The sequence below is a fragment of the Streptomyces sp. RK62 genome, from assembly GCF_018070255.1.
Classification (GTDB): domain Bacteria; phylum Actinomycetota; class Actinomycetes; order Streptomycetales; family Streptomycetaceae; genus Streptomyces; species Streptomyces nigra.
Genome location: NZ_JAGPYD010000001.1, coordinates 57,672 through 115,342, shown reverse-complemented (window position 1 = coordinate 115,342; position 57,671 = coordinate 57,672). Strand labels below are relative to the sequence as shown.

Here is a 57,671-nt window from a genome sequence, read left to right as displayed (position 1 = left end):
CGATCGTCCAGCACCACGGCTTCGCCGCCCCGGTCCGCCCGGACGTCCGCTTCCACAACCTGCTGGTGGTTTCCCTGGGCGGCCAGGGCCAGTACGAGTGCGTCATCAACGACACGGGTTCCCCGACGTCGGGGACGTCCACGGTGCCTTCGACGGTGGTGTCGTATCCCTGACGGTCCGCCATAAACGGGCGCGTGCGTGCCGGGCAGGCCGGAACCCACGACGTGGATCTGCACCCGATCAGTCGTGGGTTCCGGCTGCCCATCACGCCGGCCAAGGCTGTCGGCGCGGTCCAGATAGGTGCGGCCCCCGGCAGCAGCGGGCTCCTTCACCCGGCCCCCGAAGTCCTCGCACCGAAGGAGCGGGTGGCCCCACCCGAAGTGCGGGTGGGGCCACCGCCTTGGTCACCGGGTGGCCGGTGCGGCCGGGGCCGGGGCGTAGCCCGTGGGGCGGGTTGTGAAGGTGCCTCGGCCCTGGGTGCGGCTGCGCAGGCGGGTGGCGTAGCCGAAGAGTTCGGCCAGCGGGACGGTCGCCGTGACGACCGCCGCGCCCGCCCGGGTGACCGAACCCGAGACGCGGCCGCGGCGTGCCGCCAGGTCGCCGAGGACGGTGCCGACCGCGTCCTCCGGCACGGTGACCGTCACCTCGACCACCGGTTCCAGCAGCACCATCGCGCAGGAGCGCAGCGCGTCGCGCAGGCCCAGGCGCCCGGCGGTGCGGAACGCCGTGTCGGACGAGTCCTTCACATGCGTCGCCCCGTCGGTCAGGGTGACCCGCACCCCGGTCACCGGGTGCCCGCCGAGCGGGCCCTCGCCGAGGGCGTCCCGGCAGCCGGCCTCCACGGCACGGACGTACTCCTGCGGCACCCGGCCGCCGACCACCGCCGAGCGGAACTCGAAGCCGGACCCGGCCTCCAGCGGCTCGACATCGAGGACGATGTGCGCGAACTGGCCCGCGCCGCCGTCCTGTTTGACGTGCCGGAAGACGAACCCGCGCACGCCGCCGCCGACGGTCTCGCGGTACGACACCCTCGGGCGCCCGACGGCGACGTCCAGGCCGGTCTCGCGCCTGATCCTCTCCACCGCGACCTCCAGGTGCAGTTCGCCCATCCCGGACAGCAGCGTCTGCCCGGTCTCGGGGTCGGTGCGCACCACCAGCGACGGGTCCTCCTCCGCCAGTCGGGCCAGCGCGCCGGCCAGCCGGTCCGTGTCGGTGGACCTGCGTGCCTCCACCGCGACCGACACCACCGGGTCGGCCACCCCCGGCGGTTCGAGGACGAGGGGGGCCTCCGGCGCGCACAGCGTGGCGCCCGCGCGGGCCGACTTCAGCCCGATGACCGCGACGATGTCCCCGGCGACGGCCCGGTCGACCTGGGCGTGCCGGTCGGCCTGCACGCGCAGGATCCGCCCGATGCGCTCGGTGCGCCCGGCGTTCGTGTCGAGCACGGTGTCCCCCTTTCCGATCGTTCCCGAGTACACGCGCAGATAGGTCAGCCGTCCGGTCGGCGTGGCGCTCACCTTGAACGCCAGCCCGGCGAACGGCGCCGACGGGTCGGCCGGGCGCTGTTCCTGTGTGTCATGTGTGTCGTGGACCGGCGGTACGTCGAGCGGCGACGGCAGATACGCCACCACCGCGTCGAGCAACGGCTCGACACCGCGGTTGCGGTACGCCGAGCCGCAGAGCACGACCACGCCCTCGCCGGTGCGGGTCACCCCGCGCAGGGCTGCCGTCAGCGTCCCGGGCGACACGGTCCCCCGCGCGCAGAACTCCTCCAGCGCCTCGGCGTGCAGCTCGGCCACCGCCTCCTCCAGCAGGCGCCGACGTCGTACGGCTTCCGCCCGCAGGTCCTCCGGCACGTCCCCGACCGTGCGGGTGCCGTCGTCGGCCCAGAGCAGCGCCCGCATCCGTACGAGGTCGACGACCCCGCGGAAACCGTCCTCGGCGCCGATCGGCAGCTGCACGACCAGGGGTACCGGGTGCAGTCGTTCCCTGATCGACTCCACCGCCCGGTCGAGGTCCGCGCCGGCGCGGTCCAGCTTGTTGACGAAGGCGATCCTCGGCACGCCGTGCCGGTCCGCCTGCCGCCACACCGACTCGCTCTGCGGCTCGACCCCGGCGACGGCGTCGAACACGGCGACCGCGCCGTCCAGCACACGCAGCGCCCGCTCGACCTCGTCGGCGAAGTCGACGTGGCCGGGGGTGTCGATGAGGTTGACGCGGTGCCCGTCCCAGTCGCAGCTCACGGCCGCGGCGAAGATCGTGATGCCCCGGTCGCGCTCCTGCGGGTCGAAGTCGGTGACGGTGGTGCCGTCGTGGACCTCGCCCCGCTTGTGGGTGGTGCCGGTGGCGTACAGGATCCGCTCGGTGACGGTGGTCTTGCCGGCGTCGACGTGGGCGAGGATGCCGAGGTTGCGGACGGTGGCGAGGGTCTGGGTGAAGGTGTGCGTGCGCACGGCCGGTGGCCTTTCGGATGGTCCGGAAGAGGGCTGCGCGATGTCCCGGGCGCACGGCAGCGCGGGCCCACGGCGGGCGGGGGCGCTGGAGTTCAGACGTGCGTCACGGGGTCCGGTGCCGGGCGCGCAGCGGGCACCGGGCGGCCGGAGACACCAGGATCACCTCGGTCCGGCGGGACCGGGAACGGGGAGCGGCGGTGGCGGTGTGCGCACGCACGGCCTGTCTCCCCTCGTCGTCGGTCGTGACGGCGCCGCCCGTCGCGGGCGGCGTCCTGGGGTGAGTGTAGGGAGGGGGGTGGGGGCGGTGCCATGGGTTTTCCCGGGGGCCCGCCCCACCCGGTGACCCGTACAGCGACCCCACAGGCGTCTCACATGGCGAGATGTGCTTCCTGAGTCATGAGATGTCTGCGAGTGTTGATCTACCTGCACTGTGCACCTATCCCCTGGCGGGGACGGGTGCCGTGCGGGCCGGCCGGCATGTGCCGCCGCGACCGTCCCCCCCTCGAAAGACCGAGTGATGTCCGCACCCACCAGCAGTCCCACCGGCAGTCCTGCCGGCAGCCCCGCCGGAACGCCCGTCAACTCGCGGTCCCGTGTCCTCGTCGCCAGCCTCATCGGCACGACGATCGAGTTCTACGACTTCTACATCTACGCGACCGCGGCCGTCCTGGTGTTCCCGAAGCTCTTCTTCCCGAGCAGCGACCCGACGACGGCCCTGCTGTCGTCGTTCGCGGTGTTCGGCGCCGCGATGGTCGCCCGCCCGATCGGCGCCGTCGTCTTCGGGCACCTCGGTGACCGCCTCGGCCGCAAGGGCACGCTGGTCACCTCGCTGCTCACGATGGGCATCGCCACCTTCCTGATCGGCGTACTGCCCACCTACGCGCAGGCCGGCTGGGTCGCCACCGCCCTGCTGGTGCTGATGCGGCTGGCGCAGGGCTTCGCGCTCGGCGGCGAGTGGAGCGGCGCGGCGCTGGTCGCCACCGAGAACGCCCCGAGCGGCAAACGCGCCCTCTTCGGCACGTTCCCGCAGCTGGGCGCGCCGCTCGGCTTCATCATCGGCAACGGCCTCTTCCTCCTCATGGGCGCGCTGCTGCCGTCGGCGGCGGGTGCCGACCCGTCCCAGCCCTCGGACGCCTTCCTGAGCTGGGGCTGGCGGGTGCCGTTCCTGTTCTCGGCCGTGATGGTGGCGATCGGCCTGTGGGTGCGGATGCGCCTGGTCGAGTCGCCGGTGTTCGCGAAGACCCGCGAGGCCGGGCTGGTCCGGAAGATGCCGCTGGTGGCCGTGGTCCGCACGCACGGCAGGCAGCTGGTCCTCGGCACCTTCTTCATGCTGGCGACGTACGTGCTCTTCTATCTGATGACCACGTTCTCGCTGAGCTACGGCCGCACCGCGCGGGACGCCGCCGTGCCCGGCCTGGGCTACAGCTACACCACCTTCGTCCTGATGATGATCTTCGGTGTGGTGTTCTTCGCGGTGTTCACCCTGGTCTCCGGCCCGCTCGCCGACCGCTACGGCCGCCGCACCACCCTGGCCTGGGTCACCGCCGCGATCGCCGTCTTCGGACTGGTGTGGGTGCCGCTGATCGGCCTGGGCACGCTCGGCGTGGTCCTGTGGCTGGTGCTCGGCTTCACCCTGATGGGCATGACGTTCGGCCCGATGGGCGCGCTGCTGCCGGAGCTGTTCCCGACGAGCATGCGGTACACCGGGTCCGGCATCTCGTACAACGTCAGCTCGATCCTCGGCGCGGCCGTCGCCCCGTTCATCGCGGTGGCCCTGTGGGAGGCGGGCGACGGCTCGCCGTGGCTGGTCGGCGTCTACCTGTCCGCGATGGCGGTGCTGACGCTGGTCGCGCTGCTGGTGGGCAAGGAGACGAAGGACGTACGGCTGGAGGAGGGCGAGTCGGCCGCGACTCCCGCCGCCGACGAGGCCCCCGTCACCGTGGCCCCCTGAACGACCGCCGAGGCCCCCGCATCCGTCACCGGGTGAGGGGGCCTCGGTCTGTCCGGCGGAGGGCCGGTCGGCGCTGTCGCACAGTCCGGGGCGGGGTGATTTATGGTGAATCCAGCAGTTTGCCCCTACCGGAGGTGCAATGATGCGCGCCGCGGCAGCGATCGTCTCTCTGGCTGTCAGCGGGGCGCTCATCGTCGTGACCTCGGCCTGCGACCAGGACGGATCGAAGTCGTCGAACATCCGCTACGGCGACTGCGAGGTCTCGGGGCGGCACGGGCAGTTCCATCTGACGCCCGAGACGGCCGGGGCCCTGACCGTCAAGACGACCCTGCCCGCCCCCGGCTGGTGGAACGGCGACACCCCCGAGTCCGTGAAGAGCGGATACGAGTACTGCATGGCCGCGAACATCGCCTACCGGTCCGGACTCGACCGGGTCGATGTGAAGAACGCGCCCTTCCCCGAGGTCGTGTCCGGGAAGACCAAGGACTTCGATCTCGCCCTGGCCCAGATCACGATCACACCGGAACGGAGCAAGGTCGCCGAGTTCTCCCCGCCGTACCTCTCCTCCACCCTGGGGCTGCTGATCCGGCGCGGCGAGAACATCGACGAGGGCAACATCAGCGACGTCCGTATCGGCGTGGCCGAGGGCACCACGGGCGAGGAGTTCGTGGAGAACCGCATCAAGCCGGTCCAGCCCGTCACCGCGTACGCGAACGACCCGGAGATGATCAGGGCGCTGGAGGACGGCCGGATCGACGCGGTCGTCCACGACACCACGATCCTGCTTCCGTACGCCCAGAAGGAGAGCAGCAGGGTGAGCCTGGTGGGCCAGTACCGGACCGACCAGGGCTACGGCGCCCTGTACCCGACGGGGTCGCCCAACCGGGCGGAGTTGGACCGGGTCATCAGGCAGCTGATCGACGACGGCACCCTGGCCAAGCTGTCGGCCGTCTATCTGGGAGCTGCGTTCGGCCGTGACCCGGCCAAGATCCCGTTCATCACGGTCGACGACAACTCCTGAGGGGCGCTGAGCAGTGCTCACAGGTCCAGCAGACCGCTCAGATCCCCGGCGGCCTCCCCGTCGAGCGCCTGCTCCGCCCAGATGATCTTGCCGCGGTCGGTGTACCGGGTGCCCCAGCGCCGGGACATCTGCGCGACCAGGAACAGCCCGCGGCCCCCCTCGTCGGTGAGGGTCGCGCGGCGCAGATGCGGTGAGGTGCTGGTGCCGTCGGCGACCTCGCAGATCAGGCTGTCGTGGTCGCGCAGCAGCCGCAGTCCGATGGGGCTGCGGCCGTAGCGGATGGCGTTCGTGACCAGCTCGCTGAGGATCAGCTCGGTGGTGAAGGCCGCCTCGCCGAGCCCCCAGGACTCCAGCCTGCGGCCGGCCTCGGCCCGGATGCGGGGGACGGCGGCGGGGTCGTCGGGGACGTCCCACTCCGCGACCTGGTCGGGGTCGAGCAGCCGGGTGCGGGCGACGAGCAGGGCGACGTCGTCGCTCGGCCTGGTACGGAGCATGGTGTCGAGCACCGTCTGGCAGGTGTCGTCCAGACCGGCGTCCCGGGTGGCGGCGAGCGCCTCCCGCAGCATGTCGAGGCCGACGTCGATGTCCCGGTCCCGGGCCTCGACCAGACCGTCGGTGTAGAGGACCAGCCGGCTGCCGGCGGCCAGCCGCAGCTCGGCGGTCTCCACGGGCAGGCCCGCGCCGACGCCGAGCGGCGGGGCGACGGGGATGTCGGGGAAGGTCACGGAGCCGTCGGGCGAGACCAGCGCGGGACCGGGGTGCCCGGCCCGGGCGAGGACACACAGCCCGGACACCGGGTCGTAGATCGCGTACAGGCAGGTGGCGCCGGTGACTGCCTCGGTGTCGCCCTCGGCCGCCGCGTCGGTGTCGATCCGGGCGATGAGGTCGTCCAGGTGGGCGAGCAGTTCGTCCGGGGGCAGGTCCAGGGCGGCGAAGTTGTGGACGGCGGTCCGCAGACGCCCCATGGTCGCGGCGGCGTGCAGCCCATGACCGACGACGTCACCGACGACGAGGGCCACCCGGGCGCCGGGCAGCGGGATGACGTCGTACCAGTCGCCGCCCACGCCCGCCTGGGCGGGCAGATAGCGGTGCCCGACCTCCAGGGCGGACAGCTCGGGGAGCGTGCCGGGCAGCAGGCTGCGCTGGAGGGTGACGGCGGTGGTGTGCTCGCGGGTGTAGCGGCGGGCGTTGTCGATGCAGACGGCCGCCCGGGTGGCGAGTTCCTCGGCGGGGGAAAGGTCGTCGGGTTCGAAGGGGGACTGCTCCGAGCGCCAGAACTGTACGACCCCCAGCAGCTGGCCCCGGGCCCGCAGCGGCACCGAGATCATGGAGTGCATCCCGTAGGCGATGAGCCGCCGCGAGCGCTCCGGGTCCTGGGCCCGCCAGCCGTCGGAGGCGGCGAGGTCGGCCACGAGGACCGGGCGGCCGGTGGTCACTCCGGTGGTCACGGGGTTGCCCTCCCGGTAGCGCAGCGGCGTTCCGACCGGGCGGAAGGGCGCGTCGTCGTGGATGCCGGCGACGGCGATCCGGCGCATCTCGGTGCTCGCGCCGGTGGGCTCGTCGCCGTGCAGGACGGACTGCACGAGTTCGACGGTGGCGAAGTCGGCGAAGCGCGGGACCGTCACCTCGGTCAGCTCCTCGGCGGTACGGCCGATGTCGAGCGTGGTGCCGATGCGGGTACCGGCCTCGTAGAGCAGTTGCAGGCGTCCGCCCGCCACGTCCGCCCGCCCGGCGAGCGCGCGGAGCTCGGTGGTGTCGCGCAGGGTGGCCACACAGCCCTCGCGGGGGCCGACCGGTCGTACGTTGACCGCGAGCAGGGTGTCCCCGGCGAGGACGACGTGGTCGGTGACGGCCCGGCTCGCTCCCAGCAGCTCGGCGAGGGCGGGGCTGAGCCCGAGGTCGGCGACGGGCCGGCCCTCGGCGTCCGGCGGCAGGGCGAGCAGCCGGCGGGCCTCGTCGTTGGCCAGCAGCAGCCCGCCGTCCCCGTCGAGGATGAGCACGCCTTCGCGCACCGCGTGCAGCACCGCGTCGTGGTGCTCGTACATCCGGGTCATCTCCACCGGCCCCAGCCCACGGGTCTGGCGCCGCAGACGCCCGCTGACCAGTGCGGATCCGCCCGCGGCCAGCAGCAGCGCGACACCGCCGGCGGCGAAGATCACCGGCAGCTGGTCCTGGACCACGCCGGTCACCTTGTCGACGGTGACCCCGACGGTGACGAGTCCGACCGCCGTGCCCTTGTCGTTGAAGACGGCCACCGTCGAGTCGACCGCCTTGCCGAGGCTGCTGTCGAAGGTGGTCTGGTGGGGCTCGCCCTCGAGCGCGTTGCCGTAGGAGGTGGAGACGTGTTTCCCGATCTGGTCCTCGTCCGGATGGGTCCACCGGAAGCCGTACGGGCTCAGGGCCACGACGTAGTCGACGTCGGTTCTCTTGCGCACGGCCTCGGCATGGGGCTGCAGCTCTGCGGTCGGGTCGTCGCTCTCCATGGCCTCCGCGGTGCCCCGGGCGTTCGCGAACGACTCGGCCACCACCAGCGAGCGGTCCTTGGCCTCCTGCAGCGCGCGATTGCGGTCCTGGATCACGAGCGCGGCCACGGCCGTGGCGATGAGCAGCAGGACGACCACCAATTGCAGCAGGAAGACCTGACCGGCGACGCTGCGCGGCTTGCGCCAGGACAGCAGACGTCGACGGGCCGAAGGGTGACGCGCCTTCGGGCCGGCTTCCGGTGGCCCGGCCTCGGAAGGCACACGGTCGCCCTGTCGGCTCGCTGGGGCGATTCGCCCTAGTTTGCCCATTTCCTCAGTATCAGCGACCGGGGAAGCGGGCGCGGCTCAGGGCGGGGCCACTCGGCGGGCCGGGCGGGGCACGGAGGCGTGACGAGGACCCCGACCGTGAGGCCGGAGCCCTCATACGCCTGGCGGGAGGTCCCGGCTCTCGGCGGGTCAGAGCCCTCCCGTCACCACTCCCTGCGGTTCCCCGTTGACCGTGACCGCGGGATCCGCCTCCACGACGCGCACGGACACGTCGATCGGCGCCGGGCGGGCGTTCGCCGCTTCGGCCGCCGAGAGGTGCCGGACAGGGGAGGAACCATCGGCGAACGGGCGAACGGTGTGGGCCAGGAGGCGGGTCAGTTCGTCCTCGAGACCGTGCTGCAGCGGCGTGCCGTCGGGTCCGAAGGAGTCGATCTCGCGCTCGGCGAGCAGCTTGCCGGTGGCCGCGTGGGTGGCGGTGAAGTGCAGAATGCCGCTCTCGTTGTACCTGAACCTGATCTCGATCTTGTTCTTGCCGGTGTCCTGTTCCCGGGTCGGGAGAGGCACCTCGATGTTGGCCAGGGGGAAGGAACGGTCACTGTCGGCCGGGTAGCCGATCTCGCCCTCGATGACCGGTACGCGCACGAAGGAGGCACCCGGCGTGTCCGGCAGGAAGGTGGCCGAGCCCTCGGCGGGGAGGGTGGCGTTGCGCCGGATGATCGCGCGGAAGCCCTTCTGTCCCCCGGCGCTCACAGCGGTGCCCAGGTCGTAACTGGTGACCAGGGAGAAGTCGCTCTCGTCCCCGAGGTCCCCGTCCAGGGACGCCGCGTAGATAGCCGCACCTCGGGCCACAGCTGTCATGGGCCGGCACAGGCCACTGTCGACGATGCGGTCGTGCCCCAGCAGTTCACCGACAGCATGGCGCACCTGCGGAATCTGCGAGGTGCCGCCGATCATCAGCACCGAGTCGATGGCCTCCGGGGTGATCGCCAGGTCCTCCAGCGCCTGCCGGACCGGCTCCAGAGCGCGGGTGATCAGCGGGGTGATCGCCTCGGTGTACTCGGTCGCGGTGATCTTGACCTCGCGCTTCGAGATCGACGGGGCAAGGCCGACCGGGAGGTCGAAGAAGATCGCCCCGTCCTCCGGCACGGACGAGAGGGCGATCTTCGTCAGCTCCACCGACCGGCGCCATCGGCGTCGTTCCGCCTTGGTGAGGTGCTCCGCACTCAAACCGATCTTCCGCTGGATCAGCCGAGCCAGCGCGTTGTCGAACTCCAGACCACCGAGGGCGGTAATGCCGCGGGAGGTCTGCTCCTCGAAGAGGCCGTCGTCGTACTCGAGGACGGTGACGTCGATGGTGCCGCCGCCCCAGTCGAAGACGAGGAAGCGGCCGGGGACCGGGACGTCGTGGGCGTACGAGATCGCCGCCGCGGTGGGTTCGTTGAGCAGGGCCCGGACCTTCACTCCGCCGAGCGCCGCGGCGGCCCGGGTGCGGTAGCGGGCGCCGCCCGTGGCGTTGGCGGGGACGGTGACGACCGCGTCCGAGAGGTCGAGCAGCTGGCCGGACACACCTTCCTTCATGCGGCTGAAGAGAGAAGCGGCCGCGACCGTGCTGTGGTACTTCTCCGAGCCGACCCAGACGTGGTGCTCCTCGAGCTGGGCGGCGACCTCGAGTCCGTCGGTGTCCTTCTCGGCACCGGATCGGGTGCCGAGCATGCGCTTCACTGCGTCGAGCGGCTCGCTGGTGCCGGTCTTCGCCTCCCAGCCGAAGCAGAGGGTGCGCTGGAGGTCGCGCATGGACAGCACGGAGGGGAACAGCTGCTGGAACTCCGGCATCTGCCACTGGGCGGGCACGTTGTCGCCGTCCACGGGCAGCACCTCGACGCCGTGACCGTTCCAATGGGCGACCACCGAGTTGCTCGTGCCGAAGTCAATACCGAAAGTCATCGCGTGCCCCTCTGCCCCCGCTGCTTGCCGGCCGCGGCCCGCAGCGCCTTCTTGAAACCCTGCTCCTGCTGCGTACGGCCGTCTGTCGTCACGCGCCGCGGTGCGGCAGCGCCACCCGGCCCGCCCTTACGAGCCGGCTGACCCTCCGCTGCCTTGGATCCGGCAGAGGTCGTTGGCCTGTCTGCTTCGGAGCGGCTCGTCGTGCGCCGTGTCTCCGTGCGTTCCCGCGACGGACCGCCGGGCCCTTGCCCCCGATGGGGCTTCTTCCTGGGCTGGGCATCGCCGGCCCTCTCCTTGGCGTCCCTTTTCTGCTTGCTGCTCGTCTCCGTGTGCATGGCCCTGCGCTTCTGCCCGGGCTTCGTCTTGTCCGCCGCCGGCACCGGTGGTGGAGTCTTGGGCACGGCTCGGAGCCATCCTCGTTCGACGACCTTCCCGGACTCCTTGTCCACATAGGCCGGAACCACGAGTTCGAAGGTCACCGGTCCTTTCTTCATCACGCCTTGCTGTTCCTCCACCACGTTGAACAGCGCGTGGTCGCCCTCGTCGCCGACGATCTGCAGACCGGCCCTCGCCGCCTCGTGCTCCAGGCGAGTCAGAACGACCTGCATCGTCTTCGCTTCCAGTCCTTGCCTGTGCAGCACGGCGAGTTGAGCCAGGTGCATCTGTCGCGTGCGGATGCCCTCCATCACACCTGCACGCACCGCTTCCGTGAACTGGGGAAGCACCCGGCGCAGCAACTCCGCCCGGAACACCGAGATCAGGTCGGCCCCGGTCCCCTGCTCGGCCAGAGTCGCTCCGAGTCGCTCCGAGGCCTCCCCCAACTCCTTCTCCACCACGGGCAGGAGCGCCTCGTTGACCGCTTTCAGAATCGCGGCGGCATCCAGTGCCCCAGGCTCGAACTCGGGCAGATCGCTTCCCTGGCTCCGCCACGGAGCAGCCTCGACAGCCCGACGCTCACCGCGGCTCCGCGCGCTCCCGCTGTTCGGTCCTCGCCCACGCCTCTCCGGGGATCCGTCACTGGCTCCTGAATCCCTGCGGGCTCGACCGGCCTTGTTCCTCACGATGTGCTGCTCTCTGCATCTTCAGGGGCTGCGACGTCATCGGCAGCCGGGGAAAGGCGTTCTGTCGCCTTGGTGATTATTTCTCGCGCCGCCTCGGTGCGAGACCACTCGCGGTCGCTGTCCGTCGGCTCCTCGGTGAGCCTCTGCAGGGGCTCGGGCGGGAGCTCCAGACGGTGGCTCGTGGCGGTGGGGTCCTGCCAGCGGTGCGGGGTGAGCGGCACGGCGAACCAGGGCTCCTCGCGCTGCCTGCGGGCCGCCTCCTCGATCATGTCCTTGGCACGGTTGATCTGGGCACGCCCGGCGTCGTCGAGTTCCTTCCTCAGCGCACGCCAGGTCCGCTTCCAGTCCTCCGCTCCGTCCGGCACGCCGAGCGTCAGGTACGGGTTGAGTGGCGGCAGTTCGCGGTCCGTGCGGCGCTGCAGAGCCTCAAGCAGGCTCCGGTTCCTCCGCAGAGCGGTCAGGGCGCTCTGGCCGAGCTGCTCCGCCACCGGAGGACGTCCCTCGGCGTCCCGCTCCAGAAGACCGAGGGACTCCGCCACGCCCTGCCCGACGCACAGGTACGCCTGGATGTTCTGCGCCTCCCAGCGGGCGGGCTGAGGGTGGTGCCGCAGTCTCCCGGCCACGGCGAACGCGGCCGTCCGCCGCTGTTCCGCCGTCTCCACGTCACCGCGGAGAGCGGCATGGTGCATCTGCCGGACCGCCCTCAGCATGGTCCGCACACCGATCCAGCTGTTGAACCTCTTGTTGCCCCGGCTGTACACCTGCGGACGGAGCCGCTCGAGCAGAAGCCACAGCCCGTCGTCGGCGACGAGGTCGTCCGGGACCTCGCCGGTCCGCTGTACCTCGCGCAGGGCGGTGAGGAGTCTCCGCGTCGGCGGGAGGATGTCGGTCCATTCCTCGGCCACCGCCCTGGCGTCGTTGGCCTGCAACCTCACCAGGAGACGCCAGTCCTCGGGCCATCCGGGTCCCGGCTCCGTTCCGGGACCCGCTTCCCGGCGCTCCCTCTCCAGGGGCCACGCCAGCAGGTCCATCTCCTCGTCGCTGAGGGAGGCCGGGTCCAGGCGGGCCCGGAAATAGGCGGCGCGGGAGGTGCCGTCACGTTCGGGGACCGCGCTGATCCACTCCTCGTCGATGTAGTCGTCGAGCAGCGGCCGGGGAAGCGTCGCCAGCAGAACCCGCTGCCGGGGTGCGGGCAGGTTGACGTCCATGAGGCGACGGTCGTCCTGGTAGGTCTGCCACATGCCGCCCGGCTCACCGGGGAGGGGCAGCGGCTTGTCCGCCAGCAGGGCCCGCGCACGCTCGTCGAGCCGGCTGCTGAGGACGTCCAGCCCATGGTCCTGGGCCATGGTCAGCAGCGAGACGCCGCCGACCGGGTCGTCCATCCGCGAGGCGGCTCCGGCGGCTGCCAGGGCAAGACTCCGTGCGGTGACTGCTCCGGCCTCCCCCTTCAGCACGTCGGGCATCGTGATCTCGGCGAAGGATCGGGCGCGTTCCCACGCCGCCCGGTCGGCGAATCCCTCAGGAACGGGCGGTTCGGCCGTCACCGGAATACTCGGCTGCGGCGGCGGGGCGACCGGGGCGGGGACGTCGGTGGCTTCCGCGGCCTGCGGGGCCGCCGCACCGAGCTGCCCTTGCCCGCGGGCCCGGCGCAGCGCGAGGCGGCGGGCGATCTCACGCTGCCGCAGCTCCTCCCGCGACGCCTGCTCGTCCTGGCTCCCGCCGAGGGTGCCTGTGGTCATCAGAATTCCTCCGCGAAGGTGCGCACCTGCTCGATCACCGCGGCAGGCGTCCGGTCGAGGCTGTAGGAGTCGGCGAAGACGACCCGGTCGGCGAGCCCATCGGCCCGTACTTCTCCCCTCAGCTTCTGGAGCCGTTCGGTCCCGCATTCCTCGGTGGCGGACTCCAGCGGGTGCTTCACGACCACCGCGACGGGCTCGCCGGTGAACTCGGAGGTGAAGAGCGCCACCGGCCCTGCGGCCGTCTCCGTCACCTCCACCGTGGCGTCCTCGCTCGCCCAGCCCTTCAGCAACCCGGCATGCTCGTCCAGGGGGATCCGCAGTTCCCGGCCCCGCAGGGCGTCGGTGAGGTCCCGGGCGAGCCGCCAGTCGTACAGCGGGTGAAGCCGCATGTTCGAGTAGTCGCGCAGACAGGCGTAGCAGGAGCTGCGGCAGTGCAGTGCGTGGTGATCGGCCTCCAGATCCTGGACGTACCGGTCGACCGCCTGGAGGAACTCCTCGATGTGGTGCTCCGAACCGAGGTGGGTGCTGAAACCGGCTCCGTTGTCGAGGCTGTCGGCCAGGTAGGCCATGACGGGGGCGGCCACCGGAGCGTCCGAGCCGTGGATGCCGCTCAGAAGTTCTTCCGGCTGCACGTCGAGGTGCGGCGCGGCGGCACGGCGCAGCAGCGCCGCGAGCGAGTACCAGGCGGCGCGCCGGCCGTGGTACGCCTCGGGGAAGCCGTCGATCTGCTGGGACTTGGAGATGTCGAAGCGGAGTCCTCTGTCGGTGTCGAGTGCGCCCTTGGCTCCGATGAACAGCATGTCGGTGTGCTGGGTGGCGCCGAGGGCGATCTCCAGGTCGGCGTCCGCCTTCGGGTTCTCCACGGCCCGGTACCCGAACCAGGGCGCCTGGCTCTTGGCGAACCGGAAGAGCTTGCCCGCGTTGGTGTTGACGATGTAGCGGTCACCGCTGCCGGTGTGGACGACCATCCAGTCGTCGGCGGCCCGGTGGATGCGCGGTGCGGTCCTCTCCAGGTCCGTGGCGGTCCGCGCGCTGGTGGCGTGGGAGCCGAACTCCCGGTAGCCGTCGTAGTCGCGTGCTTCGGGCGCGGCCCGGAACCCGGCGGGCTCCCTGAACGGCACGGCCTTGTAGTACTTGTTCTCGGCGCCGCAGGCGGGGCAGGAGCCCGCGCTTCCGCTCTCCGGGTCGATGGCGGCCGTCGGGTCGACGTGCGAGCAGATCCGGCACATGGCGACGAGCCGTTCCGGTCCGAAGGGTTCCTCGGCCGCCTTCACACCACGGCCGCTCGGGACGAGGGAGACCACGCCCATGGAACGCAGCAGGCGGCCGTCCTGCGGCGTCTCGCTGCCCGGCGCGAACTTGGTGAGGGCGACGGCCAGGTCCCGGTTGACGGAGTCGGCCGGCGGCCACGGGAAGGTCTTCTTCGGGATGCTCCGGTAGAGGAGCCGGGAGCGCGTGGGGAACCCGAACATGGGCAGGAGGCCCGCCTCCGCAAGGCGCTGGCTGAGGTCGGAGTGCCCGACGGCCTCGCCTGCCACGGCGTCGATCTGGTCCAGCAGTTCGTCGACGGTGGCCACGGGGTCGATGGCGGTGATGGTCTCCGGTGTGCCGGCCTGGAGTGCCGAGGCGGCGGCCCTGATCAGGTGCGGGTGCTCCGCGACCCAGCGGCGGACCGAGGGACGGTGCGTCGGCCAGTCCGCGGCGAGACCGAACTGTCCGTGCACGTTGCTCGTCATGTCCGGGCCCTTCCTGCGGTCCTCCGGCTGCAGGGGCGCGAAGGCCTGACGGAGGACCTCACCCAGCAGGACCCGCCGGAACACGGAGGCCATGCCGAGGACGAGGTAGGGCGGCGGAGTGGGATCGTTGGTGATCGCTTCGGGACGGGCGAAGTAGTGCTCGTCGTGGCTGCGTCCACGACAGACGGTGAGGGCCACGGCGACCGGGCTGTTCCGCCGGCCCGCGCGGCCCACCCGCTGCTGGTAGTTGAATCGGGTGGGCGGCATGTTGGCCATGATCACGGTGTTGAGCGGCCCGATGTCGACGCCGGCCTCCATGGTCGTGGTCACCGAGAGCAGTTCCAGCCCGTCCGCCTGCGGGACGTCGTTGTCGCCGAGGAAGACGTCCTGGAAGAGGCTCTGCCGGCGCTGGGCCTCCAGGCGGTCCGTCTGTCCGGTCAGTTCCGCGGTGCGCAGAGGGAAGTCCCCGGTGCGGTGGGCGGCCTTCCAGGCGTAGTAGTCGTCCTCGAAGACCCCGCTGTACTGCTGGGGCTCGGCAGGCAGGGCGGTCAGGCACTTGGTGCACAGCCCCACGCCCGGGTGGAGGTGAGGCCGGTGGCAGGCAGGGCATGTCCAGGTCTTGTTGTCCGCCGGACGCAGTGCCACCTTCTCCGGCTTGATGACGTACTCGACGACGGCGTCCTTCCAGACGCCGAGCACCCGGTCCATGACCGCGTCCATGTCGATGCCCTGACGATCGGCGACCTTCTGCCAGAAGCGCTTCAGGGGAGCCGGGGGCTTTTGAACGGGTCCGCGCATTCTGCTGAAACGGCGCATCAGGCCGAGGATGCGCAGACTCGCCCGGGCCACTGCCAGGTCGCTGTCCGGGCTGATCCCGGTCGGCGAGCGGTCGTCACGCAGACAGAGCCAGCCGAGCCCGAGTGACTCGAAGTCACGGCCGCCGCCGGAGAACAGGCTGCCGACCGTCTCCTGGCGCAGACGCATGCGGAGGCGGTCGAGCAGTTCCTGCTGCGCCTGGGTCTCCGCGACGGCTTCCCGGTCCCGCTCCCAGTTGAAGAGCATGGTCCAGGGCTGCTCCGCCGAGGTCTGCTGAAGTGAGGCGAAGGGGCCGGCGGGGTTGGTGCCGTGTTGCAGCAACCTGCCTTCCAGATCCGTGGCCAGGTCGTCGAGTGACGGCAGCGCGGAGAATTTCCGCTCGAGATCGGGCAGGAGCTCCGGTTCGGCGTCGAGGTCGTCGGTGAGGATGGCTTTCAGGCGGCCCCAGTTCGCCGGATCGCGGTCCCGCGTCCGCTGCATGGCGGCGCGCACGCTGCCGGAATCCACGGGTTCCTTCGCGTAGTACGCCTTCACCAGCTGGAGGTCCGCGAACGGGTCGCCCTGGCCGGCGACTGCTTCGGCGCTGAGCAGGCGAAGGAGGTCCTGGTAGTGACGGAGGGCGAGGCCACTGGCGAGTTCGGAGGCGTCGTCGCGGCTGTCGGAGAAGGCGATGGCCTTGCGCTGTCCGTCGGGCAGGTGGCCCAGCGCCTCGGTCACCAGCACTTGGTTGATCTTGTAGAAACCGGTACGCATCCTGCGGACGGGGGCGTTGCGCAGCCGGTCGGGCGACTCGAGCGGCACGAAGCGGCCGTCCCGGTCGTACTTGATCTCCCAGTCGTCGCCGCAGGCGGGGCAGCGGGTGGGAAACGCCTGCAGCCGGGCCGGGTCGTAGGCGGGCTTCTTCCCCTCCTTGTCCATGGGCACAGCGATGTGGAACGACCAGCCGGTGTGCTGGACGTCGCGGTTCACCAGACGGCCGGTGACCGGCTGGTAGGCGCTGCGACGGAACGCGAACTCGACCTGGGGTCCACCGTCGGACAGGCCCGCGTGCCAGGCGGCGTCGTCGAGACCGAGTCCCTTGGGGCGCGGCCAGTACACGACGTAGTTCGCCGCGGTGGGCGCGCCGCTGTCCTCGTCCGGCAACAGGTCGAGATCCGGGAAGTCGGTGTGCAGGGCGCCGGTGAACTTGCGCTTGCGGGTGTCCTTGGGGCTGGCGTAACCGCCGAGCATGAGGTCGCCGCAGGCCTGGCAGGAGAGGAGCTCCAGCACGCGGGCCCCGCAGGTGCACCGGGAGGTGGGTTCGGCGAAGAGCCGGCCGACTCTGCGTTCGGGTCCGTGCTCCACGGGAATGTGGGGGCACCGGGGGTCGGAGCAGGCCCAGATGCCTTCGATGTTCCGGAAGAAGAAGTGCGCCCGCAGCTGCGGGAGTTCGGGGCCCTGGGCGATGCCGAGTATCCGCAGTACGCCGTGGAGGGCGTGCTGGCGCCGGTCGGCGGGGGCGTCCGGGAAGAGGTCCTTCGCCAGGTCCGGGGCGGGCAGTGCGCGCGGCTTCCCGCCGGGGGTCAGGGCCCGCTGGAGCGCCGGGCCGAGCCCCGTCTCACGGGCCAGGGCGGCGGCGTCCTCCTGGGTGACGGACTCCTCGGCCGTGCGGGCGAAGCGCTCGGCGTGTGCGGCGAGGTCGCCCTTACCGGGGATCTCCTTGGCCCTGCCGGGGATGATCACGCGACGGGACCCGGGCAGGGCGAAGAACCCGTCGAGGAACTCGTCGTCGCGTCCGGCCTCCAATGACGCGGAGGCCGCCATCACGCGGAACTTCTCGGGCGTCCGGTCCAGACCGAGGCGGTGACGCAGGTTGCGCAGCAGGTAGGCCACCTCGGTGCCGGCCGTGCCGCGGTACATGTGGAGCTCGTCGAGGATCAGGGTGAACCGGGCGTCCGGCGTCTCCTCCAGCCACTTCCGGGTCGTGCTGAAGATGTGCTCCTCCTGCTTGCGGAGCAGCATGATGTTCAGCATCGAGTAGTTGGTGACCATGATGTCCGGCGGCGCGGCCTGCATGTCCCAGCGGGCGTGCATCTCGGCTCCGCCGAGGCGCGGGATGAACGCCCGCAGCTCCTCGCCGAGCTTCTCGTCGGCCTTGCGCTGCCGGTCCTGGACCTCTCGCAGGTACTGCCGGAGACGGAAGTTCGCCGGTTCGGAGTCGAGGCTGCCGGAGACGGGGGTGGCTCCCGTGTAGCGGCCGAAGTAGAAGCGGTGGCCGTGGCGCTTCCGGTCCAGCCACGCGTGCGCTTCGCTGCTGTCGAGGGCCTTCCGGAGGCGCACCAGCTGGTCGTCGGCCAGGGCGTTGGTGGGGTAGAGGATCAGCACCCGCATGGCGGCGGGGTGGCCGTGCTCGCCGCGTCGGCTCGGCACGAAGCCGGCTTCTCCCTTCCACCACTCCGGCTGCGCCGCGCGGGTGCCTGTCCAGTCGGAGGACTCCTTGACGAGGTCGGCCAGGACCGGCAGCAGGAAGGACTCCGTCTTCCCGGACCCGGTGCCCGCCGTGACCACGAAGTCCTTGCCCTGTCCCGCGGCGACCAGCGCGTCGTGCTGGTGCTGGTAGAGGCTCGTCACGCCCTCGGGGAGGGTGAACCGGGCGAACTCGGCGGCGTCCGGGTGCGCCCCCGCTTCGGCGAAGGACTCGGCGATGCCGATGCCCCGCGAGGCGTACTGGGGGCGCAGCTCGATCAGAGGGTCCCGCCAGGCCCCGTTGTCCCGGTTCAGCAGACCGCGCCGCTCCGCCATGACGGAGGGGTCGTCGACCCAGAACGGGGTGTCGTAGTACCGGAAGAGGGCGCTGCGCAGGTCGTCGAAGGTGCCCAGGACGTCCTGGACGTCGATGCCGGTCACGGCCGCTGTCTTCTCGTCGTCGCTCACTTGGTCCTCCCGCCGGCGGTGGCCACCGGTCGCGGCATGATCTCCAGGTGCTGGCACAGTGAGGCGGCGATCGCCTCGGCGAGCGCCCGGGGCACGTTGTCGTAGGCGCGGGTCTGCGCCTGCCGGCTCGCCGAGGGCGGGAAGCCGCTGCACAGGACGGCCGCACGCTCGTGCAGCGCGGGCAGGGGTGCGTACCGGTCGACGAAGAGCCTGCCGACGCCCGCACGGCCCCGGCCCGACTCGGGTCGCCAGCGCATCGCTCCGGTGCGATGGCGGGCGAGCTCGAGGTAGATGCCGGTCTCGCGTTCCACCGCGTGGAAGACACCGTCGCGGCGGACGCGGGTCAGGCGCGCGTAGTCGGCGCCACGCCAGCGGTACAGGCCGTCCTCGCCGTCGCGGTCCACGGGCACGAACCGCTGAAGGCGCGGTTCGTACTTCTCCAGCGTGTTGGCGGTGCTCCCGCCCGGCGGCGCGGCCTCCGGCCCCAGCTCCGCCTCGGGAAGCAGTCCGGCCAGCTGCCGGGCGGCGCACGGCACGTAGCGGACGCCGAGGAGTTCGGCGGTCTCCCGAAGAGTGCGCACGTCCTCGTACTGGATCAGAAGGGTGTCCGGCAGCGGCACTTCACCGGCGTCCGGCCGGTGAGGGGCTGTGATCAGTTCCATCCACTCCCCCGCCGCCTCGGCGACGCGCGCGCTGATCCGCGCGGTGCGCGCACCGGTCAGGAGAGCGAGACCGTCGGCGTGGGGCAGCCTGGTCAGCACCGGTGGGGCCACCGACCAGCGGTCGGCATGCAGGTCCAGGTCGATGAAGCCGAGGGCGGCGGCCCCGCGCATCCAGTCCCACTCGGCGTACTCCTTCAGCTCCAAGCCACGTGCCCGTGCCTGTCCGCGCACACCGTCACGCAGCACGGACGCCCTGCCGCTGCGGCTCTCGCTCAGCCAGCGCAGCAGAAGGCCGCCCAGTCCGCCGCCGTTCATGGGTTCCGTCATCGGTCGAGCTCCTTCGCGACCAGCACGTAACCGGCCCACGCGGGATCGTCGGACACCTGCTGGGCGTTGAGGACGGCGCGGGCCCACGCCCGCGGGTTGGCTGTGGGCGCCGGGTTCGCCGCACCGGGGTCGACAGCGGTTCCCCTCCATCGCCCGCTGCGGCGCTCCAGGAGCCAGCCGCCGATGCCGTGGAAGTCGGCCTCGAAGCGGAGGGGGGCCGGAGTGTCGGGAAGCCGCTCGGTCCACCAGCCGGGCTGTTCCGGGGCCTCCAGCGTCCACAGCCGTCCGTCGGCCGCCGCGAACAGCACCTCGTCCGCCTCCCGGCGGCACAACTCCGTACGATCGGCTGCGTGGTCGGACGCCGCACCCGTGCAGTCGGCGCCGACGATGCCGGTGGGCAGAGCGCGCTCCTCCAGGAGCGCGGGCGACTCGGACGCCTTGCCGGCCGCTACGGCGAAGCCGCAGACCTTGGTGATCCTCGGCTCGACGTCGGCCTGTTCGGCGGTGGCGAACTCGACCTCCACGCCCGCGTAGCTCACGGTGTGACGTCCCGGCTGCAGCCGGAGGCCTGTCAGGGGAACGGCGCGACCGGCGGCGATCGCCTTCCGCAGCTCGCTCCGCTCCTTGCCGTCGACCAGGAGGACGCCCGTGCCCTCCACCTCGTCCGGGAGGACGACCTGCGGCTCTCCCCCTGTCAGGTACAGGTGGGAGTGGAGCGAAGGCGCCAGCTTCAGCCCGCCCTCCAGGCGGAGCTTGAACTGGGCCGGCGGCTGCAGCAGGCCGACGGCTCCCTGGACCTCGTGGAGCGCCCTGCGCAGCGTGACCGCGTCGTCGAACGTGACGGGCTTGTGCAGGGACCAGCCCTGCGGCACCCAGCTGAGCTTGCTGGTGTCGGCGCTGCGGCCCGTGGTCGCGGCCTTGTCCAGCAGTCGCTGCACATCCCGCTGTGCGGTCGGCGCGGCGAGCACGACGTGTGGTTCTCCCGGGCGGAAGCCGTCGGTCGTGGCCCAGACTCCGAGTACGTCATCGCGTGCGAGCACCAGGACGGGGGACGGCGGGCGGCTGAGCACCAGGCGGTCGCCATCGCGTCTGATGCCCTTGGTCAGGGTGCCCGCGCCGGGTTCGGGCAGCCCCGTCACCTCGTAGTAGGCGGTGTCGCCGAGTTGTTCGAGGACGACGCCGCCTCTCAGTTCGACGCGGCTCTTCCGCTCGGGGGACCGCAGGCGCGCCACCCATCCGAGACGCCCCGCGTCCAGTCGTACGAGGAGTTCGGCCCGGACGACCCCGGTCGGTACCAGCTCGTCCGAACCGTCCCAGGACGCCGCGTAGTTGCCCATGAGCTTCGCGAGCAGCGGGCGGAACTCCTCCTCCTGGAGGGCGTTGCGGAAGCCCTTGGAGAAGTGCCGTTCCATGCCCCGGATCTCGATCTGGGCGAGCAGCGTCTCTCCCGGCAACGGCCAGGTCGTACCGTGCTCGCGCAGCGAGCGGAAGAACCGCGGCATGAAGGACCGGTCCCTGCCGCTGATGAGGGCCTGGGACTGGGCGAATCCGATCATGCTCCGGTTGGACGGCAGGTCCGTCGGAAGCGGAATGGTGCACAGGCCCCGGGCACCGTGCTGTTCTCGCTGCCAGGCGGCCAGCACCTGCCACATACGGGACACCGGCTCGTAGTGGGCGCTGCCCAGTTGCCTCTCGTCACCGGTCAGCAGGGTCGAGAAGCGGGCGTGGTAGGCGGTGGCCCGGTGGTTCCGGTCGTTCACCATCCGGGACGCGGCCACGACCGAGCAGGCCAGCAACGGCAGGAACGCGGGTATGTCGTCCTTGTCCTGCTGACGCCTGCGCCAGCGGTAAGCCTCCAGCGCTTCGTACGGTTCGGCCGTCCCCAACCGCAGAAACCTGCCGACACACTCGGCGAGGGGCTCCTCCAGGCCGTAGCCCTGCCTGAGCTCCTGCTCCACGTCGTCATCGACGTAGAACACCGTGGGATGGCCGGCGTGCTGCCGTCCGAAGAACTCCTCGGCCAGCACGTCCTGCCACACCTGATAAGAATGATCCACTCTGTCCCCAAAAGAGTTGTTCCGATGCCCTGTTGATGCAGCCCCCGGCATGGAACGGTCTTCCGTGTCACTCTGAACGGCCGTCAAGCGTGCCGCTCGTGACACCCCTCGGCCTCAGCCCTCGATTGCGCCACCCAGACGTGACGCCACGGCACACAACGCGCGAGGCCCCCCACTCATCCCCCCACCATTTCTTACTGGCACCCCGTGGGTGCTCGAGGAATCATCCGAAAGATATGGCCATAGCCTCACCATCGGTGATTCCCTCGCACCAGCCGCAGAGCTCCACCGACCCGCAGGACGCGGAGATCCGTGCACCCTGAAATCGAAGATTACCTGTGTAGATGATGTGGTTGAAGTGTGGAGTACGTCAATCGTTGTGCTGGTAGGCAGCGTGCCGGGGCACACGGGCCGGCATTGCCGTGACTTGCGCAGGGCGACGAGGAACATGAACGCGGGGCGCCTTTCCTCCAGGAAGTCCGTCAATGACGGGGCAACCGCCGTGCCGGATAGCGGACTTATGCGGCGGCCGACGACTGGCGTTGCGCGGAACCGAACGTGCGCAGAATCCGCGCCGCCTCCTTTTTTGCCATAGAGGCAGGAATGCGTCCCGTGGCACGGCGAAGGGCAAGACGGGCGCAGGCATCCGCGATCTCGTTGAGGTCGTGCCCGACATGACCTTTCAGCCAGCGCACCTGGACGCGGTCACGGTGGCGCACCAGGCGAGCCATCAGCTCCCGGCTCTCCGGGAACAGAAGGGTGCGGTGGGCGGCTCCGGGATCGGCGGCCTTCAGGGCGGAGTCAACCGCGTCGACGGCCTCGGTGCTGTCGCACAGAAGGACCACCAGCGCGCCCTGGTGGCGTTCGAGGAGGCTGAGAGCGGCGGCGCAGATACCGATGACCTCCGCTTCACCGCTGCTCGCGGCCATGGAGTCCCCGTGCCCGGCCTTCCCCGTCTCCGAGGCCCAGCCGTAGCCGCACACGGCGGAGTCCTCCCCCAGGGCGGCGTCGGCGACGGCCACGACGGCGGTGTCGGGAAGGTCGGCGAGCAGGGCGTACCGGTCGTCGTGAGCCGAGGCCGACGGCACCGAGAGCTCGCCCTCCCCGCCCTCGTCCCGTCCGGCGAGTTCGTCGGCCATCACCTGGGCGAGACTCCCGTGACAACGCCGGCAGCCGTCGGCCTGCTCGGAACAGTCCGTCTGGTGCTTCACGGTGAGGTCCCGGACGCGCCGCCACGCCTCGGGCTGGGTGTGCTCGAATCGCGCCAACGCACCGGCACGGCACTGGGCCACGACCTCCGCGAAAGGCGCCGATGCCACACAGGCGTGCATCCGGTCATGGAGATCGGTCACCCGAAGCTGCGCCTCGCGCGACCGGGCGGCGAGCACCGCGGCGTCCTGGTAGGCATCATCCAGCGCGTCAAGTCGTGCACACCGAGCGGTCGGAGGGCAGGCGAGTACGTCCCGTTCCGCCCGCCCGATCGCGTAACGCCCCCAGGCCGATGCCGTGCGGGTGTGGCGGCTCCACCGCTCGACCACCGCGTCGTGCGGGAGGAGCGGGTTCTCCTCCTCCCTGGCGTCGAGCAGGAGTGCCTGGACGAACGCTTCGTCGTCGCGGTCCAGAAGTTCGCGTACCGCCTCCGGCACGGCCCGGTCGGCTGCCGCCCGCTCCCAGGCCCATCGGGCGAGGTCGCTTTCCGGAGCGTGCGGCGAGCCGTCCGGCAGCCCCCTGCCACGGAGTTCCTGCCGCAGGAACTCATGGAACGACGAGGGGAAGGCCACGCGCACGACTCTCAGCTCCAGCGGCTCCACCGGCCGCGGACGGCCGAGCCGACGGGCACGCTCCTTCTTGTACCTGGCCTCCGCATGCGACCGTGCCCGTCGCACCGTGCGCGCCTGCGCGCGCAGGCGCCGCAGCCGCTCGGGAGGCTGTACCGCCAGCTCCGCACGCCGTACGGCCCCGCGGGCGAGGACGTCGGCGTGCGCGAGGACGACGGTCACGGGGCCGACGAGGGCGGGATCCTCCAGCGCCGCCGCCGTCTCCGGTGCGCCGACCCCGTTCACCTGACGGAGAACGGCCTCCTCCAGGGCGGTGAAGTCGTCGGCGAGGCGACGGATCAGCTCGGTGTGTTCTGCCATCACGGCGGTGTCCTCTCAGGCGGGTCGGAGGTCGGGGAAGCCGCTGCGGTCGGGGCTACTTCACCTGTCCGGTGAAGATGGCCGTGCGGTACCAACCGGAGTCCGAGGTGTCGGCCGGCGTTATCTCGATCTGGGCGTCCTTGGCGGTCTTGGGGAACACGCAGGCCGCCTTCCAGGTCCCGGACTTGCCCGGCAGGAGGTGCGTGTCCGGCGCACCGCCGAATCCCGCGTCCGTGTCGTAGACCTGCTCGGCACCCTCCGGGCAGGAGAGGCTGATCATGCTCAGGTCGAGGGCGGACTTGGAGCCGTTCCGCACCGTGACGGAGAAGGACAGGTAGGCCTTGCCGGACGGGCTGGCGTACTCGCCGGAGGTGCCTCGACCGAAGCTGCCCAGGTGCGCCTTGACGCCGTTGTTCCACGTGGCGGTCTTGTCGAGGTCGACGGTGAAGGTGTCGCCCTCGGTGTCGTCCACGTCGTCCGGCGCCGCCTCCTCGGCACTCTGGTCGTCCTGCGACGCACTGACCGTGGCCCCCTTCGGCGTGGAGTCGGTCTCGGTGCCGCTGACACCGGAACAGGCGGACAGGAGGCAGCCCGCGGCAGCCACGGCCACGGCCACAAGGGGCTTGCGCCGGCGAGCCGGGGTCGTCGCGATCGACGGTCGGGGCGCTGCGGCGATGTTCGGGGTGTTCATGGTCGTTTCCTTGTCTGTGTGGAAAGGGCGGACTGAGGCCGCCCTTCGGTCACGGCCCCGAGACACCGGATACGCGGGAGCCAGGGGCCGTGCCCATGTGAAGGGCCTCGTTCGGGCGGTGCTCGACCGAGAAGATCAAGGCGTCAACAGGTCCCTGATATAGACCCGTTCAGCCACGAACGCCGCGGATCTTCTTGCCCAGGTCGCCGGCCGGATCGAGGAGCGCGCCGGCGACACGGCCGGCGGAGTCCCTGACACCCCCGCTGAAGTTGAGACGACCGGAGGCGCCCACGGTGGCGCAGACGCCGTCCCAGTAGAGGGCTTCGCGCTCCCAGCGGACGTCGGCGAGCAGACGCTCCACCGACTCGTAGTTCACGGCGACATCGGGGGCGCACCACGGGGTGGCACGGTGAAGCAGGATGCCGAGGCCCGCCATCACGGCCGGGGCGGTGATGGCGCTGCGCCGGGCGAAGTCCGGGAAGTGGTCCGCGATCAGCCGGGACACGAGGCGGACGACCACCGTCGCCACCTCGTCGGCGTCGGTGTTGGGCGGCAGGTCTCCCTCGTGGACGTTGGCCGCCGAGTAGTGGACACCCTTGCTACCGAAGACGGTGGTGACGATCAGCGCCCGCAGCGCGGACAGCGTCAGCACCTCCTTGTCGGACTTGGTGAGCTGCCGCTTCCCGGCGTTGACCAGCTTGCCGAACGGCATCCGCTGCCCGTCCGACTCGACCTCGAGCGTCTCACCGACGGTGTAGGCGAGGCGGGTGGCCAGGTCACGCTGGTCCATGGACATGGCCAGGTTCTTGGCGACGTCGACGCCCTTGACGTTGCGGTCGTAGAAGATCTGCCGGGCGTCCGCCGGAGAGATCCCGAGGTAGAGCTCGAAGGGGATGCGGACTCGCTGGTTGAGCTCCGTGTACGTGAGACCGAAGGCCTCCGGGTCCCGGTAGATGTCGTGCCAGGCGGTGGTCTGGGTCTCGCCGTCGACGGCGATCACCATGGCGTCCGGAGCCGCCGTCAGCGTCCGCAGGCCGGAGCCGGGAACCAGTTCGTCGCTAATCGCGGCGACCTCGCCCGGGTGCCAGAGCGTGATGGGCGGCGTGGACCAGGCCGAGCCGTGTTTGCCGAGGATGCCGGCGGCGATGTACTCGGCGTAGTCCGGGATGTTCTTTCCCTTCTGGGACTTCAGCGTCCGCTGCACGGTCGCGCGCAGTTCGGCGCGGCGGCGGTCGTGCCCGGAGGCGGCCTTCAGGACGCGCGGGTCCTCTTCCTGACGCGGGGACGGCACGAGCCGCACCAGCGTGGCGAGGGACATGGTGCCGATGACGGCGTCCTCCCGGAACGGCATGACGGTGAGCGGGATTCCTTCCGGGATGCCGCTCGGCATGGTCAGGCGCATGGGTTCCCCCCTGATGGTGATCGATGGCCCGGCGACAGGCCGGTAGGCGTGGTACTTCGCCGCTGTCCCGAGGTGGAGCTGAGACGCGGGCCGGGCTTTCGAGGCATGGCTGTGGCCAGGTACGTGTGCTTCACACCACCGGTGCACTGCTCACCGGCGGAAGCGATTCCATGTAAGCATGACCGTGAAAGCATTGTCCATCAGCTTGCCAGAGTTGACGGGTGCTGTAGGGTGTGACCACGCCGACCATCGGAGCCAGGACCACCCATGTCGCAGCCCTCCACACCATCCGCCCAGGTGACAGCCGCCGAGATCTCCCGTATCGCGGGCGTCACGCGCGCCACCGTCAGCAACTGGCGCCGGCGGCACGACGACTTCCCCGCGCCCTCGGGCGGCACCGACAGCAGCCCGCTCTACGACCTCGAAGAGGTCCGTGCCTGGCTCGCCTCCCGCGGACAGCACACGGCGGCCACACCCAGCGGGGAACTGCGCACTACCCTGCGTCTCCGCGAGCCGGCGGGAGCGGGTGCCTCCGACCTGCTCGTCCTCGTCCTGGCGGCGGCCCGCCGCCCCGCCGACGAGCTCACAGACCTGCTCGCGGGGTCCGACGCCGACCTGGTGAAGCGGGCGAACGAGGCCGCCGCCGGGGTGGCGGACGTGGTCCCGGAGACGGAGTCCGTCCGGTTCACCCACATCGACACCAACGTCCTGCGCGCTCTGCTGCTCTGTGTCCGCGACGAGGGCGCACAGGCGGCGCTGGGTGTACTCGCCGAGCGGGAACTGGAGGACAGCGCAGCCAGCGGCGCCTACCGAACCCCCGCCCCCCTCGCCGACCTGATGGCCGGCCTGGTCTCGGGCGACCCGGCCCGCGTCCTCGATCCGGCCTGCGGCAGCGGCACCCTGCTGACGGCTGCGGCGGCACGGGGCGCGCGTGAGCTGTACGGGCAGGACAGCGTGCCGGTCCAGGCGCGTCGCACGGCGGTCGGCGTGACCTTGACGGCGGGCGGGGGCGCACAGGTCACCGTGCGCACGGGCGACAGCCTGCGTGCCGATGCCTTCCCCGACCTCACGGTCGACGCCGTGCTGTGCAACCCGCCCTACGGCGACCGGGACTGGGGACACGACGAACTGGCCTACGACTCGCGCTGGGCATACGGCTTCCCGCCCCGTGCCGAGTCGGAGCTGGCCTGGATCCAGCACGCACTGGCCCACCTCGAACCGGGCGGCCACGCTGTACTGCTCCTCCCGCCGGCTACGGCGTCCCGCTCCTCCGGCCGCCGTATCCGCGCCGAACTCATCCGGAGCGGCGCGCTGCGTGCCGTCGCCGCCCTGCCGCCAGGGGCGGCGGTCCCGCTTCACATCGGCCTGCAGCTGTGGGTGCTGCAACGCCCCGAACCGACGCGGCCGGCCTACCAGAGCGTGCTGTTCGTCGACCCGGTGGGCGAGCCGTCAACGCCGGGGCGGGGCGCAACCCGTTCGGGTTCGGTGGACTGGTCACGGGTGACCGAGCAGATCCTCTCCGCGTGGACGGCGTACGCCGAGGACCCGGACGGCTTCGAGGCGCAGGCCGGTGTGGCACGGGCGGTGAGCGTGGTCGACCTGCTCGACGAGGTCGTGGACGTGACACCCGCCCGGCAGGTGCGGGCCTCCCAGTCGGACATCGATCCGCAGGATCTGGCCCGCGAGGCCGCCACGGCTCGCGAAGGGCTGTCGGCCGCGGTGCGGACGGTGGCCGAACTGGCCGGCACGACGGCGTGGGACGCGGCCGGGGCCTCGGCCCGCGAGTGGCGCACGGCGACGGTGTCGGACCTGGCCCGGGGTGGGGCGCTGAAGGTTCTGCGTGCGGTTCCGGTCTCACCGCGGGCGGCGGCCGAGGCGGGTGCCCTGGATGCGGGCAGCGGCGACAGCCGCGACCCTCGCCCTGTCCTGACCGGCCGTGACTTCAACGCCGGGACGGGACCGACCGGACTCTCCCTGGAACTCCAGGCCGAGCAGATGCCAGAGATCACCGAAGGCGACGTCCTGGTCCGCAGCCTGGTCGGCGGCAGCGGCCCCATGGCGCGAGTGGCGGGCGAGGCCGAGGCCGGTGCCCTCCTGGGAACCGGGCTTCACCTGTTCCGTCCGGACCCGGCGCGGCTGGACCCTTGGTTCCTCCTCGGTTTCCTCAGCTCCGAGGCCAACCTGGCCGGCGCGTCGACCGGCAGTTCCACACTCCACCTCACACCGGGCCGACTGCGCGTACCGTTGTTGCCGCTGGAGGAGCAGCGCCGGTACGGCGAAGCATTCCGGCACGTGGAAGCGCTGCGTGAACAGGCGCGGCGCGCCAGGGACTTGGCGGAGGAGACGGCGCGGCTCGTGAGCGGGGGGCTCGCGGGCGGCCAGTTGGTGCCGGAGCCCACTTAAGCTCCGGCGACACCCCCACTTATACGCGGACGGACGAGGACCCAGCGTCCCGCGCCCGCCGCACCACAGTCATCCGTACGGCCCCGGAAGGGAAACGGAAGAAGTCTTGAACAGCAGCAAGCACACGGAGTTGGCGAACCACGCGTGGTCCGTCGCCGACCTCCTGCGGGGGGACTACAAGCAGTCCGACTACGGCAAGGTCATCCTGCCGTTCACGGTGCTGCGGCGCCTGGAGTGCGTCCTGGAGCCGACGCGCGACAAGGTCGCGGAGATCGCCGAGCAGCACAAGGACAGCGGCATCGACCCGGATCGCTTTCTGCGCCGGGCCGCGGGCCACTCCTTCTACAACCGGTCCCGCCTGACGCTGAAGAAGATCGCGGCCGACCCGCAGAACGCGGCGAAGAACCTCCAGGTGTATGTGGGCGCGTTCTCCGACAACGCGCGCGGGGTGCTGGAGCGCTTCGACTTCGCCCAGCAGATCAAGAAGCTCGACGACGCCGACCTGCTCTACAAGGTCATGGGCCGGTTCACGGACCTGGACCTGCGCCCCGAGGTCGTTCCCAACCACAACATGGGCTACATCTTCGAGGAGTTGATCCGCCGCTTCTCGGAGCAGTCGAACGAGACGGCTGGTGAGCACTTCACCCCGCGCGAGGTCATCCAGCTCATGGTGCGGCTGCTGGTCGCCCCGGACGGCGACGCGCTGCAGTTGCCGGGTGCGGTCCGTACGGTCCTCGACCCGGCGTGCGGCACGGGCGGCATGCTCTCGGCGATGGACGACCTGATCACCGAGCTGAACCCGGACGCGACGGTGGAGGTGTACGGCCAGGAGCTGAACCCCGAGTCGTGGGCGATCTGCCGGTCCGACCTCATGATCAAGGGCCAGGACCCGGAGAACATCGCCTTCGGCAACTCCTTCTCCGACGACGGCCACGCCCGCAAGACCTTCGACTACATGCTCGCCAACCCGCCGTTCGGCGTGGAGTGGAAGAAGGTCAAGGAGGCGGTCGAGGACGAGCACAAGTCGCTGGGGGATGCCGGCCGCTTCGGCGCGGGCCTGCCCCGCATCAACGACGGCTCGCTCCTCTTCCTCCAGCACATGATCGACAAGATGAAGCCGATCGACGTGAACGGCGGGGGCGGCTCACGCATCGCCATCGTCTTCAACGGCTCGCCCCTCTTCACGGGTGCGGCGGGCTCGGGTGAGTCGGAGATCCGCCGCTGGATCCTGGAGAACGACTGGTTGGAGGGCATCGTGGCCCTGCCGGACCAGCTCTTCTACAACACTGGCATTTCCACGTACTTCTGGATCCTCACCAACCGCAAGAGTCCCGACCACAAGGGCAAGGTCGTGCTGCTGGACGCCCGCGACCAGTGGGAGAAGATGCGCAAGTCGCTCGGCGACAAGCGCAAGGCGCTGGGCAAGGAGCACATCCGCACGGTGGTGGAGCTGTACGGCGAGGCCTTGTCGGTCGTGAACGACCCGGAGCACCCGCTGCACGGCAAGGTGAAGGTCTTCAGGAACGAGGACTTCGGCTACCAGCGCATCACCGTGGAACGCCCGCTGAAGCTGCGCTTCGAGCTGACCGAGGAGACGCTGGCGGCTCTGGAGGCTTCCAAGGTCATCCAGAAGCTCCCGCAGGCCTCGGTCATGTTCGACGCTTTCGAGTCTATGCAGGTCACGAGCTGGGACACCAAGCAGGAGGCGTGGATCGCCCTCAAGGACGCGGTGGTGGAGGCCGGCGCGACTTGGCCGAGCGGTGCCCCGTTCAACAAGGCGCTACGGGATGCGATCGGGGTGCGGGACCCGGAGGGTGAGGTCCAGCTCGTGAAGGGCCAGCCCGAGCCGGACTCGGAACTCCGGGACTACGAGAACGTGCCGTTGGGCGAGGACATCGAGGAGTACGTGAAGCGCGAGGTCCACCCGCACGTCCCGGACGCGTGGATCGACCATAGCAAGACGAAGATCGGGTACGAGATCCCGTTCACGCGGCACTTCTACGTGTACGAGCCGCCGCGGCCGTTGGCTGAGATCGATGCGGAGTTGAAGGCGCTGGAGGCCGAAATTCAGGGGCTGTTGGGGGAGGTAACGGAATGAAGCCAACCAGCAGGCGAACCGTGCCACTTTGGTCGGTCGCAACTGAGACTCGCATAGTTGTTGATCCGTCCGACCTTGGCGATCATGTGGTCCACTACAGCATCCCAGCTGTTGATGCGACAGGTACGGGCCAGATCGAGACAACTGATTCAATCAAGTCCGCGAAGCTTCGACTGCACGGCGAGGAGGTGTTGGTCAGCAAGCTGAACCCACGAAAGAGCCGAGTACTGACCGTCACTGCCTCACCGCTCCCCATCGTCTCGTCCACAGAATTCGTGGGAATCATCCCTGGGACCGAACTCGATCCTCGTTTCCTGGCTTACTTCCTACAGTCTGAGACAACGCGCCAAACTTTGGACTCTCAAGTTCAGTCTGTTACCCGCAGTCACCAGCGAGTGGCGCCCGAGGATATTATGCACCTTTCGATGCGATTGCTGTCACTGGACGAGCAGCGCCGAACTGCCGACTTCCTCGACACCGAAAGCGCGCGCATCGATCGGATGATCACCCTTCGGAGCAAGCTCGTTCAACTGTCACATGAGCGCGATAACGCGCTGCGTGACGGGCTCATCAACGAACTGTTCTCCTCCGAAGGAGAGATTCCCCTTAGGCGGGTTACACAGGGAATCGAGCAGGGGGACAGTCCTCAATGTGATGCAGTACCACGAGAGTCGGGCGAGTGGGGTGTTCTCAAGCTGAGCGCCGTGAAACATGGGGTCTTCAACTCGGCCGAGAACAAGCGGCTACCAGACACCGTCACCCCCAACAGGGAATTTGAGGTTTCCCCAGGTGACCTACTCATTACCCGAGCGAACACGCCAGGCCTTGTAGGGGATGCCGCAATCGTGGACTCCAGTTCATCTCACCTTCTCCTCCCCGACCTGATCTACCGCGTCCGACTGACTGAGTCGATGAGCGCCGACTTCTTGATGCATGTGGCCTTGAGCGGTCGGACTCGCTCATTGATCGAAGCTGTAGCCCGTGGCTCATCGCAGTCAATGGTCAAGCTACGAAGCGAAGACATCAAATCCTGGCCGATCCCTCGCGCCGACCGCGTTCAGCAGGCCGAACTCGTCAAGAAAATCCAACGCAGCAGCGCGCAAACTTATCGTTTGCGACACGTCGCCGAACGCCAGATCGCTCTGCTCAATGAACGTCGCCAAGCCCTCATCACCGCCGCCGTAACCGGCCAGTTCGACATCTCCACCGCCAGCGGTCGCAACGTCACCGAAGGAGTGACCGTATGAGCCCCGTGCACGACGAGTCCTCCTTCGGTGCCGCCATCATCGCCGCTCTCTGCAAGCGAGGCTGGCGCGAAGCGAATCCCGAGGATTACCGCCCCGATCTCGGCCTCGACACCAACGAGCTGTTCACCTTCATCGGGGCGACCCAACCCGACGAGTGGAACGAACTGCTCACCGTCTATGGCGGCAACCCCAACGAGGCTCAGCGCGGCTTCGCGCAGCGACTGGACCGGGCCATTGCCGATGACGGGCTGCTTCACATACTCCGGAATGGAGTCAAGGACCGTGGAGTCCGGCTCCGCGTCGCCTATTTCAAGCCCAACCTGATCTCCGCCGAATCCGTCCTCGACGGCTACCGGGCCAACCGCCTCACCGTCGTGCGCGAACTCCCGTACGCCACCAAGCAGGCCGACTGGGGCCACAGGCTCGACCTCACCCTGTTCCTGAACGGCATCCCGGTCGCCACCGCCGAGCTGAAGAACCCACTCACCGGCCAGGGCGTCGAGCAGGCCAAGGAGCAGTACCGGACCGACCGCGACCCAACGGAGTTGATCTTCACGCGGCGGGTCGTCGCGAACTTCGCCGTGGACCCGGACCTCGTGTTCGTCACCACGCAACTCCGAGGCAAGGCAACCCAGTTCCTCCCCTTCAACACCGGCTCGAACGGCCCCGGCCAGCCCGGCGGCGCCGGAAACCCCGCGCCCACCGCGCACGGCACGTACGCCACCTCGTACCTCTGGGAACAGGTCTGGGAGCGTGACAACTGGCTCGACCTGCTTCAGCGTTTCGTGCACCAGCAGAAGCACAAGACGCCCGGCGGCGGCACGACCAAGTCGACGATCTTCCCGCGCTTCCACCAGTGGGACGTCGTCAAGAAGCTCACCGCACACGCTTCGATGCACGGCGCCGGCCAGAACTACCTGATCATGGCCTCCGCCGGCTCGGGCAAGTCGAACACGATCGGCTGGCTGGCCCACCGCCTGAGTGACCTGCACGCCCGTATGGACCCGCACATCCTCAACCCGGAGGCCCTGGCCGAGGGACGCATCAAGCCGGGTGAGCCGGTCTTCGACAAGGTCATCGTCATCACCGACCGCCGCGCCCTGGACGCTCAGCTCTCCGCGACGGTCGGCAGCTTCTCGCAGACGGACGGCCTGGTCGTGAAGGTCGACGAGAAGCACGGCGCCAAGAGCGAACAGCTCGCCCGCGCACTCTCCCGCGACACGGGGAAGATCGTCACGGTCACCCTGCACTCGTTCCCCGCGCTGCTGGACTACATCAAGCGCAACCCCACGGAGATCAAGGGCACCCGCTTCGCGATCATCGTGGACGAGGCGCACTCCTCACAGTCCGGCGACGCGGCCACCGCCGTGAAGTCCGCACTACGCGACCTCGGCCTGGACGCGGACTCGGACGACGAGGGCGCGACGACGGTCACCGTGGACGAGCAGTTGAAGGCGAAGGCCGTGGCGCGTTCCCGTGCCGCGAACCTCTCCTACTTCGCGTTCACGGCCACCCCCAAGTCCAAGACGCTCGAACTCTTCGGCACGGAGGGCGTGGAGAACGGCAAGGCCGTCTACCGCCCTTTCCACACCTACTCCATGCGCCAGGCCATCGAGGAAGGCTTCATCCTCGATCCGCTGCGCAACTACGTCACGTACAACACGTACTGGAAGCTCGCGAACCTGAACCGCGACGAGAAGGAGGTGGACCCCTCCAAGGCGAACAGCCAGCTCGCCCGGTTCGCGCTCATGCACGAGCACACGGTGTCCCAGCACGCCCAGGTGATCGTGGAGCACTTCGTGCGCCACACCCGCGGACGGCTCGGTGGGCGTGCCAAGGCGATGGTGGTCACGGCGTCCCGGCTGTCCGCCGTAGAGATGGCGCGGGCCATCCGCAGCTACATCGCCGACGTCGGCTACGACACCAAGTACCCCGACCTCGGCGTCCTGGTCGCAATCTCCGGTTCCCTCACCGTCGACGGCGAGGAGACCACCGAAGTCAAGGAGAACGGCGGCCTCTCGGAAGCGGCGCTGCCGAAGGCCTTCGCCTACACCCGCGCCGACGACAAGGCCGCGAAGGCCGGCGGCAAGGGACAGCAGGAGTACCGCATCCTGGTCGTCGCCGAGAAGTACCAGACCGGCTTCGACCAGCCGCTTCTCACGACGATGTACGTGAACAAGACGCTGACCGGCATCGCCGCCGTGCAGACCCTCTCGCGCCTCAACCGCACCGCCGAGCGCAAGTCCCAGGCCGACCTCGCCGTCCTCGACTTCGTGAACGAGGCCGAGGACATCCAGGACGCCTTCCGCCCGTACTTCGAGGAGGCGCACACCCTCCCCTCGGACCCGAACCTGCTCTACACGGCCCAGAGCCGCGTCATGTCCGCGCCGATCATCTCGGAGCAGGACATGGACCAGTTCGTCGCCGCGTACATCGAAGCGGAGGCGAAGGCGGCCGGCAACCAGGCCAAGTGGGAGAAGCTGCACGCCGAGCTGTACCGGCTCCTCTCCCCCGCCGTCACCCGCTTCACCCACCTCCTGGAAAGCGAGGAGGAGGAGGACGTTGAGGCTGCCGAGGAGTTCCGCGCCAACCTCAACGACTACGTGCGCAAGTACGGGTTCCTCGCGCAGATCGTCCCGTACCAGGACGCCGAGCTGGAGCGGCTGTACCTCTACGGCCGCCACCTGCTCAACCGCCTCCCGCGGCTGGCAGACGGTGGAGTCGACATAGGGGAAGTCGACCTCAGTCACCTGCGCGTGGAAAAGACCGGCGAGCACGACGTGTCCCTCACCCCCGAAGGCCCCGCCGAGCTCAAGGGGTTCGGTGATGGTGTCGGCGGCGGCAAGGATGCCGAGAAGTCACTGCTGTCCGAGCTGATCGAGAAGTTCAACGCGAAGTTCGGAACGGAGTTCACCGAGGAGGACGTCCTCCCGGCCTTCAACGCCACCAAGAAGGACCCGAAGGTGCGGGCCGCCGCCCTCGTCAACGACGAGGAGAACTTCGGCATCGTCTTCGACAAGAAGTTCGAGGAGAACATGATGGACCACGTGTCCACCATCGACACCCTCGGCAAGCGCTACTTCGGCGCCGACCGCAGCTTCAAGTCCAACCTGGACCGCAGCGCCCGCCGCGCGGCCTGGCGCATGATCCGTAACGAAGAGGGCTTGGACGACGTGTAGTGCGTGACCGGAGGGTTCCGCCGTGCGCCGGAACCCTCCGGACCCGCGCGCTGTTCAGCTACTCACAGCCGACTCCAGAAACCCGGTCCAAGCGGCCTGACCAACGGTGAGTACAGGGCCGGTCAGGTTCTTGGAGTCCCGTACCCATATCGCTTCTGCCGTGGCGGCCACCTCCACGCACTGACCGCCCTCGGCACCGCTGTAGCTGCTCCTGCGCCAGGCGACTTCGAGGACGTGGCCTGAGACGTCGACGGTGTTCATAGCTCTCCCAGCAGCTTCTCGATGAATCCCAGGGTCTCTCTCGGGCTGAGAGCCTGACTCCGGATGATTCCATAGCGCGCGGAAGCCTGCCGTGTCTCGTCCCGGTCGGTCTGCAGATGGCTGCGACCCTGCACTTCGGTGTACACGAGCTGTTCGTTGCTCTTGCGGACGATGACCGTGAACGGGCCGTCCACACCCGCGTTGTCGTCGCGATCCATGGGCATGACCTGAAGCTCGACGTTGCGCTTATGCCCGATCAGCAGGAGCTGTTCGAGCTGTCCACGCAGCACGTCACGTCCGCCGATGGTCCGACGCACGACTGACTCGTCCAGCACGAAGCCCAGCAGGGGAGCAGGCCACCGGATGAAGATCTCCTGTCGTGCAAGGCGGGCCGCAACACGCAGTTCGATCGTCGCCTCGTCGAGCAGTGGGCGCCTCATGGCCAGCACGGCACGCATGTACTCCTCGGTCTGCATGAGCCCGTTGACGAGCAGCGTGTCGTACGAGTACAACTCGACCGCCTCCGACTCCAGCCGAGCCATGTCCCGGAAGAACGCGGGGTACTGGGCGCGCGCAAGAACCTCCTTCAGCGCAACCAGCACACCCCCGGCCTTCAACACCTCATCCGCCCGCTCCACCAACCGAGGCTGCGGAATCCGGCGCCCCTGCTCAATGGACGCGATGGACTCGGCCGCGTACCCGACCCGCTTCCCGAACTCCGCCCGGTCGAGCCCCGCGCGGACCCGCAGCAGCTTCAGCTGCTTGCCGAAGGCCGCGACGACGCCCGTCCCCGGTTCGTCCTCCGGCCGCTGCGCCACCCCGTCGTCGTTGCTCATCGTGTCGCTCCGACCTCGCTCCTCAGTCCTCGGCACGCAGGTTCCGGATATGGGCCCGCAGCGCGTCCGTGCTGTGGAAGATGCGGTAGTCACCCGCCTCCAAGGCCGCCTGCTCCTCCTCGGTCATGTCGGGCGCGAGGACGACCGGCATCCCGCCCTCCGCGCGGAGCCCCTGCGGCCAGTACGCGGCAGCGACCACGATCGCGGCCCCGGTGGCCGGGTCGCTGACCTCGCTGTCCAGCTCGGGTGCCGCGAGGTCGGCCTCACTCGCCTCGGCCAGGAGCGCGCCCAGGCCGGGGATCTCCTCAGCCGCGTCGGCGCGCGCCGTGCCGGACAGGGCGACCACGGACGGAGCCACGCCCGGACCGGGGCGAGGGTCCGCGACGGCCGCCGGGTACGGCCCGTCGTGGAGGCCCTGGAGGAAGTCGTTGGCCGCACGGGCGAGGAGTTCACGGCGGGCGGCGAGGAAGTCGTGGTAGGCGGACACCTGCCACAGATCTCTGTCCATCGGGATCCACTGGCTGGCCAGCGCCCCGGGCATACGCGACTCGATCTCCTCCAGGTACTCCACCGGTTCCCTCGCCCCGATCTTGAGATTGGTGTCCTGCGTGAGGAAGCAGAAGTTGGCGACGGCGTTGACGTCGGCCCGGCTGTAGTCCTGCTTGTACAGAAGCGCCTTGGGGAAGATGTGGTGGACCTGGAGCGAGCTCAGCCGGCCCAGCATCCCCGCCCGCAGCGGGACACCGCTGACGAAGTCCTGGGCGCTGTGGACCCGGGTCAGCATGTAGAGCAGCGGATAGAACCGCGACCCCATGCTGGAGCCGACGAAGTCGTCGGGCTCGACCACGAGACGGCCACCCCGGCTGCGCCGCAGCACGCTGATCAACTGGTCCACGCCGCCCTCGTCCACGGCTTCCAGATCCTGGTTGAGGTAGGTCTCGGTGGCTCCTGTGTGGCGGCCCCAGAGCGAGCTGTGCACGTACCAGTAGAAGAGACGGTCGCGCGACATAGCGTCGGGGAACCTACCGCCGTGCTTGTGCAGCAGCCGGCTCATGACCGGAAAGGCCACGCGGCCGTTCAGTACCGCCCCGTGGTCGAGCCCCAGCCGTCCGCCGAGCGCATTGAGCAGGTACGAGACGGCGTCGATGGTCTCGGAGAGGCCGGAGCGGAAGGCGGAGACCTCCACGTCGGCGAGCTTGGAGAACTGTGCCTCGCCGGTCAGGACGGCGTTGACGTTGCGCAGCAGCCAGTCGAGCTTGAAGGAGAAGCCCGCGGCGGCCCACTCCTCCAAGGCCTTGTTCATGGTGGGGCGGGCGGCCGGCCAGGCGGCGCAGATGGTGGCCAGGGCCAGGTCGCCCTTGGTGAGCTTCGTACCACCGGAGTTGACCCGGTTGAAGATCTGCACCACCACGTCGATGGTCTTGTCCTCGCCGGTCACCTCGTCGATGTGGACGTTGCGGTCCTTGATCTGGGTGATGCGGTTGAGGCGCTCGATGTAGGTGGCCTGACGGCCCGCGTCCCCGCTGGCCAGTTCGGTCACGGCGAGAAGCTGGCTGCCCAGCCCGTTGAGGAAGAGCGCGGTGACGTCCACCCAGACCGGGTTGTCCTTCATCTTGGCCGGTGCGTAGAACTCGAAGACTTCCGTGTCCAGGTGGAAGTGGAGGCCCGTGAGCGCGGAGGCGTTGCCCTCGAAGAACTCCGGGGGCCGGCCGCGGGTGACACCGTAGAGCGTCGTCACGCGCTGCTGGCCGTCGAGCAGGAGGTGGATCGTGCCGTCGCGGCCGGAGTCCCCGCCGCGTGTCTGCACGCTGTCCGCCTTGGTGCTCCAGGTCAGGAAACCCCCGATCGGGTACCCCCGGTACAGGGACTGGAAGAAGCCTCGTACCTGGTCCCGTGTCCAGACGTAGCCGCGCTGGAACTCGGGGAGCGCGATGTCCCCGGCCTCGACCTTGTCCAGAACCTGTGAGATGTGCACCGTCGTTGCGCCCGTTCGTTCGGTCCTGGTGACCTCGCCACCAGAACGTAGCTGCCCGATCGCCCGAAGTTAGCAGCCCAGTCGCACAGTTGCTCCCGGAACAGAGGCATATGCGCTCGACCGGGCGGCCCTCGGCTTGGTCACCGAGAAGAGCGCCGTTCCTCGCTACCGCCCGGGCGCGGCAGGTCACGTACAGGCCTCGCCGCAGCACGTACAACGGGCCGGTGACGGCGCGTCACCTCTATGCGCGAAGGGTGAGTGACGAGCAACGTACGAGTCATGACCACCGACCCGGAGGCCGCGGCCCACCACTCGGCCGACCGCCCCGAACTGCGCTCCCCCACTCACCGTTTCGCGATGGACTTCACTTCCACCCGGCGCGGCGCCCGGCTCGCCCGGCACCTGTGTGGAGCACGGCTCGACGCATGGGGTGTCCCCTACGGCAGCGATCCGCACGACGCCGTCGCCCTCGTCGTCGCCGAGCTCTGCGCCAACGCCGTCCGGCACGGGCATGTACCCGGCCGTGACTTCAGGCTGCGACTCATGGGACGGGACACGACTGTGCTCGTGGAGGTCTCCGACACACGCGCCGAGCGGCTGCCCGTCCCGAGCGCTCCCCCCGAAGCGCCGGGTGGCCTCGGTGACGGTCCGGAGGACGACCGGGACGGAGGCAGGGGCCTGCTGCTCGTCGCGGCCCTCGCGGACGGTTGGGGCTGGTGCCCGCGCGCGGAGGGCGGGCCGGGCAAGACGGTGTGGGCGCGGCTCGTCCTCCCCGGAGGTTTCGCCCTCGTCAGGCCCACGCTGGCACCGGCACCCATCTCCCCCTCGATGCCCCTGACGCTCGCCCGCCTGTCCAGGTCGGCGGCCGCGCGACGGTCCGTAACGGGGTCACTCCCGGCCTCCCCGCCTCCTGGACAGGACACCGCCGGCCACCTGTGATCACCCTTCGGGGGCTCCTGAAGCACCTCGGCTGGACTGACGTTCCCGCAGCGACGACACTGGTGCCCGACCAGTCGGACCGGCGCCGAACCATCGCTCGCCGGCGAGGTGACTCGACGGGGGCAGGGGTGCCGCAGAAGCCGGTCGCGGGGCGTTACGAACTGCTGGAGCAGCTCAACCACGGCGGGATGGGCGAGGTCTGGCGCGGCTACGACGCCGTACTGGACCGGCCGGTCGCCGTGAAGGTGATCCGGGGGCAGGCCGCCGCCACCCCGCAGCTCGCCGAGGAACTGGCCAAGCGGTTCCGGCGCGAGGCACGGATCACGGCCCGCATCCAGCACCCGGGCGTCCCGCAGGTGTACGACGCGGTGCTCGACGAGGACTCCTACGACCGGCTGTTCCTGGTGATGGAGTTGGTCGAGGGTGTGCCGCTCAGCCACCTCGTCCACCCGGACCGGTCGCTGCCCATCGGCTGGGCCGTGGCCGTCGCCGCGCAGGTCGCCACGGTGCTCTCGTACGCGCACGAGGTACCCGTCATCCACCGCGACCTGAAGCCGGGCAACATCCTCGTCGCCCACGACGGGACGGTGAAGGTGCTGGACTTCGGCATCGCGGCCATCCTGCGGACCGACGTCACCAAGCTGACCGCGACCGGCAGCCCCGTCGGCACTTACCAGTACATGTCGCCGGAGCAGGTCCGCGGCGGACAGGTGACCCCGAAGGCCGACCTTTACGCGCTGGGCTGCGTCCTGCACGAACTGCTCAGCGGTCGCGTGCTGTTCAGCGCGGACAGCGAGTACCTGGTGATGTTCCAGCACGTCAACGCCCCGCCGGCACCGCTGCGGCAGCTGCGGGCCGACGTACCGGCCGAGCTGGAGGAACTCGTCCTGCATCTGCTGCGCAAGGCCCCGGAGGCCCGGCCCGCGGACGTGCAGGAGGTGTACGAGCGGTTGCGGCCCTTTCTGCCGGCGGCGGGTGAGGAGCCCGCCCCGCACGAGGCGGTGCCGCCCGGGACACCGGACCCGACCGGGGTGTTCCGCCGTCCCTACGCGCCCCGCAGCCGCGGCCGATCGGTGGGCACGCCGGGCCCAGCAGTGGCCGAGGCCTCGCCCGTACCTGCCGCCGCGCCCCTGTCCGAGACGCTGCGCGCGCAGATCCGTGAGGCACGCGAGCACTACGACGCCCTCGTGGAGGAGGAGCGTTTCTCGCAGGCCGCCGAGGTCGCGGGCGAGATCGTCGAGCCCGCCGCACAGGCCCTCGGCGCCGAGAACAAGGTGGTGCTGGCCCTGCGCGCGCGGCGGGCCGGCGCCCGGCTGCTCGGGGGTGACTTCCGTGCGGCACTGCCCGAGTTCGAGACGCTGGCGGAGGCCTACGGCCGTATCAACGGCCCCACCAGCCGGGCCGCACTGGACTGCCGAGCCCAGGCCGCCCGCTGCCGCGCCGAACTCGGCCAGGTCACCGAGGCCCTCGCCGCGCTCGAGAGCGTCCTCGGTGTCGTACGGAACGTGGACAGCGACGCCAGCGAGGACGCCGTCGTCCTGCGCCGCGACATCGGCATGCTGCTCCTCGCCCAAGGCCGCGCCGACGAGGCCCGCGCCCTCCTCGAACCCCTTCACGACGACCTGAACCTGGTCTACGGCCCCGAGGACGAGATGACGGTGGAGGTCGCCGAAGCCCTTGCCGTCCTGCGCCTCGACCTCGACGGCACGGCGGGCTGAGCCCGGTCCGCGACATCGGCCCCCCCGGCCTTCTTGACCCCGGTCACTGTCACCCTGGAGAGAATCGCCTCATGCCCCGCCTCGCCTTCGACATCGGTTTCTGTGCTCAGCTCGGCAAGCTTCAAGGGACCGTCCGGGAAGGGGTGTTCTCGGCGTGGGAGAAGTTCGAGCGGCTCACGCTGGACCAGTTGTTCAAGGATCCCGGCCTGAAGCTGGAGTCGTTGAAGCAGGCGCGTGACCCGCACATCCGCACCATCCGGATCGACCAGGGCACCCGGGGCGTGGTCCTCGCGCCGGAGTCCGGTGAGACGTTCGTGCTGCTGCGGGTGATGCCGCACGACAAGGCCATCGCCTGGGCGGTCAAGCAGAAGTCGAGCATCAACACCGTCACCCGTGCCGTCGAGATCCGCGACATCGCCTCTCTGGAGGAACTGACGCCCGCGTACGAGCGGATCGCGCCCGAGCCGGACCGGCGGCTGTTCGCGAAGGTCTCCGACGGGGACATGGCGGCGCTCGGCATCGACGGTACGACGCTGCGGCAGGCCCGCGCGCTGACCGACCTGGAGCAGCTGGAGGTCTTCGCGCCGTACTTCCCCCAGGACCAGCGGGAGGTGCTGGAGTACCTCGCGGCCGGGTTCACCGTGGAGGAGGTCTGGCGGGACGTGGTGTCCGTCGCGCTCGCCCACGCGCCGGCGGCCCCCGTCGACGCGTCGGACTACGAGACCGCGATCCACCGCAGCCGCGCCCGCATCGCGGTCGTCTCGGACTCCGACGAGATGCGCGACATCCTGGACAAGCCCTTCGCCGCCTGGCGCGTCTTCCTGCACCCGACCCAGCACAAGGTGGCCTACCGCCCGTCGTTCTCCGGTCCCGCCCAGGTGACCGGGGGTCCGGGCACCGGCAAGTCCGTCGTCGCCCTCCACCGGGTGCGGCATCTGCTGCGGCACCTGCGCGACGGCGACCGCATTCTCCTGACCACGTTCACCAACGCGCTCGTGGACGCTCTCACCGAGGGGCTCGGCCTGCTCGTCGACGACCCGGACCTCCGCGACCGGGTCGACGTCATGACGGTGGACGCCTTCGCCGGACGTGTGGTGAACACGTCTCGCCGGCCGCTCAACGGATACGAGGAGACCGCCCGGTGGGAACAGGCCGCGGCGGCCACCGGCTTCTCCGGAACCCCGCAGTTCCTCGCCCAGGAGTACAAGCACGTCGTCCTGGCCCAGGACATCCGTACGCAGGAGGCGTACGAGAGCTGCGAGCGGCGGGGCCGCGGCAGCGCCCTGTCCTCCGGTGCGCGACCGCTGGTGTGGCGGACCGTGGAGGAGTTCACCCGGCGGCTGGACGAGGACGGACTGCGCACCTATCTCGGCACCTGCGCGGAGGCCACCGACCTGCTGGCCGGGCAGGGCCCGGCCTACCGGCACATCGTCGTCGACGAGGCGCAGGACCTGCACCCGGTCCAGTGGAGGATGCTGCGGGCGGCCGCCCCGTCACGGCCGGACGATCTGTTCATCGCCGGTGACCCGCACCAGCGGATCTACGACAACCGGGTGTCGCTGAAGGCCCTCGGCATCAACGTCGCGGGCCGTTCGACGAAGCTGCGCAAGAACTACCGTTCCACGCAGGAGATCCTCAGCTGGGCGACAGGTCTCCTTCTGGGCCGGCCCTTCGCCGAACTGGCCGACAGCGGGCGGCACGACACCCTGGTGGGGTACAGCTCCGTCCTGCACGGCTCCGGGCCATACGTCCACGAGGCGGCTACGGAGGAGGCCGAACTCGACGCCCTGGTCGAGCAGGTGCGGGAGTGGGTGGACGGCGGTGCGGCGTACGGCGAGATCGGGGTCTGCGCGCGCTTCAACAAGACCTGCGAGAAGGTCAGAGACGCGCTGCTGAAAGCCGGAATCCCCGCAAGCCGTGTCCGGGCCGGTGCGGCCCGTACCGACGACGCTGTCAACGTGGGCACCATGCACACCTTCAAGGGGCTCGAGTACCGCTATGCCGCCGTCGTCGGGGTGAACGACGCGGCTCTGCCGAACCCTTCCGCGGTCACGCCGGAAGACGTCGACCGCCTTCAGCACGAAGCCGACCTCGCTGCGGAACGCTGCCTGCTGTTCGTCGCCTGCACGCGGGCCCGGGACGGCCTGTACGTCTCATGGACGGGGCAACCCAGTCCTTTCCTCGTGGAGTCCGGTTGTGGCGCCGGTTAATGGCCGGACCCCAGCCACAGCCGAAAGGTACATTCAGGCCAACTATCGCCGTTTGACGATGCTTTCATCGTGTGGAAGTGTGTAGCCGCTTCGCCCTACTTGTGAAGGGCGGCACGGCGAGGGGGTCGTGACACCAAGGGGTGGGCGGGTCAGCAGTGCGGGGTGCTCCGACCTGGAGAGTCCGCAGGAGGGGTGGTGCGTGATGGCCGACGAGAAGTCTCCTGACGAGGGGGCCGAGGACAAGACGCCCGACGAAGGGGCCGTCGAGAAGACGGGGCGATGGGTCGCCGATCTCGCGGAGAAGGTGATGGTGAAGGGCATCGGCCCGATCACCGGGTCGGTTGTCTGGGCCGAGGACCGTCTGTCGCGACGGCAGGGGGACGCCTACCGGGCGCCGGACGACGAAGAGCGCCGGTCTCCGGAGGACATGAAGGACGACATCGACGCGGTCGTCGCCCGGCTTATCAAAGAGTCCGTGGCCGCGGCCGGCACTCAGGGTTTCGTCACCGGTCTCGGCGGGCTGATCACCGCAGGTGTGACACTCCCCGCCAACGTTGCCGCTGCCGTCACCGTCAACATGCGGATGGCCGGCGGCATCGCGCACCTCCGGGGGTGGGACATCCGTGACCCGCACGCCCGGACCGTCGCGATGATGCTCGCGATCGGAATGAGCACCCAGAGCGTCCTGGCGGCCTTCGGGGTGAAGGTCGGCCAGAAACTCGGCGAGCAAATGATCAAGAAGATTCCGATCACCATGATCCGCGCGATCAACAGGAAGGCCGGCACACACCTGGTCGCGAAGTACGGAACGAAGCGCGCCGCGATCACGCTCGCCAAGGGCGTCCCCATTCTGGGCGGCGTCGTCGGGGGCGCAGTGGACGCCGGATCGACCGCCGTCATAGGACGGGCCACGGACAAGGCCCTGCGGGGTGACCTGCTGCGGGACGAGGAGTTGGAGAAGTAGCGCCCCGTCTTCCCCATGCGGCAGACAAGGGAGGTCCGCCGGTTTCAGGATGTGTTCTGGCCGGCGGACCTCCCCGTGCCGGTGGCCACCCCCGCCCGTCGGAGAAGCACCGGAAGCCACAGCAGACACGCCAGCAGCGGTACGACGGCGTAGGCGGCCATGCCCGCGCCGGAGCCCAGCCCGTCCATGAGCGTGCCGAGGACGAGATAGCCGGTGCCGATCAGCACCGACTCCACGAACGCGATCATCGACAGCAGGCTCGCCCGGTGGCGGGACGGCACCGCCTCGTTGAGGACGTTGTCCACGAGCACCGCGGTGATCTCGGGAACCCCGACCAGGACGAGGAACGCGGTGACGGTGACCCACACCAGGCCGAGGCCGCTGAGGCCGAGGGCCGCGGCGAGCGCCAGAAGGGACACCGGGACGACGACCCGATACCCGAGACGCCGGTCCGCGCGACCGGACAACAGGGGAACGAGTCCGCCTGCGAGGAATCCCCCCGCGATGACCACACTGACGAGTGCGGTGCCCGCGCCCTGATCGGACAGGACCTGCTGCGTGAAGATGATGTACGGCGTCAGGGTCGCGTGCATCAGTCCGGACACCACGGCGAGCGTCAGCAGCGCCGGCGTAGCGACCCGGAGCAGCGCCCGCCACGCGGTGGTGTCGACGTGCGCCTTGCCGGTCCCGCCCTGCTCGTCCACGGCGTCCGCGCCACGGATCTCGGGCACCCGCGCCATCAGCACCAGCACGGCCAGGACGAGGCACGCGGCGGACCCAACGTAGACGATCGCCCACGACAACCGCTGCAGCTGACCTCCGAGGACGATGGCGACTCCCGAGGTGACCGTCCCGAGCATGGTGAACCGGGACCTGATCCTCACGTAACCGGCCGTCGCACCCCGCCGCACGAGCAGGTCGTACAGAAGGGCGGTGTCCGAACCGGACACGCAGGCCATGCCCACGCCGTGGCCGATGAACAGCGCCACGAACACCCAGTACTGCGAGGACGCCGCCTGCCCGAGCAGACATACGGCGATCAGCACCTGCCCGATCACGATGCTCGCGCGCCTGCCGATGCGGTCGGCGATGACGCCGGTCGGCAGCTCCGCAAGCCCGCTGACCAGGTAGATCAGCGTCTGCAGCACGGCCACCTGCCCGGCGGAGAAGCCGCGCTGCTGGAGATAGAGGACGAACACGCCGCGCTGGAACAGCGAGTTGGCGAGCACGGCGTACCCATAGAACGGGCCGGTGACGCCGCGAGCCGCATCCCCCACCGCAGCCGACCCGCCCCGCGCCTCCGTGGTGGTCATGCGGCGGGCTCCCCCTGGCGGCTCCGGCGGGCGATCATCGTAGCGGCCGCGGGGTGGGTGGCCGACGTGGCTCGAAGACCGTCCGGAAACGACGAAACCGGCCGAGTCGCACTGACTCAACCGGTATCGGTCTCACTGTGTGTCCGAGGGGGGACTTGAACCCCCACGCCCGATAAAGGGCACTAGCACCTCAAGCTAGCGCGTCTGCCATTCCGCCACCCGGACTAGGTGTGTGTCACCGCGCCGGGGTGTCCCGTCGGCGACATGGACAACAATACCAAGCTTTCGGAGTGCCTTTCACCTGCGTTTCCTTCCGTCGGGCGGGGGTCCCGGACCTCGTGGCCCGGCGCGCCTAGGGTCGCACCATGAGTGACTGGCTGGTTACGCAGAGCCCGGCCGCGGGGCGACGGCGGCCGCGGGCGTTGTCGCCGTTCCGGGAGCATCTGCGGGACACGTTCTGGTTCGCGCCGACCGTCGCGATGGTGGGTGTCTTCTTCGTCTGGGTGGCGGCGGAGGCGCTGGACGCGGCGATCGTGGACGCGCTGCGGGAGGAGGGCGACTACGCGTCCCTCGAGGAGCTGCTGCGGTTCTCGGAGGACACCAAGACCGTCGTGAACGCCGTCGGGTCGGCGATGATGACCTTCATCGGGGTGGTGTTCAGCATCTCGCTGGTCGCCGTCCAGATGGCGAGCGGGCAGTTCACCCCGCGGGTCGTACGGCTCTTCGTGCGCAGCCGGATCACCAAGGCGACGTTCGCCGTCTTTCTCGCGACCTTCGTGCTCAGTCTGCTGGTGCTGACGTCGTTCGACACGACCGACGATCCGCGGAAGGTGACGACGCTGCCGCTGGTGCAGTCGGTGCTCACGCTGTGCATGGTCGCGCTGAGCCTGCTGCTCTTCGTGCTGTACGTGAACGGCACGCTGCGGCTCATGCGGATCAGTCATGTGATCGCGCGGATCGCCGCGGAGTCCTTTCGGATGGTGGCCTCGATGGCGCCCTCCGCGGGTGGTGAGGATGCGTCCCGGCTCGGTGAGCCGACGGCGTGGGTGGCGTACGACGGGCGGGCCGGGGTGTTGCGGGACGTGCACGTCGCGCGGCTGGTGCGGGTGGCGCGGCGGCACGGGGTCGTGCTGCGGCTGGTCCCGCGGATCGGGGACTTCGTGGTGCCGGGCACGCCGCTGCTGGCCGTGCACGGCGGGGCCGCGCCGCCGGCGGGCGCGTTGCGCCGTACCGCGTCGGTCGGTGTGGAGCGGACGTACCACCAGGACCTCGGTTTCGGGCTGCGGCAGCTGTGCGACATCGCGCTGCGGGCCCTGTCCCCGGCGGTGAACGACCCGACGACGGCTGTGCAGGCGCTCGACCGGATCGTGCAGTTCCTCGCGGCGCTGTCCCGGCGACCGCTGGACGAGTCCGTGCACCGGGACCGGGCCGGGGCCGTGCGGCTGGTGCTGCCCGTGCCGGGGTGGAACGAGTTGGTGGATCTCGGGTTCACCGAGGTACGGGGGTGCGGCGCCGACAGTCCCCAGGTGACCCGGCGACTGCTGGCGGGGCTGGACGACTTGCTGCTGCTCGCTCTCCCGGACCGGCGGGAGCCCTTGCTGCGGCACCGGGAGCTGTTGCGGCAGGCGGTCGAGGCCTCGGCACCGAACGCCCCCGATCGGGAGTTCGCGCTGCGGCCGGACCGGCAGGGCATCAGCTGACCGGACCCGACCGGCCGGCCCGCCGATGCCCCGGTTCGGTCCGGGTGCCCACGGTCAGGGGAGGGACTGGTGCCGGCGAGCCCCGCCAGCCGCTCCCCCGCCCGTCCTCAAGGCAGGAGTTGATACTCCGGGAAGTTGCCCGGGAGGCGCTCACCCTCCGGGCCGATCGTCACCGCGCGTACCAGTAGGTCGCCGCCCACGAACGCGCCGCGCCAGGACGCGCCGAAGCCGCCGAACAGTTCGTCGCGGTCGCCGCGTGAGCGGGGTGTGCCGTGGCCGACCTTGAAGGCGCGGATCTGCGGGGCCAGCCGGTCGTAGGTCGCCCGGTCGTCGGTGGAGAGCGTGGCGACGAGCGCCCCGTTGGAGGCGTTCATGGCGGCCAGCAGTTCCGCCTCGGTGTCGACCAGGACGATCGTGTCGACCGGGCCGAAGGGTTCCGCGTGGTGCAGTGGGGAGGACCGGGGCGGGTTGAGGAGGGTGACGGGCTGGACGTATGCCGAGGTGTCCTGGCCGGGGAGGAAGCGGGCGTCGGAGAGCCGGCCGCGGTGCAGCGGGACGGCACCCCGGTCGATCGCCTCGGCGACCTGGTCGTGGAGCTCCTTGGCCTTGGCGGCGTTGATCACCGGGCCGAAGTCCAGGCTGGGGTATGGGTCGTGGGGTTGTTCGACGGCCAACGGGTGGCCTGTCCGCAGGGTGCGGACCGCGGGGAGGTAGGCGGCCAGGAAGTCGTCGAACAGCTCGCGTTGGACGACGAAGCGGGGATAGGCCGTGCAGCGCTGTTTGCCGTAGTCGAAGAGCTTGGGGACGACCGTCGTGAGCGTGTCCCAGTCCGAGTAGTTCCAGATGCCCCAGGTGTTGAGTCCTTCCTGTTCGAGGATGTGGCGCTTGCCGAGGTCGGCGACGGCCGTGGCCACCGCCGCGCCGGTGTCGCGACCGCCGACGAAGGAGACGCAGCCGATCTCGGGCGCCCGCACCAGCGCCTGGGACAGCTCGCCTCCGCTGCCGCTGACGAGGGTGACCGGGATCCCCTCGCGGGCGGCGAGCGCGCAGGCCAGGGTCAGACAGGCGACACCGCCGTCGGTCGGGGTCTTGGCGATGACCGCGTTGCCCGCCAGGGCCTGTACCAGCACTGCGTGAACGAGCACGCTCATCGGGTAGTTCCAGCTGGCGATGTTGGACACGGGTCCGTCGAGCGGGGACCGGCCGGCGGTCATCGGTTCGATGCCGTCGACGTACCAGCGGACGCCGTCGATGGCGCGGTCGACGTCGGCCGTCGCGAGCCGCCAGGGCTTGCCGATCTCCCAGGCGAGGAGGAGGGCGAGCAGGTCGCGGTGGTGGGCGAGGGCGTCGAGGGTGGCGGCGACACGGGCCCGCCGTTCGTCGAGGGGGACGTGCCGCCAGGCGCGGTGCTGGTCGAGCGAGGCGCGTACGGCCTGGTGGGCGGTGGCCCGGTCCAGGCGGGGCGGACCCGCGATGGGGCTGCCGTCGACGGGGCTGGTGGCGGGCAGCGCACGGCCGTCCGCCTGCCAGGAGCCGTTCCAGAGGTTGAGGACCCGGTCGTCCCGGAACGCCTCCGGGGCGACGGCGAGGCAGCGCTGCCAGGCGTCGGCCCAGGAGGTGCCGGATTTGAGGGTGAGGGTGGTGGCCAAGGGTTCTCCGCTCTCGGTGCACAGTCGGGGGCGGTGGAGAGATGGCTGGGGGGACGCTAGCGAGGGGCGGGCTCACCCGTAAGTGAGCGCGCGTGGACTATGAGTGACGTCACGCGCCGGTGGTGAGCCGGTCCAGGACGAGGCGCGCGGTCTCGGTGGGGGTGCCGCCGACCCGTACGCCGACCGCCTCCAGGGCCTCCTTCTTCGCGGCGGCTGTACCGGAGGAGCCGGAGACGATCGCGCCGGCGTGTCCCATGGTCTTGCCCTCGGGTGCGGTGAATCCGGCGATGTAGCCGACGACCGGTTTGGTGACGTGGTCGCGGATGTAGGCGGCCGCGCGTTCCTCGGCGTCGCCGCCGATCTCCCCGATGAGCACGATCAGTTCGGTGTCGGGGTCGTCCTGGAACGCGGCGAGGCAGTCGATGTGGGTGGTGCCCACGACGGGGTCGCCACCGATGCCGACGCAGGTGGAGAAGCCGATGTCCCGCAGTTCGTACATGAGCTGGTAGGTGAGGGTGCCGGACTTGGAGACCAGGCCGATCCGGCCGGGCTTGGTGATGTCGGGCGGGATGATGCCGGCGTTGGACTGGCCGGGGGTGATGAGGCCGGGGCAGTTGGGGCCGATGACCCGGGTGCCGCGCGCGGTGGCGTGGGTGGTGAAGGCGACGGTGTCGTGGACGGGGATGCCCTCGGTGATGACGACGGCGAGCTGGATGCCGGCGTCGGCGGCCTCGGTGACGGCCGCCTTGGCGAAGGCGGGCGGGACGAAGACGACGGTGACGTCGGCGCCGGTCGCGTCGATGCCCTCGGCGACGGAGCCGAAGACGGGGACAGCGCGGTCGTCGAAGTCGACGGTGTGGCCGGCCTTGCGCGGGTTGACGCCGCCGACGACATTCGTGCCGGCGGCGAGCATCCGCCGGGTGTGCTTCATGCCCTCGCCGCCGGTCATGCCCTGGACGAGGACCTTGCTCTCCTTGGTGAGATAGATGGCCATGTCGTCGTGTCTCCTCAGGCGGTGGCGGCGGCGAGTCGGGCGGCGCGGGCTGCGGCGCCGTCCATGGTGGTGGCCTGCTGGACCAGCGGGTGGGCGTGCTCGTCGAGGATGGCCCGGCCCCGGGCGGCGTTGTTGCCGTCGAGGCGGACGACGAGCGGTTTGGTCAACCGGACGGTGTCCAGGGCGCGGACGATGCCGTCGGCGACGGCGTCGCAGGCGGTGATGCCGCCGAAGACGTTGACGAGGACGGATTTCACGTCCGGGTCGGACAGGATGACGGAGAGGCCGTCGGCCATGATCTGCGCGGAGGCTCCGCCGCCGATGTCGAGGAAGTTGGCGGGCCGGGCGCCGCAGCCGGCGACGACGTCGAGGGTGGACATGACGAGGCCGGCGCCGTTGCCGATGATGCCGACCTCGCCGTCGAGCTTGACGTAGTTGAGGCCCTTGGCTGCGGCGGCCGCCTCCAGGGCGTCGCCGTGCTCGACGCCGTCGGCGCCCCAGCGGGCCTGCCGGAAGCGGGCGTTGTCGTCGAGGGTGACCTTGCCGTCGAGGGCGAGGATCTGCCCCTGGGCGGTGCGCACGAGCGGGTTGACCTCGACGAGGAGGGCGTCCTCGCGGGCCAGCACCTCCCAGAGGCGGACGAGGACGTCGACGGTCTGCGGCGGCAGTCCGGCGGCCTGGGCGATCTCGCCGGCCTTCGCGGAGGTGACGCCCTCGGCGGGGTCGACGGGGATGCGCGCGACGGCCTCGGGCCGGGTGGCGGCGACCTCCTCGATCTCCATGCCGCCCTCGGCGGACGCGATCGCGAGGAAGCGGCCGGCCGCGCGGTCGAGGACATAGGACACGTAGAACTCGGCCTCGATGTCGACGGGTTCGGCCAGCATGATCGTGCCGACGGTGTGGCCCTTGATGTCCATGCCGAGGATCTGACGGGCGGTGAGTTCGGCGGCCGCGGGGTCCGCGGCGAGCTTCACACCGCCCGCCTTGCCCCGGCCGCCGGTCTTCACCTGCGCCTTGACGACGACCCGGCCGCCGAGGCGGCGCGCGATGTCGCGGGCTTCCTTGGACGAGTCCGTGACCTCCGCCCGTGGCACCAAGATGCCGTGTTCTGCGAAGAGTTCCCTTGCCTGGTGTTCGTACAGGTCCATTTCGGCTCCTGACTCGAAAGTGCCGCACGCCCCCTGGACACCACCCACCGGATGCGGGATAACAAGGTTCATACAGTATTCGTCGACTGTATGCAATGTACCGCGAGAGCCGCTCCCACCCCCTACGAAGGGACAGGACTTCGCCATGCCCGACGACACCCAGGACGTCATCTCCGGTGGTCATCTCGTAGCCAAGGCGCTGAAGGCCGAGGGGGTCGACCGCATCTACACCCTCTGCGGCGGCCACATCATCGACATCTACGACGGCTGCGTCGACGAGGGCATCGAGGTCGTCGACGTCCGTCACGAGCAGGTCGCCGCCCACGCCGCCGACGGGTACGCCCGTATCACCGGCAAGCCCGGCTGCGCCGTCGTCACCGCCGGACCCGGCACCACCGACGCCGTCACCGGCGTCGCCAACGCCTTCCGCGCCGAGTCACCGATGCTGCTCATCGGCGGCCAGGGCGCCCTCACCCAGCACAAGATGGGGTCCCTGCAGGACCTGCCGCACGTCGACATGATGACGCCGATCACCAAGTTCGCGGCGGCCGTGCCGGACACGGCGCGCGCCGCGGACATGGTCTCGATGGCGTTCCGCGAGTGCTACCACGGCGCCCCCGGGCCCTCCTTCCTGGAGATCCCCCGCGACGTCCTCGACGCCAAGGTGCCGGTGGCCAAGGCGCGGGTGCCCCAGGCGGGCGCCTACCGTGCCTCCACCCGCTCCGCCGGTGACCCGGAAGCCGTGGAGCGGCTCGCCGATCTGCTCGTCCACGCCGAGAAGCCGGCCATCCTGCTCGGCAGCCAGGTGTGGACGACACGGGGCACCGAGGCGGCCATAGAACTCGTACGCACCCTCAACATCCCCGCCTATATGAACGGTGCCGGCCGCGGCACCCTGCCGCCCGGCGACCCGCACCACTTCCAGCTGTCCCGCCGCTACGCCTTCTCCAACGCCGACGTCATCGTGATCGTCGGCACGCCCTTCGACTTCCGCATGGGCTACGGCAAGCGGCTGTCGCCGGACGCGACCGTCGTGCAGATCGACCTCGACTACCGCACCGTCGGCAAGAACCGCGACATCGACCTCGGCATCGTCGGGGACGCCGGCCTGGTGCTGAAGTCGGTGACCGAGGCCGCGTCCGGGCGCGTCAACGGGGGCGCGTCCAAGCGCAAGGAGTGGCTGGACGAGCTGCGCGCGGCCGAGCAGACCGCCCTGGAGAAGCGGCTGCCCAGCCTGAGGTCGGACGCCTCGCCGATCCACCCGTACCGGCTGGTCAGCGAGATCAACGACTTCCTCACCGAGGACTCCATCTACATCGGCGACGGCGGCGACATCGTCACCTTCTCCGGTCAGGTCGTGCAGCCCAAGTCGCCCGGGCACTGGATGGACCCGGGTCCGCTCGGCACGCTCGGCGTCGGGGTGCCGTTCGTGCTCGCGGCCAAGCAGGCGCGGCCCGACAAGGAGGTCGTCGCGCTCTTCGGCGACGGCGCGTTCTCCCTGACCGGCTGGGACTTCGAGACCCTCGTCCGCTACGACCTCCCCTTCGTCGGCATCGTCGGCAACAACTCCTCGATGAACCAGATCCGTTACGGCCAGGCGCAGAAGTACGGCCTGGAGCGCGAGCGGGTCGGCAACACGCTCGGCGACGTCCACTACGACAAGTTCGCGCAGATGCTGGGCGGTTACGGCGAGGAGGTCCGCGACCCCGCCGACATCGGCCCCGCGCTGCGGCGCGCCCGTGAGTCCGGGAAGCCGTCGCTGATCAACGTCTGGGTCGATCCCGACGCGTACGCCCCCGGAACCATGAACCAGACCATGTACAAGTGAGGTGGCCTGCATGACCGGCACGACGGATACTCCGTCCAAGGCTCTCGAAGGCATCCGCGTCCTGGACATGACGCATGTGCAGTCCGGGCCGTCCGCGACCCAGTTGCTCGCCTGGCTCGGCGCGGACGTCGTCAAGCTGGAGGCGCCGACCGGTGACATCACGCGCAAGCAGTTGCGCGACCTCCCGGACGTCGACTCCCTCTACTTCACGATGCTCAACTGCAACAAGCGGAGCATCACCCTGAACACCAAGACCGAGCGCGGCAAGGAGATCCTGACCGAGCTGATCCGGCGCTCCGACGTCATGGTCGAGAACTTCGGGCCGGGCGCGGTCGACCGCATGGGCTTCACCTGGGACCGCATCCAGGAGATCAATCCTCGGATCGTCTATGCCTCCATCAAGGGGTTCGGCGACGGCCCGTACACCGACTTCAAGGCGTACGAGGTCGTGGCGCAGGCCATGGGCGGGTCGATGTCGACCACCGGTTTCGAGGACGGGCCGCCGCTGGCGACGGGGGCCCAGATCGGGGACTCGGGCACGGGGGTGCACGCCGTGGCCGGGATTCTCGCGGCGCTCTTCCAGCGCGAGTCCACCGGGCGCGGGCAGCGGGTCAATGTGGCCATGCAGCATGCCGTGCTCAACCTCTGCCGGGTGAAGCTGCGCGATCAGCAGCGCCTGTCCCACGGCCCACTTCCCGAATATCCCAACGACGACTTCGGCGACGAGGTTCCCCGGTCCGGGAACGCGTCCGGCGGAGGTCAGCCGGGCTGGGCGGTCAAGTGCGCGCCGGGCGGCCCGAACGACTACGTGTACGTCATCGTGCAGCCCGTCGGCTGGAAGCCGGTCAGCGAGCTCATCGGCCGGCCCGAGCTGGCCGACGACCCCGAGTGGGCGACGCCGGAGGCCCGGCTGCCCAAGCTGAGCAAGATGTTCCAGCTGATCGAGGAGTGGTCGTCGACGCTGCCCAAGTGGGAGGTGCTGGAGCGGCTGAACGCCCACAACATCCCGTGCGGGCCGATCCTGTCCACGAAGGAGATCATCGAGGACTCCTCGCTGGTCGCGAACGAGATGGTGGTCACCGTCCCGCACCCCGAGCGCGGCGACTTCGTGACTGTGGGCAGCCCGCTGAAGCTGTCCGACTCGCCGGTGGAGGTGACCAGTTCACCGCTGCTCGGCGAGCACAACGCAGAGGTCTACGTCGGCGAGCTCGGCCTCGGCGACGAGGAGCTGCGCCTGCTCAAGTCGAACGGGGTGATCTGACGTGATGGCCGAGGACCGCGTCATCCGGGTGCGGACGCTGCTCGACGCGGTGCGGGCGGATGGCCGTACCGCGCTGACCGCGCCCGAGGGCAAGGTGATCGCCGACGCGTACGGGATCGCCGTACCGGGCGAGGAGCTGGCGAGGGACGTCGACGAGGCGGTGGCGTACGCGGCGCGCTTCGGCGGGCCGGTCGTCATGAAGATCGTCTCCCCCGACATCCTGCACAAGACCGACGCCGGCGGGGTGATCGTGGGTGTCGAGGGGGCGGCGGACGTACGGGCGGCGTTCCACCGCATCGTCGACAACGCGCGCGCGTACGACGCGGACGCCCGTATCGAGGGCGTCCAGGTGCAGGAATTGCTGCCGCGAGGGCAGGAGGTCATCGTCGGCGCGGTCACCGATCCGACGTTCGGGAAGGTGGTCGCGTTCGGGCTGGGCGGGGTCCTGGTGGAGGTCCTGAAGGACGTCACCTTCCGGCTGGCGCCCGTGACCGCCGACGAGGCGCTGTCCATGCTGGACTCGATCCGCTCCGCGGAGATCCTGCGCGGGGTGCGCGGCCAGGCCGCCGTGGACCGGTGGGCGGTCGCCGAGCAGATCCGCCGGGTGGGCCAACTCGTCGCGGACTTCCCGGAGATCGCCGAGGTGGACCTCAACCCGGTCATCGCCACGGCGGAGGGTGCGGTGGCCGCCGACATCCGGGTGATCCTCTCCTCCGAGGTGCGCAAGGAGCGCAGGCGCTACACGCGCGCGGAGATCCTCACCTCGATGCGCCGGCTGATGCAGCCGTCGTCGGTCGCCGTGATCGGCGCGTCCAACGAGCAGGGCAAGATCGGCAACTCGGTGATGCGCAACCTGGTCGACGGCGGTTTCGCCGGGGACATCCATCCGGTGAACCCCCGGGCCGATGACATTCTGGGCCGCAAGGCGTACAAGAGTGTCACGGACGTACCCGGTGAGGTGGATGTGGCGGTCTTCGCCATCCCCGCGAAGTTCGTGGCGTCGGCACTGGAGGAGGTGGGGCGCAAGGGCATCCCGAACGCCGTGCTGATCCCCTCCGGGTTCGCGGAGACCGGTGAGCACGCCCTCCAGGAGGAGATCGTCGCGATCGCGGAGCGGCACGGCATCCGGCTGCTCGGGCCGAACATCTACGGCTACTACTCGACGTGGCAGGACCTGTGCGCCACGTTCTGCACGCCGTACGACGTCAAGGGCGGGGTGGCGCTGACCTCGCAGTCCGGCGGCATCGGCATGGCGATCCTGGGCTTCGCGCGGACCACCAAGACCGGTGTGTCGGCGATCGTCGGCCTCGGCAACAAGTCGGACCTGGACGAGGACGACCTGCTGACCTGGTTCGGCGAGGACCCGCACACCGAGTGCATCGCGATGCACCTGGAGGACCTCAAGGACGGCCGCGCCTTCGTCGAGGCGGCGCGGGCGACCGTGCCGAAGAAGCCCGTCGTGGTGCTGAAGGCGGGGCGGACGGCCGCCGGCGCCAAGGCCGCCGGGTCGCACACCGGGGCTCTGGCGGGCGACGACGCCGTGTACGACGACATCCTGCGGCAGGCCGGCGTCATCCGGGCTCCCGGGCTCAACGAGATGCTGGAGTACGCGCGCGCGTTGCCGGTCCTGCCCACGCCGCAGGGCGACAACGTCGTGATCATCACGGGGGCGGGCGGCAGCGGGGTGCTGCTGTCGGACGCGGTGACGGACAACGGCCTGTCCCTGATGGAGATCCCGCCGGATCTGGACGAGGCGTTCCGCCGGTTCATCCCGCCGTTCGGCGCGGCGGGCAACCCGGTGGACATCACCGGGGGCGAGCCGCCGTCGACGTACGAGGCGACGATCCGGCTCGGTCTGGAGGACCCCCGGATCCATGCGCTGGTCCTCGGCTACTGGCACACCATCGTCACTCCCCCGATGGTCTTCGCGGAGCTCACCGCGCGCGTGGTGGCCGAGTTCCGCGAGCGGGGCATCGAGAAGCCGGTCGTCGCGTCGCTCGCGGGCGACGTGGAGGTCGAGGAGGCCTGCCAGTACCTCTTCGAGCGGGGGGTCGTGGCGTACCCGTACACGACCGAGAAGCCGGTGGCCGTGCTGGGCGCCAAGTACCGGTGGGCGCGGGCGGCGGGACTGCTGGGGGGCGGCTCATGAGGTGAGGCTGCGGGGGGCCGGCCGACGGTGCGCGTCGGCCGGCTCCGGGACCCGTGCGCGCACGAAAGGCATTGGACAGGGGGCGCTGGCCAGAACTTTCGACGCAAGGGGTGCAAACAACGTGACAACTACCGACGTTACGCGGGTCGCCACCTACCGGGAGGTGACCGACAGGAACGGACGCGTCTACCGTGTCGGCGAGACCGACGTCGACATCATGGGCCGCAAACGCAAGTGGATGGTGATCCTGCCCTGGGTGGGCATGATGGGCATCTCGTCCGCCGAGTACGCCTTCGCGTCCGCCGAGGACACGCTGCACGAGGCCCACCAGTGGTCCAGCAGCAGCATCTACTGGATGATGACCGCCTGGGTGTTCTGCCAGGCCGCGGTGGCCTTCCCGGCGGGACGGCTGCGGGAGAACGGCAAGCTGCCCGCGCGGTGGGCGATGATGCTCGGTGCGGTCGGCACGCTGCTCGGCTATCTGTCGCTGGCCTTCGCGCCGCATGTCGCCCTCGCCTTCCTCGGGTTCGGCGTCTTCAGCGGGATGGGCGCGGGCATGGTGTACGCGACCTGCGTCAACATGGTCGGCAAGTGGTACCCGGAGCGCAAGGGCGGCAAGACCGGCTTCGTCAACGGCGGTTTCGCCTACGGCTCGGTGCCGTTCGTGTTCATCTTCCACGGCTACATGGACGGCTCGAACTTCCGCTGGGTGCTGGTCTCCTGCGGTCTGTTCCTCGCCGCGGTGGTTGCCGTCGCCGGGTCCTTCTTCCGTGACCCGCCGAAGAACTGGTGGCCCGACACCATCGACCCGCTGAACCCGCCGGACGACCCGCGGGCCCGGCGCTCGCTGGAGAAGAACCCGCCGGCCGTCAAGCAGTACTCACCCCTTGAGGCATGGAAGACCGGCCGGGTCGCGCTGATGTGGTTCTGTCTCGCCTGCACCTCCGGCGTGAACATCTTCGGCATCGCGTTCCAGGTCGACATCGGCGAGGACGCGGGCTTCGCGGCCGGCATCGTGGCCACCGCCATGTCGCTGAAGGCGATCGTCAACGGCACCGGGCGCGGTGTGATCGGCTGGCTGTCCGACCTCTACGGCCGCAAGCAGTGCCTGCTGTACGTGTGTCTCATCCTGGGGCTGGCGCAGTTCGGCATCATCTGGTCGGCGGAGATCAAGAACCTGCCGCTGTTCCTGATCTTCTCGGCCATCTCGGGCTTCGGCGGCGGCGCCATCTTCCCGATGTTCGCGGCGCTGACCGCGGACTACTTCGGTGAGAACAACAACGCCACCAACTACGGGATGGTCTACAGCTCCAAGCTGGTCTCCGGCCTGGGCGCGGGCATGGGTTCCATGGTCGTCGCCGCGTGGGGCTTCAACGGCGCCTTCGGACTGGCGGGCGGCATCTCGCTGTTCGCCGGAGTGGTCGCGCTGTTCCTGCAACCGCCGGGGCGCACGAAGAGCAAGAAGGTGACGCCGAACCCCCGCCCGCTCGGGGAGGGCTGAGCCGGGCGCCTTCCGCACCACCGCACGGACCGGGCGGCCCCTCCCGTACCTCGGGAGGGACCGCCCGGTCCGTGTCGCGTACCGCTCAGCAGCGCCGCTTGCGCAGGGCCGCCATGTTGTCGTAGCTGATCTTGGCCTCGCGCAGCGACTGCGCGGGGTCGGTGGCGCTCGGGGAGTTGTCGTCCTCCACCATCGGGTTGCGGTAGTTGCTCAGCCCGACGCGGGAGAAGAACGTCGTGTAGTCGATGTCGCCGGTGCCGAACGGCACCATGTCCCAGCCCATGCCGTTGGTGGTGCTGACGACACCGTCCTTGGCGTGGAACAGCGGGTAGCGCTTGTTGTGCCGGGCGACCAGGGCCGCCGGGTCGAAGACGTTCTTGCGGGTGGAGCCGTCGTGCGCGGTGTAGGTGTGGAACTTGTACTGGGCGACGTGCGCCCAGAAGATGTCCATCTCCAGCCAGACCAGCTTCGGGTCGGTGACCTTGAGGAAGTACTCCAGCTTCCGGATGCCCGAACTGCGGGTCGGGCGGCCCTGGTCGTCCAGCGGGCCGCCGTCGAGCAGGAAGCCGTAGGCGCTGTCGTGGTTGTGGGTGTAGAGCTTGATGCCCTCGCGGCGGGCTATCTCACCGAGAGCGTT

Annotated in this window: 35 protein-coding genes and 1 tRNA gene (2 of these 36 cut by a window edge); 16 read left to right on the top strand and 20 right to left on the bottom strand. The window is 70.0% G+C overall.

All coding sequences use genetic code 11. The features are described 5' to 3' along the window. Positions 1 to 173, top strand: the end of a protein-coding gene (locus KBY32_RS00415; protein WP_210978384.1) for a coagulation factor 5/8 type domain-containing protein. It extends 1,627 nt beyond the left edge of the window; 173 of the gene's 1,800 nt are visible here — the last part of the coding sequence; the start codon falls outside the window, past its left edge; its stop codon occupies positions 171 to 173. Positions 174 to 404: 231 nt separating this feature from the next. Here KBY32_RS00415 and fusA read toward each other — a convergent pair whose 3' ends face one another. After that, entirely contained in the window at positions 405 to 2,453 is a 2,049-nt protein-coding gene (fusA, locus tag KBY32_RS00410; protein ID WP_210978383.1) for an elongation factor G, read from the bottom strand. Positions 2,454 to 2,970: 517 nt separating this feature from the next. Here fusA and KBY32_RS00405 point away from each other — a divergent pair. Continuing rightward, a complete protein-coding gene (locus KBY32_RS00405) occupies positions 2,971 to 4,404 on the top strand; it encodes an MFS transporter (RefSeq protein WP_210978382.1) in 1,434 nt (477 codons plus the stop codon). A 142-nt stretch (positions 4,405 to 4,546) separates the two neighbouring features. Next, complete coding sequence (locus KBY32_RS00400; protein WP_247688863.1) at positions 4,547 to 5,425, top strand: ABC transporter substrate-binding protein; 879 nt, start codon at positions 4,547 to 4,549, stop codon at positions 5,423 to 5,425. A gap of 17 nt (positions 5,426 to 5,442) precedes the next feature. Here KBY32_RS00400 and KBY32_RS00395 read toward each other — a convergent pair whose 3' ends face one another. From KBY32_RS00395 to KBY32_RS00350, 10 genes are all read right to left on the bottom strand, one after another. Beyond that, positions 5,443 to 8,169 (bottom strand): SpoIIE family protein phosphatase, encoded by a 2,727-nt coding sequence (locus KBY32_RS00395; protein WP_308293637.1) that lies wholly within the window; start codon positions 8,167 to 8,169, stop codon positions 5,443 to 5,445. A gap of 195 nt (positions 8,170 to 8,364) precedes the next feature. Further along, positions 8,365 to 10,119 (bottom strand): Hsp70 family protein, encoded by a 1,755-nt coding sequence (locus tag KBY32_RS00390; protein ID WP_210978379.1) that lies wholly within the window; start codon positions 10,117 to 10,119, stop codon positions 8,365 to 8,367. After that, positions 10,116 to 10,955 carry a hypothetical protein gene (locus KBY32_RS00385; RefSeq protein ID WP_210978378.1) on the bottom strand — a complete coding sequence of 280 codons (840 nt, stop codon included), beginning with the start codon at positions 10,953 to 10,955 and terminating at the stop codon, positions 10,116 to 10,118. Before KBY32_RS00385 ends, KBY32_RS00390 begins: the two co-directional genes overlap by 4 nt. A gap of 221 nt (positions 10,956 to 11,176) precedes the next feature. Beyond that, a complete protein-coding gene (locus tag KBY32_RS00380; RefSeq protein ID WP_210978377.1) occupies positions 11,177 to 12,919 on the bottom strand; it encodes a hypothetical protein in 1,743 nt (580 codons plus the stop codon). Beyond that, positions 12,919 to 18,384: a DEAD/DEAH box helicase gene (locus KBY32_RS00375; RefSeq protein ID WP_308293636.1), complete on the bottom strand. Its 5,466-nt coding sequence runs from the start codon at positions 18,382 to 18,384 to the stop codon at positions 12,919 to 12,921. The genes KBY32_RS00380 and KBY32_RS00375 overlap by 1 nt, the downstream gene beginning before the upstream one ends. After that, on the bottom strand, positions 18,381 to 19,373 hold the full coding sequence (locus KBY32_RS00370; RefSeq protein WP_210978375.1) for a hypothetical protein: 993 nt from the start codon (positions 19,371 to 19,373) through the stop codon (positions 18,381 to 18,383). Before KBY32_RS00370 ends, KBY32_RS00375 begins: the two co-directional genes overlap by 4 nt. Next, positions 19,370 to 21,430, bottom strand: a complete 2,061-nt coding sequence (locus tag KBY32_RS00365; protein ID WP_210978374.1) for a hypothetical protein — start codon at positions 21,428 to 21,430, stop codon at positions 19,370 to 19,372. Before KBY32_RS00365 ends, KBY32_RS00370 begins: the two co-directional genes overlap by 4 nt. A gap of 518 nt (positions 21,431 to 21,948) precedes the next feature. Then, positions 21,949 to 23,568, bottom strand: coding sequence for an RNase H family protein (locus tag KBY32_RS00360; protein WP_210978373.1), 1,620 nt, complete (start codon positions 23,566 to 23,568; stop codon positions 21,949 to 21,951). 55 nt (positions 23,569 to 23,623) lie between these two features. Continuing rightward, a complete protein-coding gene (locus KBY32_RS00355; RefSeq protein ID WP_210978372.1) occupies positions 23,624 to 24,259 on the bottom strand; it encodes a hypothetical protein in 636 nt (211 codons plus the stop codon). Between the two features lie 169 nt (positions 24,260 to 24,428). After that, entirely contained in the window at positions 24,429 to 25,661 is a 1,233-nt protein-coding gene (locus KBY32_RS00350) for a DNA sulfur modification protein DndB (RefSeq protein ID WP_210978371.1), read from the bottom strand. Between the two features lie 267 nt (positions 25,662 to 25,928). On the opposite strand from KBY32_RS00350, the gene KBY32_RS00345 reads away from it, so the two are divergent. The 4 genes from KBY32_RS00345 to KBY32_RS00330 all read left to right on the top strand — a co-directional run bounded on the left by KBY32_RS00345 (position 25,929) and on the right by KBY32_RS00330 (position 34,588). After that, positions 25,929 to 28,064 carry an N-6 DNA methylase gene (locus KBY32_RS00345; protein ID WP_247688862.1) on the top strand — a complete coding sequence of 712 codons (2,136 nt, stop codon included), beginning with the start codon at positions 25,929 to 25,931 and terminating at the stop codon, positions 28,062 to 28,064. Positions 28,065 to 28,170: 106 nt separating this feature from the next. After that, positions 28,171 to 30,162 carry a class I SAM-dependent DNA methyltransferase gene (locus tag KBY32_RS00340; protein ID WP_210978370.1) on the top strand — a complete coding sequence of 664 codons (1,992 nt, stop codon included), beginning with the start codon at positions 28,171 to 28,173 and terminating at the stop codon, positions 30,160 to 30,162. Beyond that, positions 30,159 to 31,409 carry a hypothetical protein gene (locus tag KBY32_RS00335; RefSeq protein WP_210978369.1) on the top strand — a complete coding sequence of 417 codons (1,251 nt, stop codon included), beginning with the start codon at positions 30,159 to 30,161 and terminating at the stop codon, positions 31,407 to 31,409. The genes KBY32_RS00340 and KBY32_RS00335 overlap by 4 nt, the downstream gene beginning before the upstream one ends. Then, positions 31,406 to 34,588 (top strand): type I restriction endonuclease subunit R, encoded by a 3,183-nt coding sequence (locus KBY32_RS00330; RefSeq protein ID WP_210978368.1) that lies wholly within the window; start codon positions 31,406 to 31,408, stop codon positions 34,586 to 34,588. The genes KBY32_RS00335 and KBY32_RS00330 overlap by 4 nt, the downstream gene beginning before the upstream one ends. A gap of 54 nt (positions 34,589 to 34,642) precedes the next feature. On the opposite strand, the gene KBY32_RS00325 is transcribed toward KBY32_RS00330, so the two are convergent. Genes KBY32_RS00325 through KBY32_RS00315 form a run of 3 tightly spaced genes read right to left on the bottom strand, consistent with a single transcriptional unit; the run spans position 34,643 to position 37,660 of the window. Continuing rightward, entirely contained in the window at positions 34,643 to 34,849 is a 207-nt protein-coding gene (locus KBY32_RS00325) for a DUF397 domain-containing protein (RefSeq protein ID WP_210978367.1), read from the bottom strand. Then, the gene (locus KBY32_RS00320) at positions 34,846 to 35,685 is read right to left on the bottom strand and encodes a helix-turn-helix transcriptional regulator (protein ID WP_210978366.1); all 840 of its coding nucleotides are present in this window, start codon (positions 35,683 to 35,685) and stop codon (positions 34,846 to 34,848) included. The genes KBY32_RS00325 and KBY32_RS00320 overlap by 4 nt, the downstream gene beginning before the upstream one ends. A 22-nt stretch (positions 35,686 to 35,707) precedes the next feature. Then, positions 35,708 to 37,660, bottom strand: coding sequence for a DUF262 domain-containing protein (locus tag KBY32_RS00315; RefSeq protein ID WP_210978365.1), 1,953 nt, complete (start codon positions 37,658 to 37,660; stop codon positions 35,708 to 35,710). 279 nt (positions 37,661 to 37,939) lie between these two features. Here KBY32_RS00315 and KBY32_RS35905 point away from each other — a divergent pair, with 279 nt between their 5' ends. The 4 genes from KBY32_RS35905 to KBY32_RS00295 all read left to right on the top strand — a co-directional run bounded on the left by KBY32_RS35905 (position 37,940) and on the right by KBY32_RS00295 (position 43,491). Further along, positions 37,940 to 38,599 carry an ATP-binding protein gene (locus KBY32_RS35905; RefSeq protein ID WP_374224874.1) on the top strand — a complete coding sequence of 220 codons (660 nt, stop codon included), beginning with the start codon at positions 37,940 to 37,942 and terminating at the stop codon, positions 38,597 to 38,599. 188 nt (positions 38,600 to 38,787) lie between these two features. After that, entirely contained in the window at positions 38,788 to 40,317 is a 1,530-nt protein-coding gene (locus KBY32_RS00305) for a serine/threonine-protein kinase (RefSeq protein WP_247688898.1), read from the top strand. Between the two features lie 71 nt (positions 40,318 to 40,388). After that, entirely contained in the window at positions 40,389 to 42,527 is a 2,139-nt protein-coding gene (locus KBY32_RS00300; RefSeq protein ID WP_210978363.1) for a UvrD-helicase domain-containing protein, read from the top strand. Positions 42,528 to 42,729: 202 nt separating this feature from the next. Beyond that, positions 42,730 to 43,491, top strand: coding sequence for an EcsC family protein (locus tag KBY32_RS00295; RefSeq protein WP_210978362.1), 762 nt, complete (start codon positions 42,730 to 42,732; stop codon positions 43,489 to 43,491). 44 nt (positions 43,492 to 43,535) lie between these two features. Here the strand turns inward: KBY32_RS00295 and KBY32_RS00290 are convergent, their stop codons facing one another. Then, entirely contained in the window at positions 43,536 to 44,804 is a 1,269-nt protein-coding gene (locus KBY32_RS00290) for an MFS transporter (RefSeq protein ID WP_210978361.1), read from the bottom strand. A 140-nt stretch (positions 44,805 to 44,944) separates the two neighbouring features. Further along, a tRNA-Leu gene (locus KBY32_RS00285) sits at positions 44,945 to 45,029 on the bottom strand. 140 nt (positions 45,030 to 45,169) lie between these two features. On the opposite strand from KBY32_RS00285, the gene KBY32_RS00280 reads away from it, so the two are divergent. Continuing rightward, positions 45,170 to 46,504: a DUF2254 domain-containing protein gene (locus KBY32_RS00280; protein ID WP_210978360.1), complete on the top strand. Its 1,335-nt coding sequence runs from the start codon at positions 45,170 to 45,172 to the stop codon at positions 46,502 to 46,504. Between the two features lie 107 nt (positions 46,505 to 46,611). Here the strand turns inward: KBY32_RS00280 and KBY32_RS00275 are convergent, their stop codons facing one another. The 3 genes from KBY32_RS00275 to sucC form a co-directional block, all read right to left on the bottom strand. Further along, positions 46,612 to 48,153: an aldehyde dehydrogenase family protein gene (locus KBY32_RS00275; RefSeq protein ID WP_210978359.1), complete on the bottom strand. Its 1,542-nt coding sequence runs from the start codon at positions 48,151 to 48,153 to the stop codon at positions 46,612 to 46,614. A gap of 109 nt (positions 48,154 to 48,262) precedes the next feature. After that, on the bottom strand, positions 48,263 to 49,147 hold the full coding sequence (gene sucD, locus KBY32_RS00270) for a succinate--CoA ligase subunit alpha (RefSeq protein WP_055619281.1): 885 nt from the start codon (positions 49,145 to 49,147) through the stop codon (positions 48,263 to 48,265). A gap of 14 nt (positions 49,148 to 49,161) precedes the next feature. Further along, the gene (gene sucC / locus KBY32_RS00265; protein ID WP_210978358.1) at positions 49,162 to 50,295 is read right to left on the bottom strand and encodes an ADP-forming succinate--CoA ligase subunit beta; all 1,134 of its coding nucleotides are present in this window, start codon (positions 50,293 to 50,295) and stop codon (positions 49,162 to 49,164) included. A 145-nt stretch (positions 50,296 to 50,440) separates the two neighbouring features. Here sucC and KBY32_RS00260 point away from each other — a divergent pair, with 145 nt between their 5' ends. From KBY32_RS00260 to KBY32_RS00245, 4 genes are all read left to right on the top strand, one after another. Continuing rightward, positions 50,441 to 52,123 carry a thiamine pyrophosphate-binding protein gene (locus KBY32_RS00260; protein WP_055619283.1) on the top strand — a complete coding sequence of 561 codons (1,683 nt, stop codon included), beginning with the start codon at positions 50,441 to 50,443 and terminating at the stop codon, positions 52,121 to 52,123. A 10-nt stretch (positions 52,124 to 52,133) separates the two neighbouring features. Beyond that, on the top strand, positions 52,134 to 53,384 hold the full coding sequence (gene frc, locus KBY32_RS00255; protein WP_055619547.1) for a formyl-CoA transferase: 1,251 nt from the start codon (positions 52,134 to 52,136) through the stop codon (positions 53,382 to 53,384). A gap of 4 nt (positions 53,385 to 53,388) precedes the next feature. Beyond that, positions 53,389 to 55,533, top strand: coding sequence for an acetate--CoA ligase family protein (locus tag KBY32_RS00250; RefSeq protein ID WP_210978357.1), 2,145 nt, complete (start codon positions 53,389 to 53,391; stop codon positions 55,531 to 55,533). 121 nt (positions 55,534 to 55,654) lie between these two features. Then, positions 55,655 to 57,034: an OFA family MFS transporter gene (locus KBY32_RS00245; RefSeq protein ID WP_210978356.1), complete on the top strand. Its 1,380-nt coding sequence runs from the start codon at positions 55,655 to 55,657 to the stop codon at positions 57,032 to 57,034. Between the two features lie 85 nt (positions 57,035 to 57,119). On the opposite strand, the gene KBY32_RS00240 is transcribed toward KBY32_RS00245, so the two are convergent. Next, positions 57,120 to 57,671 carry the final stretch of a sugar phosphate isomerase/epimerase gene (locus KBY32_RS00240; protein WP_210978355.1) on the bottom strand. It continues 642 nt past the right edge of the window, so only the last 552 of its 1,194 coding nucleotides appear in the window; its start codon lies off the right edge, out of view; it ends in the stop codon at positions 57,120 to 57,122.

Bases quoted from the DNA above. Each gene is read 5' to 3' on its own strand.
- KBY32_RS00405 (WP_210978382.1), top strand. From the start codon at position 2,971: ATGTCCGCACCCACCAGCAGTCCCACCGGCAGTCCTGCCGGCAGCCCC.
- KBY32_RS00400 (WP_247688863.1), top strand. From the start codon at position 4,547: ATGCGCGCCGCGGCAGCGATCGTCTCTCTGGCTGTCAGCGGGGCGCTC.
- KBY32_RS00390 (WP_210978379.1), bottom strand. From the start codon at position 10,119: ATGACTTTCGGTATTGACTTCGGCACGAGCAACTCGGTGGTCGCCCAT.
- KBY32_RS00380 (WP_210978377.1), bottom strand. From the start codon at position 12,919: ATGACCACAGGCACCCTCGGCGGGAGCCAGGACGAGCAGGCGTCGCGG.
- KBY32_RS00370 (WP_210978375.1), bottom strand. From the start codon at position 19,373: ATGACGGAACCCATGAACGGCGGCGGACTGGGCGGCCTTCTGCTGCGC.
- KBY32_RS00360 (WP_210978373.1), bottom strand. From the start codon at position 23,568: ATGGCAGAACACACCGAGCTGATCCGTCGCCTCGCCGACGACTTCACC.
- KBY32_RS00355 (WP_210978372.1), bottom strand. From the start codon at position 24,259: ATGAACACCCCGAACATCGCCGCAGCGCCCCGACCGTCGATCGCGACG.
- KBY32_RS00350 (WP_210978371.1), bottom strand. From the start codon at position 25,661: ATGCGCCTGACCATGCCGAGCGGCATCCCGGAAGGAATCCCGCTCACC.
- KBY32_RS00345 (WP_247688862.1), top strand. From the start codon at position 25,929: ATGTCGCAGCCCTCCACACCATCCGCCCAGGTGACAGCCGCCGAGATC.
- KBY32_RS00335 (WP_210978369.1), top strand. From the start codon at position 30,159: ATGAAGCCAACCAGCAGGCGAACCGTGCCACTTTGGTCGGTCGCAACT.
- KBY32_RS00330 (WP_210978368.1), top strand. From the start codon at position 31,406: ATGAGCCCCGTGCACGACGAGTCCTCCTTCGGTGCCGCCATCATCGCC.
- KBY32_RS00325 (WP_210978367.1), bottom strand. From the start codon at position 34,849: ATGAACACCGTCGACGTCTCAGGCCACGTCCTCGAAGTCGCCTGGCGC.
- KBY32_RS00320 (WP_210978366.1), bottom strand. From the start codon at position 35,685: ATGAGCAACGACGACGGGGTGGCGCAGCGGCCGGAGGACGAACCGGGG.
- KBY32_RS35905 (WP_374224874.1), top strand. From the start codon at position 37,940: ATGACCACCGACCCGGAGGCCGCGGCCCACCACTCGGCCGACCGCCCC.
- KBY32_RS00305 (WP_247688898.1), top strand. From the start codon at position 38,788: ATGGGCGAGGTCTGGCGCGGCTACGACGCCGTACTGGACCGGCCGGTC.
- KBY32_RS00300 (WP_210978363.1), top strand. From the start codon at position 40,389: ATGCCCCGCCTCGCCTTCGACATCGGTTTCTGTGCTCAGCTCGGCAAG.
- KBY32_RS00295 (WP_210978362.1), top strand. From the start codon at position 42,730: ATGGCCGACGAGAAGTCTCCTGACGAGGGGGCCGAGGACAAGACGCCC.
- KBY32_RS00290 (WP_210978361.1), bottom strand. From the start codon at position 44,804: ATGACCACCACGGAGGCGCGGGGCGGGTCGGCTGCGGTGGGGGATGCG.
- KBY32_RS00280 (WP_210978360.1), top strand. From the start codon at position 45,170: ATGAGTGACTGGCTGGTTACGCAGAGCCCGGCCGCGGGGCGACGGCGG.
- sucD (WP_055619281.1), bottom strand. From the start codon at position 49,147: ATGGCCATCTATCTCACCAAGGAGAGCAAGGTCCTCGTCCAGGGCATG.
- sucC (WP_210978358.1), bottom strand. From the start codon at position 50,295: ATGGACCTGTACGAACACCAGGCAAGGGAACTCTTCGCAGAACACGGC.
- KBY32_RS00260 (WP_055619283.1), top strand. From the start codon at position 50,441: ATGCCCGACGACACCCAGGACGTCATCTCCGGTGGTCATCTCGTAGCC.
- frc (WP_055619547.1), top strand. From the start codon at position 52,134: ATGACCGGCACGACGGATACTCCGTCCAAGGCTCTCGAAGGCATCCGC.
- KBY32_RS00250 (WP_210978357.1), top strand. From the start codon at position 53,389: ATGGCCGAGGACCGCGTCATCCGGGTGCGGACGCTGCTCGACGCGGTG.